Annotated in this window: 42 protein-coding genes, 1 tRNA gene and 5 pseudogenes; 26 read left to right on the top strand and 22 right to left on the bottom strand. The window is 70.3% G+C overall.

Annotated features, from left to right (window positions below; all coding sequences use genetic code 11):
* The first annotated feature begins 192 nt into the window (after window positions 1–192).
* Window positions 193–813 (top strand): hypothetical protein, encoded by a 621-nt coding sequence (locus ACZ69M_RS42320; protein WP_470058524.1) that lies wholly within the window; start codon window positions 193–195, stop codon window positions 811–813.
* 150 nt (window positions 814–963) lie between these two features.
* Window positions 964–1434, top strand: a complete 471-nt coding sequence (gene mscL, locus ACZ69M_RS42315) for a large conductance mechanosensitive channel protein MscL (RefSeq protein WP_470058522.1) — start codon at window positions 964–966, stop codon at window positions 1432–1434.
* A 508-nt stretch (window positions 1435–1942) separates the two neighbouring features.
* Here mscL and ACZ69M_RS42310 read toward each other — a convergent pair.
* Window positions 1943–2149 carry a hypothetical protein gene (locus ACZ69M_RS42310; RefSeq protein ID WP_470058520.1) on the bottom strand — a complete coding sequence of 69 codons (207 nt, stop codon included), beginning with the start codon at window positions 2147–2149 and terminating at the stop codon, window positions 1943–1945.
* A 104-nt stretch (window positions 2150–2253) separates the two neighbouring features.
* Here ACZ69M_RS42310 and ACZ69M_RS42305 point away from each other — a divergent pair, with 104 nt between their 5' ends.
* The 4 genes from ACZ69M_RS42305 to ACZ69M_RS42290 all read left to right on the top strand — a co-directional run bounded on the left by ACZ69M_RS42305 (window position 2254) and on the right by ACZ69M_RS42290 (window position 6874).
* Window positions 2254–3498, top strand: a complete 1245-nt coding sequence (locus ACZ69M_RS42305) for a low temperature requirement protein A (RefSeq protein WP_470058518.1) — start codon at window positions 2254–2256, stop codon at window positions 3496–3498.
* Window positions 3495–4526: a P1 family peptidase gene (locus ACZ69M_RS42300; protein WP_470058516.1), complete on the top strand. Its 1032-nt coding sequence runs from the start codon at window positions 3495–3497 to the stop codon at window positions 4524–4526. Before ACZ69M_RS42305 ends, ACZ69M_RS42300 begins: the two co-directional genes overlap by 4 nt.
* Before the next feature lie 220 nt (window positions 4527–4746).
* Window positions 4747–5967, top strand: a complete 1221-nt coding sequence (locus ACZ69M_RS42295; RefSeq protein ID WP_470058515.1) for a L,D-transpeptidase — start codon at window positions 4747–4749, stop codon at window positions 5965–5967.
* 157 nt (window positions 5968–6124) lie between these two features.
* A complete protein-coding gene (locus ACZ69M_RS42290) occupies window positions 6125–6874 on the top strand; it encodes a DUF6227 family protein (protein WP_470058513.1) in 750 nt (249 codons plus the stop codon).
* 54 nt (window positions 6875–6928) lie between these two features.
* Here the strand turns inward: ACZ69M_RS42290 and ACZ69M_RS42285 are convergent, their stop codons facing one another.
* The 4 genes from ACZ69M_RS42285 to ACZ69M_RS42270 all read right to left on the bottom strand — a co-directional run bounded on the left by ACZ69M_RS42285 (window position 6929) and on the right by ACZ69M_RS42270 (window position 11368).
* Window positions 6929–7186: a hypothetical protein gene (locus ACZ69M_RS42285; RefSeq protein ID WP_095854151.1), complete on the bottom strand. Its 258-nt coding sequence runs from the start codon at window positions 7184–7186 to the stop codon at window positions 6929–6931.
* Between the two features lie 87 nt (window positions 7187–7273).
* Window positions 7274–9397, bottom strand: coding sequence for a PTS fructose transporter subunit IIABC (locus tag ACZ69M_RS42280; protein ID WP_470058510.1), 2124 nt, complete (start codon window positions 9395–9397; stop codon window positions 7274–7276).
* Window positions 9398–9656: 259 nt separating this feature from the next.
* Entirely contained in the window at window positions 9657–10610 is a 954-nt protein-coding gene (gene pfkB / locus ACZ69M_RS42275; RefSeq protein ID WP_067376394.1) for a 1-phosphofructokinase, read from the bottom strand.
* Entirely contained in the window at window positions 10607–11368 is a 762-nt protein-coding gene (locus ACZ69M_RS42270) for a DeoR/GlpR family DNA-binding transcription regulator (protein WP_470058508.1), read from the bottom strand. The genes pfkB and ACZ69M_RS42270 overlap by 4 nt, the downstream gene beginning before the upstream one ends.
* A gap of 224 nt (window positions 11369–11592) precedes the next feature.
* Here ACZ69M_RS42270 and ACZ69M_RS42265 point away from each other — a divergent pair, with 224 nt between their 5' ends.
* The 4 genes from ACZ69M_RS42265 to fxsT all read left to right on the top strand — a co-directional run bounded on the left by ACZ69M_RS42265 (window position 11593) and on the right by fxsT (window position 18867).
* The gene (locus ACZ69M_RS42265) at window positions 11593–12468 is read left to right on the top strand and encodes a TIR domain-containing protein (RefSeq protein WP_470058506.1); all 876 of its coding nucleotides are present in this window, start codon (window positions 11593–11595) and stop codon (window positions 12466–12468) included.
* The gene (locus ACZ69M_RS42260; protein WP_470058505.1) at window positions 12465–13976 is read left to right on the top strand and encodes a VMAP-C domain-containing protein; all 1512 of its coding nucleotides are present in this window, start codon (window positions 12465–12467) and stop codon (window positions 13974–13976) included. Before ACZ69M_RS42265 ends, ACZ69M_RS42260 begins: the two co-directional genes overlap by 4 nt.
* Before the next feature lie 92 nt (window positions 13977–14068).
* Window positions 14069–15007, top strand: coding sequence for an AAA family ATPase (locus tag ACZ69M_RS42255; RefSeq protein WP_470058503.1), 939 nt, complete (start codon window positions 14069–14071; stop codon window positions 15005–15007).
* Window positions 15004–18867, top strand: coding sequence for an FxSxx-COOH system tetratricopeptide repeat protein (gene fxsT, locus ACZ69M_RS42250; protein ID WP_470058501.1), 3864 nt, complete (start codon window positions 15004–15006; stop codon window positions 18865–18867). Before ACZ69M_RS42255 ends, fxsT begins: the two co-directional genes overlap by 4 nt.
* 57 nt (window positions 18868–18924) lie before the next feature.
* On the opposite strand, the gene ACZ69M_RS42245 is transcribed toward fxsT, so the two are convergent.
* On the bottom strand, window positions 18925–20700 hold the full coding sequence (locus ACZ69M_RS42245) for an HEXXH motif domain-containing protein (protein WP_470058690.1): 1776 nt from the start codon (window positions 20698–20700) through the stop codon (window positions 18925–18927).
* A 378-nt stretch (window positions 20701–21078) separates the two neighbouring features.
* Window positions 21079–22653: an MFS transporter gene (locus ACZ69M_RS42240; RefSeq protein ID WP_470058499.1), complete on the bottom strand. Its 1575-nt coding sequence runs from the start codon at window positions 22651–22653 to the stop codon at window positions 21079–21081.
* A 62-nt stretch (window positions 22654–22715) separates the two neighbouring features.
* Between ACZ69M_RS42240 and ACZ69M_RS42235 the strand changes: the two genes are divergently transcribed.
* A complete protein-coding gene (locus ACZ69M_RS42235) occupies window positions 22716–23771 on the top strand; it encodes a helix-turn-helix transcriptional regulator (RefSeq protein WP_470058497.1) in 1056 nt (351 codons plus the stop codon).
* Between the two features lie 54 nt (window positions 23772–23825).
* On the opposite strand, the gene ACZ69M_RS42230 is transcribed toward ACZ69M_RS42235, so the two are convergent.
* The gene (locus ACZ69M_RS42230; protein WP_470058688.1) at window positions 23826–24401 is read right to left on the bottom strand and encodes a TetR family transcriptional regulator; all 576 of its coding nucleotides are present in this window, start codon (window positions 24399–24401) and stop codon (window positions 23826–23828) included.
* Window positions 24402–24917: 516 nt separating this feature from the next.
* A complete protein-coding gene (locus tag ACZ69M_RS42225) occupies window positions 24918–25919 on the bottom strand; it encodes a sigma-70 family RNA polymerase sigma factor (RefSeq protein WP_382028654.1) in 1002 nt (333 codons plus the stop codon).
* Between the two features lie 169 nt (window positions 25920–26088).
* Between ACZ69M_RS42225 and ACZ69M_RS42220 the strand changes: the two genes are divergently transcribed.
* Complete coding sequence (locus ACZ69M_RS42220) at window positions 26089–26628, top strand: GNAT family N-acetyltransferase (RefSeq protein ID WP_470058495.1); 540 nt, start codon at window positions 26089–26091, stop codon at window positions 26626–26628.
* A 1-nt stretch (window position 26629) separates the two neighbouring features.
* Here ACZ69M_RS42220 and ACZ69M_RS42215 read toward each other — a convergent pair whose 3' ends face one another.
* Window positions 26630–27442, bottom strand: coding sequence for a dioxygenase family protein (locus ACZ69M_RS42215; protein ID WP_470058493.1), 813 nt, complete (start codon window positions 27440–27442; stop codon window positions 26630–26632).
* 128 nt (window positions 27443–27570) lie between these two features.
* Here ACZ69M_RS42215 and ACZ69M_RS42210 point away from each other — a divergent pair, with 128 nt between their 5' ends.
* Entirely contained in the window at window positions 27571–28080 is a 510-nt protein-coding gene (locus tag ACZ69M_RS42210; protein WP_470058491.1) for a MarR family winged helix-turn-helix transcriptional regulator, read from the top strand.
* 243 nt (window positions 28081–28323) lie between these two features.
* Here the strand turns inward: ACZ69M_RS42210 and ACZ69M_RS42205 are convergent, their stop codons facing one another.
* Both ACZ69M_RS42205 and ACZ69M_RS42200 read right to left on the bottom strand, forming a co-directional pair.
* Window positions 28324–29874 (bottom strand): MFS transporter, encoded by a 1551-nt coding sequence (locus tag ACZ69M_RS42205; protein WP_470058489.1) that lies wholly within the window; start codon window positions 29872–29874, stop codon window positions 28324–28326.
* 158 nt (window positions 29875–30032) lie between these two features.
* The gene (locus ACZ69M_RS42200) at window positions 30033–30677 is read right to left on the bottom strand and encodes a TetR/AcrR family transcriptional regulator (RefSeq protein ID WP_352044264.1); all 645 of its coding nucleotides are present in this window, start codon (window positions 30675–30677) and stop codon (window positions 30033–30035) included.
* Window positions 30678–31053: 376 nt separating this feature from the next.
* On the opposite strand from ACZ69M_RS42200, the gene ACZ69M_RS42195 reads away from it, so the two are divergent.
* Both ACZ69M_RS42195 and ACZ69M_RS42190 read left to right on the top strand, forming a co-directional pair.
* On the top strand, window positions 31054–32328 hold the full coding sequence (locus tag ACZ69M_RS42195; protein WP_470058686.1) for a M6 family metalloprotease domain-containing protein: 1275 nt from the start codon (window positions 31054–31056) through the stop codon (window positions 32326–32328).
* Window positions 32329–32467: 139 nt separating this feature from the next.
* Window positions 32468–34390 carry an IclR family transcriptional regulator domain-containing protein gene (locus ACZ69M_RS42190; protein WP_470058487.1) on the top strand — a complete coding sequence of 641 codons (1923 nt, stop codon included), beginning with the start codon at window positions 32468–32470 and terminating at the stop codon, window positions 34388–34390.
* 162 nt (window positions 34391–34552) lie between these two features.
* Here ACZ69M_RS42190 and ACZ69M_RS42185 read toward each other — a convergent pair whose 3' ends face one another.
* Window positions 34553–36139, bottom strand: coding sequence for an MFS transporter (locus ACZ69M_RS42185; RefSeq protein ID WP_470058485.1), 1587 nt, complete (start codon window positions 36137–36139; stop codon window positions 34553–34555).
* 174 nt (window positions 36140–36313) lie between these two features.
* Here ACZ69M_RS42185 and ACZ69M_RS42180 point away from each other — a divergent pair, with 174 nt between their 5' ends.
* Together ACZ69M_RS42180 and ACZ69M_RS42175 are read left to right on the top strand one after the other, a co-directional pair.
* Window positions 36314–37063 (top strand): TetR/AcrR family transcriptional regulator, encoded by a 750-nt coding sequence (locus tag ACZ69M_RS42180; protein WP_470058484.1) that lies wholly within the window; start codon window positions 36314–36316, stop codon window positions 37061–37063.
* A gap of 69 nt (window positions 37064–37132) precedes the next feature.
* Window positions 37133–37205 (top strand) — tRNA-Arg (locus ACZ69M_RS42175).
* Between the two features lie 580 nt (window positions 37206–37785).
* On the opposite strand, the gene ACZ69M_RS42170 is transcribed toward ACZ69M_RS42175, so the two are convergent.
* Window positions 37786–37995, bottom strand: coding sequence for a hypothetical protein (locus ACZ69M_RS42170; RefSeq protein WP_470058483.1), 210 nt, complete (start codon window positions 37993–37995; stop codon window positions 37786–37788).
* Between the two features lie 188 nt (window positions 37996–38183).
* Window positions 38184–38711, bottom strand: a complete 528-nt coding sequence (locus ACZ69M_RS42165; RefSeq protein ID WP_470058481.1) for a hypothetical protein — start codon at window positions 38709–38711, stop codon at window positions 38184–38186.
* A gap of 131 nt (window positions 38712–38842) precedes the next feature.
* Here ACZ69M_RS42165 and ACZ69M_RS42160 point away from each other — a divergent pair, with 131 nt between their 5' ends.
* Window positions 38843–39196 (top strand): hypothetical protein, encoded by a 354-nt coding sequence (locus tag ACZ69M_RS42160; RefSeq protein WP_470058479.1) that lies wholly within the window; start codon window positions 38843–38845, stop codon window positions 39194–39196.
* 259 nt (window positions 39197–39455) lie between these two features.
* Here the strand turns inward: ACZ69M_RS42160 and ACZ69M_RS42155 are convergent, their stop codons facing one another.
* From ACZ69M_RS42155 to ACZ69M_RS42140, 4 genes and pseudogenes are all read right to left on the bottom strand, one after another.
* Complete coding sequence (locus ACZ69M_RS42155) at window positions 39456–40901, bottom strand: MFS transporter (protein ID WP_470058477.1); 1446 nt, start codon at window positions 40899–40901, stop codon at window positions 39456–39458.
* Between the two features lie 95 nt (window positions 40902–40996).
* Window positions 40997–41530: a TetR/AcrR family transcriptional regulator gene (locus tag ACZ69M_RS42150; RefSeq protein ID WP_470058475.1), complete on the bottom strand. Its 534-nt coding sequence runs from the start codon at window positions 41528–41530 to the stop codon at window positions 40997–40999.
* A gap of 112 nt (window positions 41531–41642) precedes the next feature.
* A pseudogene (locus ACZ69M_RS42145) lies at window positions 41643–41795 on the bottom strand (RidA family protein); the annotation flags it as partial.
* 499 nt (window positions 41796–42294) lie between these two features.
* A complete protein-coding gene (locus ACZ69M_RS42140) occupies window positions 42295–45078 on the bottom strand; it encodes a helix-turn-helix transcriptional regulator (RefSeq protein ID WP_470058473.1) in 2784 nt (927 codons plus the stop codon).
* Window positions 45079–46081: 1003 nt separating this feature from the next.
* On the opposite strand from ACZ69M_RS42140, the gene ACZ69M_RS42135 reads away from it, so the two are divergent.
* The 7 genes and pseudogenes from ACZ69M_RS42135 to ACZ69M_RS42105 form a co-directional block, all read left to right on the top strand.
* The gene (locus tag ACZ69M_RS42135) at window positions 46082–48337 is read left to right on the top strand and encodes an FUSC family protein (protein WP_470058472.1); all 2256 of its coding nucleotides are present in this window, start codon (window positions 46082–46084) and stop codon (window positions 48335–48337) included.
* 18 nt (window positions 48338–48355) lie between these two features.
* Window positions 48356–49081 (top strand): annotated as a pseudogene (locus tag ACZ69M_RS42130) (ABC transporter ATP-binding protein).
* 322 nt (window positions 49082–49403) lie between these two features.
* Window positions 49404–50318: an MBL fold metallo-hydrolase gene (locus ACZ69M_RS42125; RefSeq protein WP_470058470.1), complete on the top strand. Its 915-nt coding sequence runs from the start codon at window positions 49404–49406 to the stop codon at window positions 50316–50318.
* 29 nt (window positions 50319–50347) lie between these two features.
* Complete coding sequence (locus tag ACZ69M_RS42120) at window positions 50348–51841, top strand: carboxylesterase/lipase family protein (RefSeq protein WP_470058468.1); 1494 nt, start codon at window positions 50348–50350, stop codon at window positions 51839–51841.
* A gap of 61 nt (window positions 51842–51902) precedes the next feature.
* Window positions 51903–52286, top strand: a complete 384-nt coding sequence (locus ACZ69M_RS42115; protein ID WP_470058466.1) for a RidA family protein — start codon at window positions 51903–51905, stop codon at window positions 52284–52286.
* Window positions 52287–52515: 229 nt separating this feature from the next.
* A complete protein-coding gene (locus tag ACZ69M_RS42110) occupies window positions 52516–53226 on the top strand; it encodes a hypothetical protein (protein WP_470058464.1) in 711 nt (236 codons plus the stop codon).
* A 161-nt stretch (window positions 53227–53387) separates the two neighbouring features.
* A pseudogene (locus ACZ69M_RS42105) lies at window positions 53388–53766 on the top strand (MFS transporter); the annotation flags it as partial.
* 77 nt (window positions 53767–53843) lie between these two features.
* Here the strand turns inward: ACZ69M_RS42105 and ACZ69M_RS42100 are convergent.
* From ACZ69M_RS42100 to ACZ69M_RS42090, 3 genes and pseudogenes are all read right to left on the bottom strand, one after another.
* Window positions 53844–54266, bottom strand: a complete 423-nt coding sequence (locus tag ACZ69M_RS42100; protein ID WP_470058462.1) for a hypothetical protein — start codon at window positions 54264–54266, stop codon at window positions 53844–53846.
* Window positions 54263–55092: pseudogene (locus tag ACZ69M_RS42095) on the bottom strand (IS5 family transposase). The gene ACZ69M_RS42100 and the pseudogene ACZ69M_RS42095 overlap by 4 nt, the downstream one beginning before the upstream one ends.
* Before the next feature lie 498 nt (window positions 55093–55590).
* Window positions 55591–56585: pseudogene (locus tag ACZ69M_RS42090) on the bottom strand (tyrosine-type recombinase/integrase).
* A 642-nt stretch (window positions 56586–57227) separates the two neighbouring features.
* Here ACZ69M_RS42090 and ACZ69M_RS42085 point away from each other — a divergent pair.
* Complete coding sequence (locus ACZ69M_RS42085; protein WP_470058460.1) at window positions 57228–57581, top strand: hypothetical protein; 354 nt, start codon at window positions 57228–57230, stop codon at window positions 57579–57581.
* Window positions 57582–57671: the final 90 nt, after the last annotated feature.

Raw genomic sequence — 57671 nt, 5'->3', positions numbered from 1 at the left:
GCCTCGACGGGCACTCGGCGGGCGCCGACAAGCGGTGACGGGCGGATGACGGGCGTCTTCACGCCGTGGAACTTCCCGTTCGGGTGAGGGAGTTGTCCACAACTCGTCGGTAGTCCACCAGCGCCGACGGGCTCCGCCGCGAGGCCTCATCGTGGGATCGCAAGCCGATCTCTCGTCGCAGGTGGTGGTCCCATGGCACAGCACGCTCCTCTTGTACGCCCGCTGGACACGGATCTCGTACGGGCGCCGGGCACGGATCCTGTACGTCCGCCCGGTGTGGACGCGCCTCCGATCCGCGAGGTGCCGCAGTTCGCCCCCGTGCACGTGCGCGGCGGGCGGTACGGACTGCGGCGCCTCACCCGTCACAAGCGGCGGGCCGTGGCCGCGGGGCTCGCCGTCACGGCGGCGGCACTCGTGGCGGCGGGCCCCGGTGACGCAGGGCGGGCACGGGACCATCCGACGGCGGCTCCCCCGTCCACGTCCGCTTCCTCCCCCACGTCCTCTTCTCCCTCTTCCCCTTCTACTACCGAGTCCGTGCGGGGGCGGGGCGCGGTGGAGACGGTGGCGGCGCCGGTGCGGATCGCCGACGCTGCCACGGTGCGGCTGCTCAGGCCGGGCGACCGGGTCGACGTGATCGCGGCGGACGGGGGCAGCGAGGGCCGCGTGGTCGCGGCCGGGGCGCGGGTGGCCGAGGTTCCGGACTTCGCCGCCACCGAGACCGGGGCGCTGGTGGTGCTCTCCGTGCCCCGCGCCACGGCGGCGCGACTGGCGGGCGCGGGCACGACGGCACGGCTGGCGGTGACACTGTGTTGAGCGTCGTGCGCAGTGCCGTACTGACGGCCCTCCTGGATATCGAATCGGTGTCAACTCGCTCGATCGTGCTACCGAATTGGACAGGCCCGGCGAGCCCTGCCGTAGGTTGCGGAGCTGTTCGTTCCACAACTTGTGCAGAGGGGCCTCTTGGTGAGCGAGAAGAAGCAACCCGGCGTCTGGGAGGGCTTCAGGGCCTTTCTGATGCGGGGCAACGTCATCGACCTGGCCGTCGCGGTGGTCATCGGCGCGGCCTTCACCAACATCGTCAACTCGGTGGTGAAGGGCGTCATCAACCCGCTGGTGGGTGCGATCGGCACGCAGAACCTCGACAGCTACAGCTCATGCCTCAAAGGTTCCTGCACCGGCACCGGGGACACGGCGACGGGCGTCCGGATCCTGTGGGGCTCCGTGCTGGGCGCCACGCTCAGCTTCGTGATCACCGCGGCCGTCGTGTACTTCCTGATGGTCCTGCCGATGTCGAAGTTCCTGGCCCGGCAGGCGGCCCGGCAGAAGGCGAAGGAGGGCACCCACGAGGTCATCGAGGTGTCCGAGCTCGAGGTGCTCAAGGAAATCCGCGACGCCCTGGTGGCCCAGCGCGGTTCGGGCAACAGCCAGCACTGACGGAGAAGCCCGGGGCCGGCCCACGGAAGCCCGGCGGCCGACGCCGGGCCATGGGGGCCGAGCTCAGGAAGCCCCGAGGCCGACGCCAGACAATAAGGGCCGAACTCGCGAAGCCCCGAGGCCGACTGCGGACCATCGGGCTCGGGCCCCGGGAACGCCCGGACCGGCGCCGGGCAGTCGCCGTAGGGCTACGAAAGCCCGGCGGCCTGCTGCCGAGGCTCGAAGCCCGATCCCGGACCGTCGGCGTCAGGCTCGGGAAGCTCGGAGGTCGGATCCGAACCGTCGGGCGCCCGCCCGGGAAGCTCGGAAGTCGACCCCGCACGATCCGGACCAGGCTCCAGACGCTCGGCGGCCGTCTCCAGACGTTCAGGAGCCGTCTCCGGACGCTCGGAGTCGGCCTTCGTTCTCTCCAGGCCGGGGTCCGCGACCGCAGGTCCAGCCGCGGCGGCCTCGGGACCGGCGCTCGCCAGGGCGGGGTCGGCGGCAGGCGGCGCCGAGGTACGGCGGCTCAGAGGTGGTGCGGCGGCTTCTCGTCGAGGAACCGCTTCAGGTCCGCCACGCTGTCGCCGTCACCGCCGGACTGCTCGCCCCATCCCCGGTCCGTGTCGTCCGAGGACTGCTGGCTCAGCGGGTCGTCGAAGATCAGCGCGGACTTCGGATCGCGCGGCGCGGACGCGTCACGCGGCTCGGAGGCGGGGGCGGGGCCGGTATTCATGCGTCCCAGAGTACGCCGAGGGGTCCCCGGCCCACCCCGGTACGGCCGGGTCCCGCGACCGTCAACCCGAGCGACCTGGACTCTTTTCTGCTGTGCTTGGCCCTATGACGTCCAGCGCCGCTTCCGAACCCAATCCGACGCCCAGGACGGCCCGACTCGGGCCCCTGCGCAGAATGACCGCCCGGAGGAGGGACGAGGCGCACCGCGTCGCGTCGCCGCTGGAGCTCTTCTTCGACCTGTGCTTCGTCGTGGCCATCGCCCAGGCGGGCGCCCAGCTGGTGCACGCCGTGGCGGCGGGACACGCGGGCGAGGGCATCCTCAACTACGCGATGATCTTCTTCGCGATCTGGTGGGCGTGGATGAACTTCACCTGGTTCTCCTCGGCGTACGACAACGACGACGCGCTCTACCGGGTCGTGACGCTGGTGCAGATCGCCGGTGTCCTGGTCCTCGCCGCCGGGGTGTCGCGGGCGTTCGAGGACCATGTGTACCTGGCCGTCTGGCTCGGCTACGTGATCATGCGGTTCGCGCTGATCGCCCAGTGGCTGCGAGTGGCCCGCAGCACGAAGGGCCCCGAGAGAACCATGGCGCTGCGGTACGTGAGAGGTGTGCTGCTGTGCCAGGTCGGCTGGCTGGGGCTGGTGGTCCTGCCGGAGGCCGGGCGTCCCTGGGTGTTCCTGGTGATGGCGATCGCCGAGATGTGCGTCCCCAGGTACGCGGAGAGGGACTTCGTCACCTCCTGGCATCCGCACCACGTCTCCGAGCGGTTCGGCCTGTTCACGATCATCGTGCTGGGCGAGACGATCGCCGCGTCGACGATGGCCATGAAGTCGGCGGTGGACGAGCACGACGCGCTGGGCGAACTGTTGCCGATCGCCGCCGGCGGACTGCTGATCGTCTTCTCCGCCTGGTGGATCTACTTCGTGGTACCCATCCACGGGCACCTGCGGTCCAAAACCCACGCGTACCTGTGGGGATACGGCCACTACCTGATCTTCGCGTCGGCGGCCGCGATCGGCGCGGGCCTGGAGGTCGCGGTCGAGCAGGCGGTCGGCAAGACACAGATCTCGACGCTCGCCGCGTCAGCCGCGGTGACACTGCCGACGGCGCTGTACTTCCTCACGGTGTGGCTGTTGCACGCGCGCCATTTCAAGATGGGCATCACAGAGCAACTCGTCCTGCCGACGACGGCGTTGCTGGTGATCCTGTGCACCTTCCTGCGCAGCTGGGCGGTGCTCGCGGCGGGCATCGTGGCGGCGCTGTCGGTAGCGGTCGGGGTCACCCTGACGGCACGGATGGTCACAACGAAGGGAGCGGGGACCGCGGGGCGGGAAACACTGGAGACATGACAGTTGACGCTCTGACGGATGTCGCGGGGCTGCGCGTGGGACACGCGACGCGTACCGGCGACGGTTGGCTCACCGGCACCACGGTCGTGCTCGCTCCTGCGGGCGGTGCCATCGCGGCCGTGGACGTACGCGGCGGCGGGCCCGGCACCAAGGAGACCGACGCGCTCGACCCGCGCAACCTGGTGCAGAAGGTGGAGGCGGTCGTACTGACCGGCGGCAGCGCGTACGGGCTGGACTCCGCGTCCGGGGTGATGGCCTGGCTGGAGGAGCGGGGCCGCGGGGTGCGGGTGGGCCTCGATCCGGCGCACGTCGTGCCCGTCGTGCCCGCCGCCTGTGTCTTCGACCTGGGCCGCGGCGGCGACTTCCGGGCGAGGCCGGACGCGGCCACGGGCCGGGCCGCGGTCGAGGCCGCCGACGCGAGCGGGCCGGGCGCGCCGGTGCCGGAGGGGTGCGTGGGCGCTGGGACGGGGGCGACGGTCGGGCGGATCAAGGGCGGGATCGGGACGGCGAGTGCCGTGCTCGACTCGGGGATCACGGTCGCCGCGCTGGTGGTGGCCAACGCGGCGGGTTCGACGGTGGATCCGGAGACGGGGGTGTTGTACGGGGAGTTGCTGCGAGACGGTCGTACGGCCTATCCCTCCGCCGAGGTCCACGAGGCGGCGCGGCAACGGCTCGCCGAAGCCGCCGCGAAGAACGCGCCTCCCCCGCTGAACACCACGCTCGCCGTCGTCGCCACCGACGCCGACCTCACCCGCGCCCAGGCCCACAAGCTGGCCGGCACGGCCCATGACGGCATCGCGCGCGCCGTCCGCCCGGTCCATCTCCTGAACGACGGCGACACGGTCTTCACCCTGGCCACGGGCGTCCACCCACTCGATCCCGACCACCCCCTGGCCCTCAACGAGATCCTCGCGGCGGGCGCCGACCTGGTGACCCGGGCGATCGTCCGCGCGGTACGAGCGGCCGACCCGGTGGACGGGCCGGGCGGGGTGTGGCCGTCGTACGGGGAGCTGTACGGGGGCGCCTAGGACGGGTCCTGGCCCGTGGTTCGGGGTGGCCCGCTGCCCTCGCTGACGCCAAGTCGCGTCAGGGGGAGGGGGAGTTCGTCGTGGGCCCGGTGGGTGATTGTCCCGGTTCTGTCACGCGACGGTGTTGGGCCGGGGACGGTGGGAACCCTTCGCGGCACCGCTCGCTCTTTCTCCACGCACCGGAGCGGATCACGCACATCACGAGAAACTGGAGTAGCCCGTGACAACGCCGAACATGACAGCGCGGCGCGCACTGGGGGCCTGTGCCGCCCTGATGGTCGGCGCCCTCACCCTGACCGGCTGCGGCGGCAACGCCAGCGCCGACGCCAAGGGCGGCAAGGACAGCGGTACCTCGGCCAAGACGTCCACGGCGAAGATCGTCATCTCGGCCAAGGACGGTTCGACGGACGCGTCCATCAACGCGACCGGCGTGAAGGTCAGCGACGGCAAGCTGACCGACGTGAAAATGACGGTGTCGGGGGCCGGGACGGCGGTGCCGGGGGCGATCACCGCGGACGGGACCGGCTGGAAGCCGGCGGCGCAGTTGGAGCGCGGGACGAAGTACCAGATCTCGGCGACCGCGAAGGACGCGAGCGGACGCACGGCCGCCGCCAACTCCATCTTCACGACGGTCTCCTCGAGCAACAGCTTCATCGGCACGTACACGCCCGACAACGGCACCACGGTCGGCGTCGGAATGCCGGTGTCGTTCAACTTCGACAAGGTGATCAGCAACCAGAAGGCCGTGCAGTCGCACATCACGGTCACTTCCAGCAGCGGGCAGCAGGTGGCCGGGCACTGGTTCGGCTCGCAGCGGCTCGACTTCCGGCCCGAGACGTACTGGAAGGCCGGTTCCAAGGTCACGATGAAGATCGACCTGGACGGCGTCGAGGGCGCGAACGGCGTCTTCGGAGTGCAGAAGAAGACGGTCACCTTCACCGTCGGCCGCTCCCAGATCTCCACGGTCGACGTCAACACGCAGACCATGACGGTCGTGCGAGACGGCAAGACGCTCAAGTCGGTGCCGATCTCGGCGGGCAGCCCGGAGCACACCACGTACAACGGTCAGATGGTGATCTCCGAGAAGTTCGTCCAGACGCGGATGAACGGCTCGACGGTGGGCTACGGCGGCGAGTACGACATCCCGGACGTGCCGCACGCGATGCGACTGACGTCTTCGGGGACGTTCATCCACGGCAACTACTGGTACAACCGCGGGAACCCGCCCTTCGGACAGCAGGGCACCAGCCACGGATGCGTCGGTCTCGCCGACGTCCAGGGCGCGCAGGGCGACACCAGCGCGAAGTGGTTCTACGACAACTCTCTCGTCGGGGACGTCGTAGTGGTGAAGAACTCGCCCGACAAGACCGTCTCGCCGGACAACGGACTGAACGGCTGGAACATGTCCTGGAGTGCGTGGACCGCGGGAAGTACGGTCTGACCTGGGGCCGTTGACGTCACGGCGGGCCGCGCGGGAACTTGCCGCGCGGCCCGCTCGTTTTCTGTCCGTACGTTTTCTCGGTTCGCAGGATTGATGTCCGACCGAGGGGCTACGGTATGCACCCACAAGGTGACATGCAGCAACGCCGGGAGAAGCCTTGAGCGTTCCGTACGAGACAGCAGCGTACGAACCACCCGAGTCGCCCGAGTCTCCGGAGGAGCACCTCGAGCGACTCCTCGGCCGTGCCCTGAACTCCTTCGAGCTGCCCGACGAGACGATAAGGCGGCTCGACTGCGCGCTGGCGCACGACAGTTCGCTGCACTCCGCGCATCACAGCGCGGGGCTGCACCGCGAGACGTACCGGCACACCTGGCTGCTCGCCGACGGCTCGGCGGTCACGCTGTGGGAGCTCGTGCACAACACGGCGCTCGGGAGTGAGCCGCAGCACGAGGTGTATGTCGACGAGGAGGAGTTGCGCGCCGCCACGGCACGGCTGCCGCTGCCGCCGGACGCGCCGGACTTCGAACTGCCCGTGATGGTCCATCCGTCACCGGTCCCCGAGCCGCGGCACGTCTACCTGACGGACGACTCGGCGGATCACGCGCGGCGGTTGCTGCGGCGGGCGGAGAACGCGGACCGGCCGGGGGCCGACGTCACGACGCTGCTGCTGCGCACCGCGTTCGCGCACCAGATCACCCAGGCCTTCGGGCGCCCCTGCCGGGCGGGCCAGGTCGGGCTGTGCTTCTCGCTCTACGAGCACGCGTTCCTGCTCCGCGACGGCCAGGAGATCTCCCTGTGGGAGGTCGAGCACACGGCGACGCCGGACGGCCGGCACATGTGTGAGGTCTATCCGACGGAGCACGCGGCTCGGGCCGCGATGGAACGCCGGGCGGCGCGGCTCGCCTAGAGCCTGGCAGAGGTTGAGCTGAACACCCTCATCATCAGGGGGAGCCCACGTTCGTCAGGGGCGGCTGTCGCTGAACTGGCGTACCAGGCCCGCGAACGCGGCGCGTTCCTCGGGGGTGAGTTCCACGGTCTCCGCGGCGGGGCCGGACCGGCGCTGACGCGGTATGGCGCGGAGCACCTGCCCGTGGTGGCGCACAGCGGCCCCGGTGCGCGCGCGGCGCAGCAGGCGGGACAGGCCGACGACCCAGATGACGGTCGCGAGGGCGAGGACGGCCACGCCCATCAGCTGGAGGATCGACACATGCTCAGGCATGCCCCCAGTAGACACCACGGTCCGGGACTTTGGCCCCGGACCGTGACGTATCTCGCAGATGCCCTAAAAGGGCGAGTAGTTGGCCGTTCAGGCCGCGACCGGCTCCTTGGAGTCGACCTTCGCCGCTATCGCGGTGTCGGCGACCCCCGCGCCGGTCCCCTCGGGGGCCTGCTTGCGCATGCCCTTCAGGACGACCACCAGGGCGGTGGTGACACAGACACCGGCCGCGATGGCGATCAGGTAGAGGAACGGGTTGCCGATCAGCGGGACCACGAAGATGCCGCCGTGCGGGGCCCGCAGCGTGGCGCCGAAGGCCATCGACAGGGAGCCGGTGACCGCGCCGCCCACCATGGCGGAGGGGATCACGCGCAGCGGGTCGGCCGCCGCGAACGGGATCGCGCCCTCCGAGATGAAGGAGGCGCCCAGGACCCAGGCCGCCTTGCCGTTCTCCCGCTCGGTCTGGGTGAAGAGCTTGCCGCGCACGGTCGTGGCGAGCGCCATGGCCAGCGGCGGGACCATGCCCGCCGCCATCACGGCCGCCATGATCTTCATCGCCGAGTCACTGGGGCTCGCGACCGCGATACCGGCGGTGGCGAACGTGTACGCGACCTTGTTGACCGGGCCACCGAGGTCGAAGCACATCATCAGGCCGAGCAGCGCGCCGAGCAGGACGGCGTTGGTGCCGGTGAGGCCGTTGAGCCAGTCGGTCATGCCCTTCTGCGCGGAGGCGATGGGCTTGCCGATGACCACGAACATCAGGAATCCGACGATCGCCGCGGAGATCAGCGGGATCACCACCACCGGCATGATGCCGCGCAGCGCCGCCGGGATCTTCACCTTCTGGATCCCGATCACCACACCACCGGCGATGAGACCGGCGGCCAGACCGCCGAGGAAGCCCGCGTTGATGGTGAGGGAGATCGCGCCGCCGACGAAGCCGGGCACGAGACCCGGCCGGTCCGCCATGCCGTAGGCGATGTAGCCGGCCAGGACCGGGACGAGGAAGCCGAACGCGACGCCGCCGATCTGGAAGAGCAGGGCGCCCCAGCTGTCCGCCTGGGTCCACACGAAGTGGTCCATGACCGACGGCGCCTTGTTGACCGTGTAGCCGCCGATCGCGAATCCGAGGGCGATCAGCAGACCGCCCGCGGCGACGAACGGGACCATGTAACTGACGCCGGACATCAGCCACTTGCGGAGCTTGGTGCCGTATCCCTCGGTGGAGTCGCCGGAGCGCTCCACCGGCGTACCCGGCGCGGATCCCGCGCTGACCTCGCCGCGCGCGGCCTTGCCACGCACCTCGGTGATCAGCTCGGTGGGCTTGTTGATGCCCGCCTTCACGCCGACGTCGACGGTGGGCTTGCCGGCGAACCGGTCCTTGTCCCGTACGGGCACGTCGTGCGCGAAGATCACACCGTCCGCGGCCGCGATGACCGCCGGGTCGAGCCGGGTGAAGCCGGCCGAGCCCTGTGTCTCGACGACGACCTCGACGCCCGCCTCGCGGCCCGCGTTCTCCAGCGACTCGGCCGCCATGTAGGTGTGCGCGATGCCGGTGGGGCAGGAGGTGACGGCGACGATCCGGAACGGACGCTCACCGGAGGCTCCGGTGTCCGCGGTGGTCTCGGTCGTCGTGTCGGTCGTGGTGCCCGTGGCGGTGTCGGCGGAGGCCGCCGCCGACACCGCCACGGAGTCCTTGGAGTCCTTGGAGTCCTTGGAGCCGTCAGTGGACTCGGTGCCCTCGGGCGCGGTCGAGGCCGCGGCCGCCGGGGACTCGTCCCCGCGGATGAGCGCGGCCGCGGCCGCCGCGTCGTCCACGGCCCGCAGCGCGGACGTGAACTCGGCGTTCATGAGCTGGCGGGCCAGCGACGACAGGATCGTCAGATGCGCGTCGTCGGCGCCCGCCGGGGCGGCGATCAGGAAGATCAGGTCGGCGGGGCCGTCCGGCGCGCCGAAGTCGATCCCGGCCGCGCTGCGCCCGAAGCCGAGTGTCGGCTCGGTGACGTGAGCGCTCCGGCAGTGCGGGATGCCGATCCCGCCGTCGAGGCCGGTGGGCATCTGGGCCTCGCGGGCGGCCACGTCGGCGAGGAAGCCTTCGAGGTCGGTCACCCGCCCCAGGGTCACCATGCGCTCGGCGAGGGCGCGTGCCGCCGCCTCTTTGGTCTCGGCGGACAGGTCGAGATCGACCAGGTCCGCGGTGATCATCTCGCTCATCGCGGGCTCCTTCGCACGCGTATCGCCCGGGGGAAGTGGTGGGCGGGGGTGGGGACGGGGGTGCCGCACTCAAGGAGGGCGGGGTCTGCGGGTGTGGCGGAGGCGGGGCCGGGGAAACCCCGCCTCATCAGGGCCTGCTCAGGGGGTGCGACCGCGGTGGTACCGGTCGTCGGAACAGCTGGGTTCGTCGGAACAGCTGGGTTCGTCGGAACAGCTGGGCTCGTCGGAACAGCTGGGCTCGTCAAAGCAGCCGGGTTCGTCATGACACGGGCTCCGTGAGTACGCGGTCCGCGGGGACCTCCGACGTGACGGTCACGGCGGAGGGGTCGAGGTCGGCCGGGCCCGGCATCACACTGCCGGGCAGCTGTACGGCCGCGGCGCCATGGGCGACGGCGGAGGCGAGGGCCTCCGGGCCGCGGCCACCGGCGATCAGGAATCCGGCGAGAGAGGAGTCACCGGCACCCACGTTGCTGCGTACGGCATCCACCCGTGCGCTGCCGAACCAGGCGCCCGCGCCGTCCACGAGCAGCTGCCCGTCCGCGCCGAGGCTCGCGAGCACGGCGTCGGCGCCCATCTCACGCAGTTCCTCGGCGGCCTTGACCGCGTCACCGACGGTGACGAGGGGGCGCCCGACGGCTTCGGCGAGCTCCTCGGCGTTGGGCTTCACCACGTCGGGCCGCTCGCGCAGCGCCGCGAGCAGCGCGGGGCCGGAGGTGTCCAGCGCGATCCGGGCGCCGGCCGCGTGGGCGCGGGCGACGAGGTCGGCGTACCAGGAAGGACCGAGTCCGCGCGGCAGGCTGCCGCAGCAGGTGATCCAGTCGGTGTCGCCGGAACGATACTGCTGACGCACCGTCTCCAGGAGCAGCTCCGCCTCGGCGGCGGTAAGTTCGGGGCCGGGGGCATTGATCTTCGTGAGCGTGCCGTCCGGTTCGGCGACCGAGATGTTCGAGCGGGTGGCTCCGGTGACCGGGACCGGCGCGACCTCGATGCCCTGCGCGTGGAGCAGCTCGGCGACGAGTGCGCCGGGCGCACCGCCCAGCGGCAGTACGGCGATCGTGCGCTGCCCCGCCGCCGCGACCGCGCGCGAGACGTTCACGCCCTTGCCGCCCGGGTCCATGCGTTCGCCGGTGGCCCGGATGACCTCGCCGCGGTCGAGCGACGGGACCTCGTACGTACGGTCGAGGGAGGGGTTGGGGGTGACGGTGAGGATCATGCGCGCACTACTTCCGTGCCACCGCGCTCGATGTCGGTGGCGTCTTCGGGGCTCAGCCCGCTGTCGGTGATCAGCAGGTCCACGTCGCTCAGGTCGCCGAAGCGGGCGAAGTGCTCCTGGCCGTGCTTGGAGGAGTCGGCGAGCAGCACCACGCGACGCGCGGCGCGGATGGCCGCGCGCTTCACGGCGGCCTCGGCGAGGTCGGGGGTGGTCAGTCCGTGCTCGGCGGAGAAGCCGTTGGCCGCGACGAACAGGACGTCGGCGCGGATCTCGGCGTACGCGCGCAGCGCCCAGGCGTCCACGGCGGCGCGCGTACGGTGCCGGACGCGCCCGCCGACCAGGTGGAGCTGGATGCCGGGGTGGTCCGCGAGGCGGGCCGCGATCGGCAGGCTGTGCGTGACGACGGTGAGCGCCGCCTCCAGCGGAAGGTCCCCGGCGAGCCGGGCGACCGTGCTGCCCGCGTCGAGGATCATCGTGCCCTGGTCCGGCAGCTCGGCGACGGCGGCCTGTGCGATGCGGTCCTTCTCGTCGGCCGCGGTGGACTCGCGCTCGGCGAGGTCGGGCTCGAAGTCCAGCCGCCCGGCCGGTATGGCACCGCCGTGCACCCGCCGCAGGAGTCCCGCACGGTCGAGGGTCTTCAGATCGCGGCGGATGGTCTCCGCGGTGACCTGGAACTCCTCGGCCAGCGAGAGCACGTCCACCCGACCGCCGTCACGGGCAAGCCGGAGGATCTCCTGCTGCCGCTCCGGTGCGTACATGTCCGTTCGCCTCCGATTGATGTCCGGCTGATGCCCGAACTTGTGGTTTCGCTCGGAGGCTACGCCCGGATTTCCGGAAAGTAAACAGGTTCGGGTGTCAGGTGGACACAAACGGGCATCGAGGTGAGCCCCTCCGCCCGCTCGTTCCGGCCTCGCGGAAGTCCTGACGCCGTGTCATCGCGTCCGTATCCTGGACTGTGGGACACAACTTCTCGGGGGGTGTTGTGGACAGGGACGGTCTCCGCGCCCGCCCGGACCATGACTGGCAGCAGGCCGTGGTCCAGGCGCTGTGCGATTCCCCGGTCCTGGGCGACCGGGGCGCCCGCGCGATGCTGGCCGAGCTGATCGGCGACCGGCTGGGACGGCCGGTGGCCCTGCGGGAACAGGCGACCACGCAGCTGCAGCTGCTCGAACTGGTGCGGTTCTGCGTCCGCGAGGAGATCGCGGCGAACCACGGACTGTCCGCGCTGGCCGACGCGGTGTCACTGCTGGAGGGCCACAGCCGGACGGCCGACGCCGTCGGTGAGCTCGTACGGGAGCACGTCGTGACGGAGAACGTCGTACGGGAGCACGTCGTAAGGGAGCACGTCGTAAGGGAGAGCGTCGTACGGGCCGCACCACCGCGTGCCCCCTCGCACACCGACCTCCCTGTTCACCTGGTTCACCTGTTCCTGTCCTGCGCCGTCACCGACCTCGCATGGGCGTCCTGGATCGCCTGGCACCTGGAGAACGCGGGCGCCGGCGTACGCCTCGACCTCCTCGACGGACCGCTGAGCGGTCTGGAACGGGGAGATCCGGAACAGTGCGAGCGCGTCCTCGCCGTTCTGTCCCCGGCCTACGTCGGCTCCGAAGCCGTCCGGCAGGCCTGGCAGGCCGTGCACCGCCGGAGCCCCGAGGGCATGGCCGAGTTGCTGGTGCCGGTCATGGTGAAGCCGTGCCGGCCGCCGTGGCCGCTGTCCACGGTCGCGTGCACCGACCTCACGGGCCTCGGCGAGGACGCGGCCCGCACCCGGCTGCTCGACGCCGTCGGCGTCCCCCGCACCGCCCCCACCAGGCACGCCGCACCTCCGCGCTTCCCCGGCCCGGCGGGCCGACGTTGACGGGACAGGGCGGCGCGGGCCGCCACAACCCGGCGTTACGGATACGGGAGCGGATCGGCGAGGAGGCCCTCGGCGCACTGCTCGCGGTCCCCGCGCTCCACGACCGCTACGCGCGCGCCCTGCTGACCGATCTGGTGGGCGAGGCGCTGGGGCACCGGGCCGACCTGCGGGAACAGTCCACCGTGCCGCTGCAGCTGCTGGAACTGTTCCGTTTCTGCACCCGCCACCAGGACGGGCTGTCGGCGCTCGCCCGGAAACTGCAGATGCTGGAGCCGGGCTGCCCGCAGGGACCCGTCGTACAACGGCTCGCCGACGAATGGACGGCCGTGGACTCGCTCGACGGCCTGCCGGAGGTCACTGGCTCCTGGGAGTTCCTCGGTGCCACCCTGGGCACGCCGGCCATGTCGTACGCCATGCGAAGAGCCCTCGTCCGGACGGCCACCGAGGCCAGGGTCTCCGCACCGCCGCCGCACGCCGACACCTGCTGGCACGACTTCCTGCACATGGCCGGGCAGGGAGCTCCACGGGGCGGGCTGCCACCGTGGATGGTCTACCTCGACCGCGCTGCCGACGCGATGGGCCACCCCGTCGCGGTCGAGCTGCTCGCACGCAACCGGCAGTGGGCCCTGAGCTGCGGCCTGGCCGAGCTGCTCGACCTCGACCGCGCCCGGACTCCGGCGCCCCCGCCGGCGGTCAGGCCGGGCCAGGAGTACCTGGCGATCCACATCGCTCCGGACCCGCTGGAGAACGGGCGCTACACGGTCTCGCACTCCCTCATGTCCGACGCCGGCGGCCCGAACTGGCAGCACGGCGACCCGATGCAGCGGGTGCCGACCGACGGGCTGCAGCACGCCGTGACCCGCGTCATCAAAGCGGTCGAAGGGGGCGGCGGCGACCGGCTGGCCCATGTGTGGCTGGAGTTCGTGCTCCCCTTCGAACTGCTCAATCTGCCTGTCGACTGGTGGCCCCGGGACACCACCGAAGTACCGAACGTGCCGCTCGCGGTGGACTACCCGGTGGTCGTGCGCAGCCTGGACCGGCTGCAGAACCGGGACTGGTACCGGTTCTGGCGTACCCGCTGGCAGCAGCTGGCGCGCGACGAACACCCGTCGAAGTCGGTGTACGTCAACGTCGCGCACCAGAACGGCAACCATCTGCGCGGCCTGGAGGCCCGCCTCGGGGACAACGAGCACTGCGTGGCCCTGGTGCTGAGCGAGCCGCCGCTGCCCGACCACGGCAACGGCCGCCGGGAGCTGCACGCGGCCCTGCGCAGCGGGCTTCCCGTGGTGATCTGGCACCGCGCGGGCCGCTCCACCAAGGAGTTCCGGGGTGTCCTCGACGGGCTCCTCACCGAGGGCCTGTCGCGCTTCCCGGCCAAGGTGGCCGCCTACCGCCGCCGTGCGGCGATCGACGCCGCCGACGACGAGGACGCCGCACACATCGGCCGCCACCTCGCGGTCCTGTGGGACGACCCCGACCGCAAACCCGTGCGCCCCGAGCCACCGTGACCACGGCCCGCATGACCACGGACCAGCAGTGCGGACCGGCGCCACCGGTCCGGGCATCGCAACCCCAGTCGTCGTACGGAGGGACGCCGTTCATGCCGCCGAACAGCCAGTCGTGGGGACTGTACCGAGGCACGGGGCTGCCCGGTGCGACACAGGAGGAGTGGCCGCAGGCACCGGCCTGGCGCAGCTTCGGCGGCGGCCCCGAGCTCCCCCCACCACCCGTCGACGACCCGTGCGCCCCCTCCGTGCTGGGCACCATCAGGCAGCCACTGCCCGCTCCGCCGGACGAGGTGGCCCGGGTGAACGTGGCACTGCACCTGCGCCGCCCCCTGCTCGTCACGGGCGAGCCCGGCACCGGCAAGTCGTCCCTCGCCTACCGCATCAGCGGGGAGCTCGGCCTGGGCCCGGTCCTGCGCTGGCAGATCACTTCTCTGAGCACACTTCGGGAGGGCCTGTACGACGGCCTGTACGACGGCCCGTACAACCGCCCGCACGAGGGTCATGACGAGGGCGGGCACGACGATGGCATCCGGCTCGGGCCCCTGGGCGCCGCCTTCCTGCCGTACCGCAGGCCCCGTGTGCTGCTGATCGACCGGCTGGACCGGGCCGAGATCAGTCTGCCCGAGGACCTGTGCACGGTACTGACGGCCGGAGGATTCTCCCTGCCGGACACAACGTTGCGCTGCCGGGCCTTCCCCGTGGTGGTCATCACCACCACGGGTGAGCGGGATCTGCCATCGGATCTCGTACGCCGCTGTGTGACCCTGCGGACCCAGCGGCCCGGCCCTGACCTGCTGCGCGCCATCGCCGCGAACCGGTTCCCCGCGGAGCCCGGCCGTCCCGGCCCGGCGCCGGACGCCGTGGACGCCTTCGTCGAACGGGCCACCGCCGCCGAGGGACCGGTGCTGGAGCGGTTCCTGGACGCACTCCGCCTGGCCGCCGACGGTGTCCTCCAGGCCGTGGCGGAGGACGGCAACTGGCAGGAGGCCGTCGACACCCTCTGGCAGTGGACAGCGCCGGAGGAGCCATGACGGGGCCCGGCCCGTTTCCCGCGGCGCTCCCGCCGGGGCTTCCGCAGGCCCTGCGACACGTCGGCACCGCGCTCGGCACCACGGCCGGCCACACCGCTGTCCGGGACGTGGCGGTGGTGGCCGACGCGGGGCCGACGATGGGGATCTGGCAGCGGACGGTCCACGAGTTCGCCACGGCACTGCATCGGTGCGGGGCCTTCGGCCGGATCACCACGCACAGGCTGCCGTCCGGGCACAGTGCCGACCCCACGACCCTGCCGCGTCACCGTGCGGGCACCCGGCTGACCCTGCTCCTCACCGACGGCGCGGGCCCACGCTGGCGCACCCACGAGGTGGAACCGCTGCTGCGCCGCTGGGGCCAGTGCGGACCGCTCGCGCTGATCCACCTGCTGCCGCACCCGGTATGGCACACGACGGGGCTGCGCGGCTGGCAGGTGCTGCTGCGCTCGCCCGCCCCGGGCGCGGCCAACCACCGGCTGCGGTGGCGGCCCCGCGGCCTGGGCCCCGATCAACACGGCCTGCCGCCGGCCCACCGTCCCGACGTGGCCGTACCCGTGCTCGAACTCGCCCCCCGCTGGCTGGACGCCTGGTCCGGCCTGCTGGGCGGGGTCCCGCCGTCGTGGCTGGCGATGACGGTGATGTTCCCCCGCGCGCGCGTACCCGCCGCCGCGGCGGCGGAGCCCGACCCCGCCCCCGCGGCTCGGGTGGCGCGTTTCCAGTCGTCCGTGTCCCGGGGCGTGTTCACGCTCGCCACCATGCTCTCCGCGATACCCCTCGACGCCGGGCTGATCGAGGAGGTGCGGGGCGCGCTCCTGCCCGGCACCTCGCTCGCCGATGTCGCGCACCTGCTGGTGCACGGCCTGGTCCGGCCGGCCGACGGCGGGCACACCACCTTCGCGTTCGCCTCCGGGATCCGCGAGGAGCTGCTGGCCACCGGACGGCGTACCGATGTGGTGCGGGTAGTCGAGTTGATCGGGGATCGCCGGGGATCCGGCGGGGAACACTTGTGGCGACTGCCCCGGTTGCTGCGCGGGGCCGCCGTGCACCGACTTCCGCCGGTCGACGCGGAGTCCGGGCCGTGGCTCATGGCGGAGAGCGCTGTGCTCCACGCCCTGTCCGGGCCGTTCCTGAAGCCGGCGAGGGAGGTCGACGAGGCCCTCGCGGCCGCCCCGGCCGATCGGACCCGCCCGCAGCACGCACAGCACCACGGCACCGCCACCGCACCCGCAACATCCACAGCACCCACAGCACCCAGCGATGCCGTCGTCCGGCTCCCGGGCGACGCCGACCGTCGGACCGATCAGGGGAAGAGGAGGCCGGTGATGCCGCAGCAGGCCCCGGCGAGCACGGTGGGCAACGGACGTACCAGGAGCACGCCCACGATCTGGGGAAACATCCCGCCCAGGAATCCGAACTTCACGGGCCGCGAGGAACTCCTCGACACGCTGCACCAGCGGCTGCTGCGGGAGAAGGCGACCGCCGTGCTGCCCCACACGCTGCACGGCATGGGCGGCGTCGGCAAGAGCCTGCTGGCCGTCGAGTACCTCTACCGTCGTATGGCGGAGTACGACGTGGTCTGGTGGATCTCCGCGGAGCGCACCGCGCAGATCTCCCTGTCCCTGGTGGAACTGGCACCGCGCCTGGGCCTGTCGACCGGGTCCGACGTCTCCTCGACCGTCGCCTCGGTCCTGGAGGCGCTGCGCATCGGCGTGCCCTACGCCAACTGGATCCTGGTCTTCGACAACGCCGAAAGCCCGGAATCCGTACGGCAGTTCTTCCCGGCCGGAGGACCGGGCAACATCCTCGTCACCTCACGCAATCCCCAATGGGCCTCCGTCGCCCGGCCGTTGGAGGTCGACGTCTTCATGCGGGAGGAGAGCAAACAGCTGCTGCGCATACGCGGCCCGGAGATCAGCGACGCGGAGGCCGACCGGCTCGCGGAGGCACTCGGCGACCTGCCGCTGGCCATCGAGCAGGCCGCCGCCTGGCACGCGGAGACGGGCATGCCCGTCGACGAGTACCTGCGGCTGCTCGACGAGAAGCGCGTGGACCTGCTGCGCGGCACCGCGCCGCTCGGCAACCAGCATCCGGTGATAGCGGCCTGGAACATCTCCCTGGACCGGCTGGAGGCCAAGAGCCCGGCCGCGTACCAGCTGCTTCAGGTGTGCTCCTTCTACGCGCCCGAACCCATCGCGCGGACCATGTTCATGCGGATGCCGCCCAGTCCCATCACCCCCGAGCTGGACGCCGCCCTGGAGGATCCGATCCGGCTCGGCCAGGCCATCCGCGACATCGGCCGCTACTCTCTGGCCCGCTTCGACCACCGCACCAACTCCCTCCAGATGCACCGGCTGGTGCAGGCGGCGCTGCAGTTCAGGATGACGGAGGCGGACCGGTCCACCATGCGGCACGGGGCGCACATGCTGCTGGTGGCGAGCGACCCCAACGACCCCAGCAACGCGCTGCGCTGGGACCGGTACGGCGCGCTCTACCCCCACGTGGTGGTCTCCCGCGCGGTGCAGTCCGACGAGACCTGGGTGCGCAGGCTGGTGGTGAACGAGGTCAAGTACCTCCTTCGCTGGGGCGACTACGAGTCCTGCCTGGAACTTGCCCGTTCCGCGTACGAGAACTGGTCCCGCCGACTGGGCGAGGAACACACCCAGACCTTGCAGATCGCCCGCTGGCTCGGATTCCTCCAGTTCAACATGGGCCGTTACAAGGAGGCCGCCGAGCTCAACGCGACGACGTTGGAGGCCTATCTCAGGTCGCTGGGCCCCCACCACCAGGACACGTTCGACGCGCTCGGCAACGTCGCCATAGACCACCGTGTGCGCGGCGCGTTCGCCGAGGCCCTCCAGCTCTCCGACTCCGTGCACCAGCAGTACGTGCAACTCATCGGTCCGGACGACCCGGAGACACTGCGCGCCGCGCACAACCTGGGCGTGAGCCTGCGCCTGGTGGGCCAGTTCAGGCGCGCCTACGAACTGGACAAACAGACTCGGCACAACCGCATTCAGACCTTCGGCCAGGATCACATCGACTCCTTGCGCACCTGGCTCGGGATGATCGTCGACCTGCGTGAACTCGGCGACTACGACACCGCGTTGATCTACCACCGCGAGATCACGGAGCAGGCCACCACACTGCTCGGCGACAGCAATCCGTTCACCCTGTCCTGTGTCCGCCTCCTCGCCGTGGCCCTGCGCAAGGCCGGCGAGCACGAGGAGGCGGGAGCGACGGCGGAGCACATCCGCTCCGAGCTCGTGCGCCGGTACGGCGATCACAACCCCGAATCCATGGCCGCCACGCTCGAGCTGACCATCCACCTGCGGCACCGGGGAAACCTGGACGAGGCGCTGCGCCTGGGCACCGAGATCTGCCGTCGCTACGAGGACACCTACGGCAGGCACCATCCGCACGCCCTGTCCGCCGCCGTGAATCTCGCGATCACCTACCGGCTGCTGGGCGACGCGGCGGCCGCACAGTACGTGGACGCCGTGGCGCTGGAACAGCTCACGGCGATGCTGGGCGCGACCCACCCCTCGACGCTGGTGTGCCGCACCAATCTCGCCAGTGACCACTACGCACTCGGCGACCCGGCAGGCGCCCTGGACCTCGACACCGAAACGGTCGACAGGTCCCGGGAGGTCTTCGACGCCGACCACCCCTCCACCCTGGCCTGTGCCGCGAACCTCGCGATGGACCTGCGGGCCGTGGGACGCGTCGAGGAGGCGGAGGCACTGCACGGCGACACCCGCAACCGTCTCGTGCGCACCCTGGGCAGCGGCCACCCGGCGGTCGGCCAGGCTTCCGACCGGGACCACCGAGCGAACTGCGACATCGACCCGATGCCGCTGTGACGGACCCCGCGCCGCGATCGTCGAGCCCGGCCACCGGCCCGGCCGGTGCCGCCGTCGCTACTCCGCGAGCCAGTGGGCCAGGAGCACCGGATCCGGCGGGGTGGGCAGCCAACGGCCGACGGCCAGGGCACGTTCGGGGTGCTCGGTCAGGACGGCCCCGGCGGCCCGCTCGCCGCACTCGGCCAGCGCCAGGCCGAGACCGGCCCAGGCAGCGGGCCTGGCACCGGGACCGCTGAGCTCCTCGGCGTACAGCTTGACCGCCGTCGTGGCGTCGCCGTCCACCAGCGCCAGATCGGCGGGGACCACACCGGGCACCTTCCTCGCGGGGTCCTCCGCCGCACGCAGGGCGTCGAACTCCCCGGGAGCGACAAGGCTGAGGCGCGCCAGCAGCGCGAGCGTGTCCAGTCGACAGGCCTGTGGATCGGCCCGCGGCACGGGCTCGGGGTGCCGCGTGACGGCCTGCCCGGGCCGCCCGGCGGACCAGGCCTCCGCCAGCTTCTTCGCATGCGCCGTGGGCACCTGAAGATGGTGTGCGCGCCAGGTCGCACGGTGGTGGACCGTCGCGAGGTGCGCGAGGCGCTGTTCGCGTACTCCCACCGGCTCCGTATGCCAGCCGGTGGTCTGTTCGTCCAGGCTGTCGACCAGCGTGTGCCCCAGTGGGGTGAGCGTGGGGTGCTCGCGCAGGGTCCCGAGTACCTCGCGCACGGCGCTGCGCCACAGCGCGTACTCGAAGCCCGCAAGCCCCTCCACGCCTCGTGTGCGCCAGTAGTGAGCGACCCCGGAGAAGGCATAAGCCCCATGCACAAGCCCGCCGAGAGGGCGCGGATCGTCTCGCCAGGGCGCGTAGAACAGCTCGTCGCACTCCTCGAACAGGGGCGTGAGGAAGATGAGGCCGTTGAGCAGGGTGTGCCGGAACTCATGTACGACGGCGACGCCGAGCTGCGCCGGCAGGACGTCCTCGTCGTCGTCCGGCTCGGAGAGCAACAGGCACCCGAACGCGTCGCTCGACGAAGCCGCCCGCGCACGCAGCCGCTCGCCCCGCGGCAGCGGAACGACGGAGCGCAACCCCGTGGTCAGGGCACGGGCGCTGACCACGTGATCGTTCACCAGTACCGGCCACATGCGGGCGAACCAGTTCTGCCAGGAAGCGAACTGCGCGCAGGAGAGCCGTCCCGGCGCCGCCAGCGCCGGCACCGGTGCGTAGGGTCCCAGGTCGTCGAGGGTGAGGGTCAGGCGCATGCCCGCATGCTCCGCACGCAGCCGCCGCTGCCCCTCCCACCCCGGGACGTCGTTCTCCGTATCGTCCGGCAACGTCACGGTGACGCCGGCCGCGGCGACCCGGATCGCACCGGCCAGCCCCCACACCTCGGCGGTGCCCCACGGCTCGCCGCCGACGGTCGCCCGGCCGAGGCCCGGCAGGAACACCCGGCCGTCCCGCACCGGCACGCGCGCGCGGAAGTCGACGCCGGCGGCGATGAACACGGCCGCCGCCAACTGTCCGAGGAACCCCAGTTCCACGCGTAGCGGAGGCTCACCCGCGGTCGCCGCCGGATCCGGGCGGGACAGTCTGCGCAGCAGGCTCGCCGCCCACACACCGACCTGCGGGTCGAGGAGCACCGTACGGAAGGCCGCCGGGTCCGCCCGCTCGGCGGCTTCGAGCAACGGCCAGGCCCGACGTACGTCGTCGGCGTCCGCTGCCGCGTCGCGGATCGCACGCAGCAGCAACAGGCGTCGGCTCGACTCCGCGTCGAGCAGGAAAGCGACGGCTTGCTCGTCCTCGGTGACGGAGTTCAGCGCGTCCAGGACTGGTTCGGAAAGGTGGTGACGGTACATCGGCACGACGATTCCTTGTTCACAGGGCCGTGGCAGGGGCGCTCCGTGGCAGATCGCGACGGGGCCCTAACTGCCGTCGCTGCCCGCAATGGTGGAGAGAGGGCGACCGACCTGAAGCCTCAGGCGCTCGATCGACGGCCGTAGCACGGCGTCATCAAGGGCCGCGACCTCCTCGAGCGACAGTGCCGACAACGTGGGAAGCCAGGATTGCGGCGCCCCGGACACGGCCGCTTCACGGGAGGTGACGTGTTCCCTCGATGACATGGCGTCACCGTATATCAACGGGTGCTCTCAAGAACGCCGAACCACTGCCACAGCGCGGTTGTGCCTGCCCCCGGCCGAGGGCAGGCACACGACCGAACCGCCGTGAGCGAAACCTCAGCCCGTCAACGCCGGCTCACTGTCGGACGCCGGGGCGCCCGCCGCCGGGTTCGCGCTCTCCTGCTCGTCGACCGCGGTGTCCTCCGCCCCCTCGACATGCTGCGCCGGCCGCTTCGGCAGCGCGAACATCAGCAGGAAGATCGCGACCATCACCGCCACGACCCAGCCCAGCGCGTGCTGGAAGCCGTTGACGAAGGCCGGGCCCACCTGGGCGGGGGTCAGCCGGTCGCCGATCTCGCCGAAGAAGACCACGGACACCAGTCCGAGTCCGAGCGCGTTGCCCATCTGCTGCACGGTGTTGATGAGGCCCGACGCCGAACCGGAGTGCTCGCGCGGGACCTCCGACAGCACCGCGTCGGTCAGCGGGGCCACGATGAAGCCCATGCCCGCGCCCATGACGACCAGCGGAAGCGCCATCTGCCAGGAGGCGATGGACAGGCCGTAGCGCTCGGACTCCCAGATGTAGAGCAGCACCCCGGCCGCCATGATCAGCGCGCCGGCCTGAAGCACCTTGCGCCCGAAGCGCGGGACGAGCAGCTGCACCGACATGCCCGCCGCAGCCGAGACCGCGATCGAGAACGGGATCCCGGTCAGACCCGCCCGCAGCGGGCTCCAGCCCAGGCCGACCTGCATGTACAGCGTCCAGACCAGGAAGAAGATGCCGAGGCCGACCCCGAAGACGGTCTGGACGGCGATGCCCGCGGCGAAGCTCTTCACCTTGAACAGCGACAGCTCGACCAGCGGCGAACCGTCCCGCGCCGCCTTCCGCCGCTCGTACGCCACCAGCGCCGCGAAGACGAGGAGGGCGCCGCCCATCGACAGGTACCCCCACAGCGGCCAGCCCAGCTCACGCCCGCGCGTCAGCGGGTAGAGCAGCATCAGCAGGCCCAGCGTCACGAGGGCCACGCCGACCAGGTCGAGCTTGAGGGCCTTCGGGGCCTTGGACTCGCTGATGAAGCGTCGTCCCAGGATCAGCGCGGCGATGCCCACCGGCAGGTTGATGAGGAAGATCGGCCGCCACTCGAGACCGAAGAGGTTCCACTCGGTGAGCAGCGCGCCGAGCAGGGGGCCGGACACGGCGCCCAGGCCGACGATCGCTCCGAAGAGGCCGAAGACCTTGCCCCGCTCGTTCGCCGGGAAGGTCGCGTGCACGATCGACAGCACCTGCGGCACCATCAGCGCGGCCATCCCGCCCTGAAGGATGCGCGAGGCGACGAGCATCTCCGGGTTCGCGGCGAAGCCGCACAGCGCGGAGGCGATCGTGAAGCCGCCTATGCCGACCAGGAAGAGCCGCTTGCGGCCATGGATGTCGCCGAGCCGTCCACCGGTGATGAGCCCGGCGGCGAAGGCGAGCGCGTAGCCGGCGGTGATCCACTGGATCTGGCTGAAGGACGCGCCCTCGTCCCGCTGGATCGAGGGAATCGCGATGTTGACGATCGTGACGTCGACCAGGTCCATGAAGGCCGCGGTCATCACGATGGCGAGCGCGAACCAGCGCCGTCGGTCGGCCACGGCTGCCGGGCCCTTCGGCGGCTCGGCCGGACTGCTGGGAGTGGTCTCGGTGGAGGTCATGGCTTGAAGGTAGGCCCCCATTAGGTCAGATCATGTCCTAGATGTGCGGCACTCTGGGAAACATGACGACGGACACACCGGCCCGGCTCCTCCAGTTGCTCTCCCTGCTCCAGACGCCCCGCGAATGGCCCGGCGGCGAGCTGTCCGAGCGGCTGGGGGTGTCCCGGCGTACCGTCCGCCGCGACATCGACCGGCTCCGGGAGCTGGGTTATCCGGTGCAGGCGACGAAGGGGGCCGACGGCGGGTACCGGCTGGTGGCGGGCAAGGCGATGCCGCCGCTCGTGCTCGACGACGAGGAGGCGGTGGCGATCGCGGTGGGGCTGCGGGCCGGCGCCGGGCACGCGGTCGAGGGCGTCGACGAGGCCTCCGTACGGGCGCTGGCCAAACTGGAGCAGGTGCTGCCGTCCCGGCTGCGCCACCGTGTGTCCACGCTCCAGGCCGCGACCACCCCGCTGACCAGCGGGGACGGGGCGAGCATCGCGCCCGAGACGCTGACCGTGATCGCCGCGTCGGTGACCGGGCGGGAGCGGCTGCGGTTCGCCTACCGCTCGGGGGACGACACCCCCTCACGACGCCTGGCCGAGCCCTACCGTCTCGTCTCCACCGGCCGTCGCTGGTACCTCGTCGCCTACGACCTCGACCGCGACGACTGGCGCACCTTCCGCGTCGACCGGATCGCCGAGCCCTCCGCGACCGGCGTCCGTTTCACGCCACGCGAACTGCCGACGGGGAACGCGGCCGAGTACCTGCGGCAGTCGATGTACGGACGCCAGGAGACGTACGACTTCGAGGTCGCCTTCGCCGCGCCCGCCGCGTTCGTCGCGGCCCGCCTGCCCAAGTGGTTCGGCGCGCCCGAGCCGATCGACGAGCGCAACTGCCTGCTGCGTTCCTCCGCCGGGGACTCCGTGGAATGGCTGGCGGTACGGCTCGCGATGGTCGACTGCGAGTTCACGGTACGACGGCCGGCGGAACTGGTGGAGTGCGTACGGGAGTGGGGCGGGCGCCTGACTCGGGCGGCGGGCGGCTCGGAAGACGGGGCGGGGGGCGGCTCGGAAGACGGGTCGGGGGGCGGGTCGGAGGGCGGTCGCCGGGAAGGGCGCGGCGTCAGGGCCGGGTGAGCCCCGCGCGGGCCGCACCGGTCCGCGGCACGCTCACACAGCGCCCAGAGACCGTCACACGGTGCCCCAGGGGAAGTCACGCAGCGCTTCCAGATGACGTACCGCGAGCGCGACCGGTCCGGCCGGACCGTCGGCCGGCTCGTCACCGGCGGCCCAGGCCTCCACCGCCACCCGAACCGCCGCACCGGCCACGGCGGCACCGAGCCGGAACTCCGCCCCGCCGCCCGCCACGGAAGCCCTCGCCTCCAGTACCCGCGCCAGCGTCCGCTCCGCCCCCTGACACGCCTCCCCCCACACCCTCAGCAGCGCCGGGCTCCCCTCGGCCAACCGGAGCAGAGCGCGGACCCAGTCCATGGACTCCGGTCGCACCCCGACGCCCGGGGTGAGGGTCTGGACGACGGCGTGGCGAAGAGCCTCCGGCACGGACAGGTCGGCCGGGGCGTCACGTACGGCCTCGGCCCACTTGTCGACGCCCGCGGAGAAGAGCGGGGCGAGGCACTCTTCCTTGCCGGCGAAGTAGCGGTAGAAAGTGCGTGGCGCGACACCGGCGGCGCGGGCGATGTCCTCGGCTCGGGTGGCGCGCAGACCGTGCCTCATGAAGAGCCCGGCAGCGGCTCGCGCGATCTCCATCCGGGTGGCGGCCTTGCGTCGCTCCGTGAGCGAGAGCCCCGGAGCGGCGGCCGGGCGGTCGGTACCGGTCACGGACGGCAGGTTATGCCCCTGTGGCACAATCTGCCATCCGGGTCACCCCGGGGTTCAGGTACGGGGTGGCCCGTCGGCCTGCCCGAAAACCGCCGCTCCCCCGGAGCGAGTCCCGAACGAACCCTGCGCATAAAGGAGCCGAGCCCCGGCGCCAGGGGGGGGAAGGCGCCGAAGCTCGGCTCTGGAGAGTCCCGGCGCGGGGGGGGGAGTGCGTCGGGACTCGGTTCTGGGGGGTCTTGGGGCTGCGCCCCGGGACCCTGAACCCTGGGCCCTGAGGTCTTGTGCCCAGAGCCCAGCGAGTTAAGCGGCGTTACATGGCCATGTCCGGTCGACTTATGGCCGACCTCGGGCCATCGGATCCCGTCAGATCCGTCGAACCCGTACGAACCATACGTGGCACACCAACCACATGAACCACGCAAACCGCACTAACCGTGGACATTCTTAAGCCGCCGCGTCAAAACCGGTGTCGCGGGCCAGCTTCTTCAGCTCCAGCAGCGCGTGCTTCTCGATCTGGCGGATGCGCTCACGGGTGAGCCCATGCTCCTTGCCGACCTCCGTGAGCGTGCGCTCCCGGCCGTCTTCGATGCCGTACCGCATCTTGATGATCGAGGCCGTGCGCTGGTCGAGGCGGCCGATCAGGTCGTCGAGCTCCTCGCTGCGCAGCAGGGTGAGGACGGACTGCTCGGGCGAGACCGCGGAGGTGTCCTCGAGGAGGTCACCGAACTGGGTGTCACCGTCGTCGTCCACCGACATGTTCAGCGAGACCGGGTCGCGCGCCCAGTCCAGGACGTCCGTCACACGCTCCGGGGTCGAGTCCAGCTCGGCGGCGATCTCCGCGTGCTCGGGCTCGCGCCCGTTCTTGCGGTTGAACTCGCGCTGCACGCGACGGATCCGGCCCAGCTCCTCGACCAGGTGCACGGGGAGGCGGATCGTGCGCGACTGGTCGGCGATGGAGCGGGTGATGGCCTGACGGATCCACCACGTGGCGTACGTCGAGAACTTGAAGCCCTTGCGGTAGTCGAACTTCTCGACCGCGCGCACCAGGCCCGCGTTGCCCTCCTGGATCAGGTCGAGCAGCGGCAGGCCGCTACGGGGATACCGCCGGGCCACGGCGACGACCAGCCGCAGGTTGGAGCGGATGAAGACGTCCTTGGCCCGCTCCCCCTCGGCGACCAGCGCCTCGAGCTCCTCGCGGGTCGCGTCCGCCTTGGGGGCATCGACCTCGTCGTCGAGGATCTGCCGGGCGAACACACCCGCCTCGATGATCTGGGACAGCTCGACTTCCTTTGCGGCGTCGAGCAGCGGCGTACGCGCGATCTCGTCGAGGTACATGCCGACCAGGTCGCGGTCGGCGATTTCGCCGCCTACGGCGCGAACACTGCGTGCCGCGTCGGTGGTCTCGCCGGTGGCGGACTGACGACGGGCGACGGCACGGGTTGCCATGCGTGCTCCCTTGCGATGGTGGGCTTGCGGGTCCTAGTGGCGGCTCGGACACTCTTCCGAGTGCCCGGCATCCGAAGGAAACAACGACTGGAATCCGGACAGAATTCCCAACCCGCCCCTCTATTTTTCTGATCATGCAGTACCCTGTGCCGCCACAGCGGGAGGCCGGATGCCAACGGAACGTACAGAGGTGCAGGTCAGGCCAGGAGTCGAGGCTGACCTCGACGCTCTCACGGCCATCTACAACCACTACATTCGCGAGACGCCCATCACCTTCGACACTGCCGTCTTCACCCCGGAAGAACGTCTTCCTTGGCTGCTCTCCCACCCTGAAGACGGCCCGCACCGCCTGATGGTTGCCACAGACACGGACTCACAGGGGGTTCCCGGGAACGCACAGCGAATTCTGGGATACGCCACATCCAGCGCCTTCCGCCCCAGGCCCGCCTACGACACCTCCGTCGAGGTCACCATCTATCTCGCCCCCGACGCGGCCGGCCGGGGCGTCGGCACGCTGCTCTACAAGGCCCTCTTCGAGGCGCTCGCCGACGAGGACGTGCACCGCGCCTACGCGGGCATCGCCCAGCCCAACGAAGCGTCCGCGCGGCTGCACGAACGCTTCGGGTTCCGGTACGTCGGTACGTACCGGGAAGTGGGCCGGAAGTTCGGCCGGTACTGGGATGTGGCCTGGTACGAGAAAGACCTCTAGATCAGCCGAACTGCACCGACCGCTTGGCCAGCCCCATCCAGAACCCGTCGATCACCGAACGCTGCTCGTCCAGTTCGCCCGTGGCGTCCGCCGCGCCCATCGTCACGAAGAGCGGGGCGAAGTGCTCGGTGCGGGGGTGGGCGAGCAGGCCGGCCGGGGACTTGTGGCCGAAGTCGAGCAGGGCGTCCCAGTCACGGGCGTCCAGAGCACGGTGGCCCCAGTCGTCGAACTCGACCGACCAGGAGGGGACGCCGCCCTGGCGCAGCGCGGCCAGGTTGTGGGTGAAGAAGCCGGAGCCCACGATCAGGACACCCTCGTCGCGCAGCGGCGCCAGCTTGCGTCCGATCTCCATCAGCTTCACCGGATCGAGGGTCGGCATGGAGATCTGCAGGACAGGGATGTCGGCGTCGGGGAACATCTCGACCAAGGGGACGTAGGCGCCGTGGTCGAGGCCGCGGTCCGGGATGTCCTGGACGGGAATGCCCGGGGCGCGCAGCAGCTTCCTTACGGATTCGGCGAGTTGGGGGGCGCCGGGAGCCGCGTACCGGACCTGGTAGTAGTGCTCGGGGAAGCCCCAGAAGTCGTAGACGAGCGGTACGGTCTGGACCGCGCCGAGGGCAAGCGGGGCCTCCTCCCAGTGGGCGGAGACCATCAGGACCGCCTTGGGGCGGGGCAGTTCGGCGGACCAGGCCGCCAGCTCTCCGGGCCAGATCGGGTCGTCGGCGAGCGGCGGAGCGCCATGACTGAGGTAGAGGGCGGGCATGCGCTCCTGCGGGGCACGCCCTTCGGTGACGGCAGACGTGGCGACAGACATGGCGGCTGCTCCCTCCGGGGGGCCCATCGTAAGACCGATGGGGAAGTTAATTGAAGTCTCAAGCTTCTATGCAGGACCATACTCCCGATTTGTTTAATATTCAAGAAGGGGCTCGTACAGTGGAGTACATGACTACGGCATCCGCATCCGCTGAAGAGCCGCGTTGGCTCACCGACGAGGAACAGCGCACCTGGCGTGCGTACATGAACGCCGCCACCCTCCTCGAGGACCATCTCGACCGTCAGCTGCAGCGCGACGCGGGCATGCCGCACGTCTACTACGGCCTGCTCGTCCAGCTCGTCGAAGCGCCGCGCAGAAGGCTGCGCATGACCGAGCTGGCCATGAACGCGAAGATCACCCGCTCGCGCCTCTCACACGCGATCGCCCGCCTGGAGAAGAACGGGTGGGTGCGCCGCGAGGACTGTCCCTCCGACAAGCGGGGCCAGTTCGCCGTCCTCACCGACGCCGGTTACGAGGTGCTGGGCAAGGCCGCGCCGGGCCATGTCGACGCCGTACGGCAGGCCTTCTTCGACCGGCTCACGCCCGAACAGCACAAAGCCCTCGGCGAGGCCATGCGGATCATCGCGGAGGGGCTGCAGCCGAAGGACGCGGGCGCGGACCTGCCTTGGCTGCGTTGAGCGGATCTGCCTTGACTGCGTTGAGCGGGCTGACGGGCTGCCGGGCTGACGGAGTGACAGGCCGACGGGTTGACGGGTTGACAGGTTGACCCGGGGGTGGACGCGGGTCCGCCCCGGTCCCGATGAACTCGGAACCGGGGCGGACCCTGGGAATCGTACGGGCGAGGCGTCCCCACCCCGCGCCCGCACTCGAAGCACCTGAAGCACCGGAGGTACCAGCGGCGGTACGGGCGGTACGGGTGATCAGTGGGCGATCACCGGCACCTTGACCTCGTCCTCGGCACCGTCGCCCGCGCCGGAGGCCGCGGACATGTCCGGGCGGCCGGTGTTGACGAGGGTCGCGGCGATCGTGGCCGCGACCGCCAGGATGCCGACGGCGAACCAGATGGCGTTGGTGTAGCCGTTCACCATGGCCTGCAGCTGGACGAGCTGCTGCTGCGGCTTGGAGGTGGCACCGGCGATGTGGTCCTTGATGTACGAGGTGGTCGCCGAGGCGGCGATCGTGTTCAGCAGGGCCGTACCGATCGCGCCGCCCACCTGCTGCGAGGTGTTGACCATCGCGGAGGCGACACCGGCGTCCTTCGGCTGGACACCGTACGTGGCCAGGGACATGGCGGGCATGAACGCCGTACCCATACCGAGGCCGAGCAGCAGCTGGGCCGGGAGCAGCAGACCCGCGTAGGAGGAGTTGATCTCCATCTGGGTCAGCAGCAGCATGCCCACGGCGGCCAGGGCGAAGCCCGGTGCCATCAGCAGCCGCGGCGGGACGCGGGTCATCAGACGGGCGCCGATCTGGGTGGAGCCCGTGATCATGCCCGCGATCATCGGCAGGAAGGCGAAGCCGGTCTTGACCGGCGAGTAGCCCTTCACGATCTGCAGGTAGTAGGTCAGGAAGAGGAACAGGCCGAACATCGCGATGATCGCGAGGCCGAGCGAGAGGTAGACACCGCCGCGGTTGCGCTCGGTGATGACGCGCAGGGGCAGCAGCGGGGCCTTGACCTTGGACTCGGTGAACACGAAGGCCGCGAGCAGCACCGCCGAGGCGACGAACAGACCGATGGTGGTGGGGTCGCTCCAGCCGTTGGACTCGGCACGGGTGAAGCCGTAGACCAGGGAGACCAGACCCAGGGTGGAGAGGATGACACCGGGGATGTCGAGCGGCGAGCGGTTGCGGCCGCCGGCCGGCTCACGGATGACGAAGTACGCGCCCAGGGCGGCGATGATCGCGAACGGGATGTTCACGAAGAACGTCCAGCGCCAGTTCAGGTACTCGGTGAGGAAACCGCCCAGGATCAGACCCACGGCACCGCCGCCACCGGCGATCGCACCGTAGATGCCGAACGCCTTGGCGCGCTCCTTGGCGTCGGTGAACATCACCGCGAGCAGCGAGAGCGCGGCGGGCGCGAGCAGTGCGCCGAACGCGCCCTGCAGGGCGCGGGCGCCGAGCAGCATCGCCGAGCTCTGCGCGGCGCCGCCGATGGCGGAGGCGCCCGCGAAGCCGATCAGACCGGTGACGAAGGTGCGCTTGCGGCCCCACAGGTCGGCGATACGGCCGCCGAAGAGCAGCAGACCGCCGAAGGCGAGGGCGTAGGCGGTGATGACCCACTGACGGTTGCCGTCCGATATACCCAGGTCCTGCTGGGCGGAGGGCAGCGCGATGTTCACGATGGTCGCGTCGAGGACGACCATCAGCTGGGCGAGCGCGATGAACGCGAGCGCCTTCCAGCGGTTGCTGTGTGCGTCGGCGAGTTCGGCCGCCGACTTCGCCGAGGCTGAGGTGCCTGTTTCAGACATGGGGATACCCACTCCGGTACTTCGCAGTGAAAAAGGTGAGGGAAGGTCACGGGAGCCGGCGGCTCGTCTTCGTCGACGGCCGCAAGCCCCCGGAAGCTTGTCGGACTAAGGACTGGCGCTGTGCGCCGATCTCATCGGTCGGGCTGGCTGCTGGCTGGTCAGGCTGTTCGCAGATCCTCCACGGTGGCCGCCACTCCGGGCAGTACGGAGCGGGCCGGTGCCCGCAGACCGTCCAGGAACAGCTGCAGATGACGGTGCACGAAACGGTCGATGCCCTCGCACGCGGTGCCGGGCAGCGGCCGGGTGAGCTGGCTGACGGCGACCAGGAGGTCACCTGACTCGACGTCGGGACGCAACTGTCCGGCCTCGCGGGCGCGTCTCATCAGCGCGTCGACCATCTCCGTGGTCCGCTCGCGTGCGGCGAACAGATCCGGGTGGTGCTGGTCGAAAGCTTCGGAGAGCATGGGGCACAGGGCGCCGATCCGCTCGTCCGCCGCGAAGTGCACGAAGTCGCTCAGCGCCTGGAAGGCGTCGCCGCCCTCCACAAGAGCCGACTCGATCCACTCCGACGTGCGGTCCATGACCGAGCAGACGACCTCCCGCGCGAGCGCGTCGCGGTCCGGGAAGTTGCGGTACACCGTGGCGTTGCCGACACCGGCGCGGCGGGCGATCTCGTCGAACGGCACGTCGGGGCCGAACTCGACGAACATCTCACGCGCGGCGGCGACGATCCGCTCCCGGTTGCGCAGGGCATCGGCGCGGGGCCGGGGCACACGACGCTTCACGGGGGTGGCGGTCTCCACGGCGTACTCCTCAGACGTAGGTAGGAAGACTGTGGCGCGATCCGGGGAATCCGTCCCCGTTTCACTCGGACACATGGCTAAACGGGGAAACGGTCCCCGGTTATTTCCCGCATTCCCAGAGATCTGATGTGACCTGCGTCACTGGGTGGCGGGGGTGTGGGGCGGGGGGTGGGGGACGGGCCGGCGTTGGGGGTGGGGTGGGGCGCGGCCCGTGGTCAAACCTCAGACGCGGCTCCTGTCACCCCTCCCCCGGCAAGAAACCCACGTTCGGGCTCTTCCAGCGCGCGCCCCCGCATCGCCCGTCACAGGGTGATCGCACAGGGTGCAGCCGGTGACCGGGTGGCTGCCGTGAGCGAAGGGCCCCTGCATGCAGACGATGCAGCCCACCACCCGCCGGATACGCTCGCGCCGCGTGACCGCCCTCGCCACGGTGACCCTTCTGACGCTGACGGTCAGCACCTCCGCCGGCACCGGTCACCTCCCGGCGGGCTCCACGACGGCGGGCTCCATCGCGCTGGCCCGCTCCACGGCGCTCGCCCCCTGCATGATCACCGGCGCGACGGGCGTACAGATGGGCGAGGGCATACCGACCCAACCCGGATACGCCCGCTCCACCGGCATCGTCCGAGCCCTCACCCTGATGGTCGACTTCTCCGACGCGCCCGGCCCGGGCAGCGCACTCGACCGGCTCGCCGAGTTCTTCCCGCAGACCCAGAACTGGTTTCGCACCAGTTCCTACGGTCGCCTCGACTACCGCCCCGAGACCCCCATCAACCACTGGCTCCGCATGCCCAAGCCCTTCAAGGCGTACGGCATAGAACGCGGCGCCCCCTTCGACCCCGGCTACCGCGATCTGGTCCAGGACATAGTGGCCACGGCCGACCCCGAGGTGGACTTCCGCTCGTACGACCTCCTGAACGTGCTGGTGACGCCGAACGCCGGGCCCTCCGCCCTGGACACCGTCCTGTCCGTCACCTTCGCCGGCAACACCGAGGCACCCATAGCCGACGGCGTCCCCGTCTCCAACGCGTCCTTCGTCTACAGCCGCCAGGACGACGGCTCCGGCTCCTACGCCGAGACCGGCTACCGGGTACTCCCCCACGAGAACGGCCACACCTTCGGCCTGCCCGACCTCTACACCCCGGAGGGCGGAGGCGCGGTCGGCCACTGGGACATCATGAGCGAGGACTGGGGTGCCGACAACGACTTCCTCGGCTGGCACAAGTGGAAGCTGGGCTGGCTCGACGAGTCGCAGGTCAAATGCGCCGCGTCGCCCGGGACGACGGAGTACACCCTCACCCCGCTGTCCCGGCCCGGCGGCGAGAAGCTGGTCTTCGTACCCACCAGCACCAAGACGGGGTACGCCTTCGAACTGCGCACCCACGACGGCAACGACTCCGCCGTCTGCCGCCCCGGCATCCTCATCTACAAGGTCGACGCGGGCGTGGACACCGGAAACGGCCCCATCACCGTCTACGACTCCAAGCGCCACAGCGGCGGCTGCACCCGCAGCCCCAACGTCCACGCGGAACTCTCCGACGCCCCCTTCACCCCGGGCGAGTCCTTCAAGGACCCCAAGACCGGCATCACGATCGCCGTCACGGGGTCGGATCCGAACGGTGACTACCGGGTGTCCGTCACCCGCCGCTGACCAACCGCTGACCGGCCGCTCCCCCGCCCCTCCCGGCCTCCGACCTGCTGACCTGGCCGTGCAAGGGCTACGGTGTCTGTCCTGAGTCTCTTCGGAGATCCGCGACTGCGTCTCTTCAGAGATCCGCATCGGAGAGCCCATGCCATCGAACGTCGCACCGGCCCCCGGGACCGGCACCAGCAGCGCCGCAGGCGCCGAGGCCGCGGTGCCCGCCGAGGCCGTCACCCCCCTCATCCGCGGTATCGCCGTACTGCGACGGCTGACCGACGCCGACGGAGTGTCCAGCCTCAGCGGTCTGGAGCGGTCCACCGGGCTCGCGCGCTCCACCGTCGACCGGATCACCGCGACCCTGGCGCGCCGGGGGTACGTACGCCTCGACGGCCGCGACGCCGTCCTGGCCCCCCGTCTGATGGAACTCGGCAACGCCTACCTGGCCGCCCTGCGCCTGCCCCGCCTCCTCGACGCGCACGCCGACGCCCTCGCCGACGAACTCGACGAGTCCGTCTCACTCGCGGTCGGCGACCAGGACGGCATCCGCTTCATCCACCAGGCGACCCGGCGCCGCGCCATGTCGCTGAGCTTCCGCATCGGCGACCTGCTGCCCGCCGAACGCACCGCGCCCGGCCCGCTGTTCGCCACCGAGTGGGGCGATCGGGAGTGGGCGCGGTGGCGCGAGCGGCGCGCGGCCGACCCGGAGGACCGGGGCTTTCCGGCGGTCCCGGCACGGAGCCGGCCGATCGAGTACGGCGAGGACGACCGGAACGACGAGAAGGACGGGAAGGACAGGAAGGACAGGACCGGCGCGAACCGCGCGAACCGCACGAACGGCAAAGACCTCACCGACGCCAAGGACCTCACCGTCGCCAAGGACCTCACCGTCGCCAAGGACCTCACCGTCGGCCGAAGCCTCGCGGCGGACAGGCCGGAGGAGCCGGGCGCCGGCCGAAGCACACGTCGACTTCCCACCCTCGGCGACGACTTCGAGCAGCGTACGGCCGAGGCGCGCGAGGCCGGCTGGGCACTGGACGACCAGTTGATCGAACCGGGCCTGGTCGCCCTGTCCATGCCCGTACGGGAGGCGGGCCGCATCGCCTGTGTGGTGAGCGTGGTCAGCCACACCAGCCGGCACACCGCGGCCGATCTGCGCGACACCCTGCTGCCCCGGCTACGGGACGCCGTCGCCGCGATGGAACGGGAACTGCGCGAGGCACGGCACGCCGAATCCGCCCCGCCCGCCAGGAAGCTCGCCGCCCCCTCCGGCCTCGCCGTCTGGACCGGCGCCTCCAAGCAGGAACTGGGCCGGGAGTTCATCGAGTCGCTGGCCCGGGGCCTCACCGTCATCACCGCCTTCGGCGAGGGCCGCGCCGAACTGAACCTCACCGAGGTCGCCCAGGCCACCGGACTCGCCCGGGCGACCGCCCGCCGCGCCCTGATCACCCTGGAACACCTCGGATACGTCACCGCGCACGACCGGGTCTTCCGCCTCACCCCCCGCGTGCTGGGCCTCGGCTTCCCTCCCCTGTCACGGACCTCGCTCGCCGAGATCGCCACCCCGCACCTCACCGAACTCTCCCAGCGGCTGCACGACTCGGTGTCGCTGGCGGTCCTTGCCGGCGACGAGATCCGGTACACGGGCCGCGTCTCCACCAGCCGCGTCATGAGCGTCCACATCACCATCGGCACCCGTCTGCCCGCGTACCCCACCGCGCTGGGCCGGGCGATGCTGGCGGACCTGCCCGAGCCCCCGCTCACCGAACTGCTCCCGTTGACCCCCCGCACGATCACGGACCCCGATCAGCTGAAAGCCGTCCTGGACCGCGTACGGGAAGAGGGATACGCCCTGGTCGACGAGGAGTTGGAGGTGGGGCTGCGCTCGGTCGCGGTGCCGGTGCGCGAACGCGGCGGGCGGGTCGTGGCCGCCGTCAATGTCGCGATGCACAGCAGCCGCCGTACGCCCGAGGAGTGCGTCGCCGAGGTGCTGCCGGAGTTGCGGGCCACGGTGGGACGGATCCAGGAGGACCTGTGGGTGGCGGGACGGTTCCGCCGGGTACCGCGGACGTGACGCGCCGACACATACCCCTTCTGGCGACTTCTGACGATCTCTGACGGCCTCTGACGACCTCTGACGACCGTTTGAACACGTGAACGCCCGTGTCCGGGCCACGGCAACGTGGTCCGGACACGGGCGGAGCAGGCGGGGGGGTGCCCCCTGGCCCCCTGGACGTCAGTGCCTGACCTCCGCGCCCCCGGCCGACACGACCTCCGACACCCCCTGGCCCGACACACCCGCGTCCGCCACACCCTCCTCCGATTCGACCTCTGTCGCCCCCTGGTCCGAGGCCGAGGCTCCGACGGGCCTGCCGTCGCGCATCAGGAAGACGGCGAGGACGGCCGCGACCAGGACTCCCGCCCCGCCCGCCAGGAAGCTCGCCGACATCGCGCTGGTGAAGGCGTCGTGGGCGGAGGTGAGGAGGGACTTGTCACCGGTGCGGGCGGCGACGGCGAGGGCGTCGCCGACCGAGTGGCGGGCGGCGGCCGGGGCGGCGGCGGGCATGTGGCCGGTGAAGGTGCTGGAGAGGACCGCGCCGAGGACGGCGACACCGAGCGCGGCGCCGGCCTGCTGGACGGTGTCGTTGAGCGCGGAGCCCACACCGGCGTGCTCGTCCGGGATCGCGCCCATCATGGCCGCCATCGCCGCGGGCATCGTCAGCCCGCCACCGGCGCCCATGAGGCACATGGCACCGGCGAGCACTCCCCACCCACTCTCCGGGTTCAGCGTGGACAGCAGCCCGAACCCGGAGGCGATGACGAGGAGTCCGAAGACCGCCATGGCGCGGTTGCCGGTCTTCGGCAGCAGGGCGGCGCCGACGCTGTTGAAGGCGAGGGTCGCGAGGGCCAGCGGGGTGAAGGCGAGACCGGTCTGGGTGGCGGAGTAGCCGAGGACGAACTGCAGGTACTGGGTCAGCACCAGCATCAGGCCGCCCTGGGCCAGGGTCAGCAGCACGAGGGAGAAGCTGGCGCCGGTGAAGACACGGTTGCGGTAGAGCGAGACCGGGATCATCGGCGAGGAGCAGCGGCTCTCCCACACCCCGAACCCGACCAGCCCGAGTACGGCGACGCCGAGCGAGAGCTGCGTGCCCTGCTGACCCAGCCCGCCCTTGGGGAACTCGATGATCGTCCAGATGAGCGCGGTCATGCCGGCCATCGACAGCACCATGCCGATGGGGTCGGCCTTGCGCCAGGGCCCCTTGGACTCGGGCATGAGGACCAGCGCGGCGATGATCGCGAGACCGGCGATGGGGATGTTGAGGAGGAAGACGACCCCCCACCAGAAGTGGGCCAGCAGCGCGCCGCCGACGACCGGACCACCGACGAGCCCGACCATGGCGACGGCGCTCCAGGCGGCGATGGCCTTGGGCCGCTCGGCGTCGTCGAAGACGGTGATCAGGATCGACAGCGTGCTGGGCATGATCAATGCGCCCCCGACGCCCATCAGCACCCGCCCCAGGATCAGCGCCCCGGGCGTGGCGGCCTCCATGGCCACCACCGAGGCCGCCCCGAAGAGCGCGAGCCCGATGACCATCACCTTCCGCCGCCCGAACTTGTCGGAGAGGCTGCCCGCGGTCAGCAGCAGCCCGGCGAAGACCAGCATGTACGAGTCGAGGATCCACTGGAGGTCCTGGGCGCTGGCCTTCAGGTCCTCGGCGATCGTCGGGATCGCCACGGTGAGAACCATGTTGTCGACGACCAGCACCAGGGTGCTGAGGCACAACACGATCAGGATGAGCCAGCGACGCGGATGACGGTCCATCTCATTACCTCTCGAACGACGGGCTGAGTCGCACACACCGTGCGCTCTGTGGAACACCGTACGACCTTGCGCACACTGTACGCAAGAGAGAACGCCGTACGAATCGATAGCCACCCGTACGCACCCTGCGCATGCCGTGCGCTACGGTGGCCGGACCGGGAGAGAGGAAGCCGCATGTCCCCCCAGGAGCAGGCAGAAGCCGGGCCGCCGACGCCCGTCCAGTCGGTGTGGACCCGCCCCCGGGCCGGTCGCGAACAGCCGGCGCTGAGCCGGGACCAGATCGTCGCCGAGGCGCTACGCCTGCTCGACTCCGACGGCATCGACGCCCTGAGCATGCGCAAGCTCGGCACCCGCCTCGGCGCCGGAGCCACCTCGCTCTACCGGCACGTGGCCAACAAGGACGAGCTCATCGAGCTGGCCATCGACGAGATCTACGGCGAAATCGAGATCCCCCTGTCCACCGACCCCGCGACCTGGCGCACGGACGCGACCCGCTGCGCCCAGAGCCTGCGCACGACGATGCTGCGCCACCCGTGGATCGCCTCGGTCCTCGGCGAGATGGGCATGTCGTACCTCGGCCCGAACGCGATGCGCCTGGCCGAGTTCCTGCTCGCCCTCTTCACCCGCGCGGGCCTGCCCGCCACCGAAGCCGACCAGGCCGCCTCGACCCTCGTCGCCTACGTCACCGGCATGGCCACCAGCGAGGCCGCCTACCTCAACGTCCTCGCCCGTAGCGGCCACACCGAACAGCAGTACGTGGAAAGCCTCTGGCCCACCGCCGAACAGGCCGTCGAGTCCTACCCCCACCTCCGCGAGGGCTACGCCGAACAACGCGGCAAGGATCCCCGCACCGCCCGCGACGAGAACTTCCAGTACGGCCTCGACCGCGTCCTGGACGGCCTGGAAACCCGAATCACCCACTGACCGAACGCCAGAAACCCCCACCCCACCGAATCCGCTACGCTAGTCGCCGGGTCTCACCGAGATCCCCCCGCCTTCGTAGCTCAGGGGATAGAGCACCGCTCTCCTAAAGCGGGTGTCGCAGGTTCGAATCCTGCCGGGGGCACAACAAAGTGCTGGATAATTGGACATAGCACCCCTCGGCGAGGTTCACAGAGGGGTGCTTTTGTCCTAGATGGGAACCTGATGGGAACGGCACGATGAGTAACGAGCGGTAACCCTTCGTCGATCACCTAATGGTTGCTTTTTGTAGCTTCATCATGATCTAGGGGGAATTGCCAGCCCCGGCGAACTGCTCTCTGGGCGATGTTGAGCGGGGCGGAAGCACCTGGCTCGCGCATCTGGGGAATCCGCTGGCGAAAGCGGCGCTCACCGCTTCGATCACCCTGGCGCACACCCGCCCGGCGTCCCGCGCCTCGGGTCCGCACTGCGTGCGCACGAAGCACTCGCCGCGCTTCCTGGTGCACCGACCTCGGGGTTGCAGCGGTTGGGCGCTGCCGTGGTCGGGCTCGGCCCAGATAGGAAGCGCGTCTGGGGGGAACTGTCGGCGCCACGATGGGTGCTCGGTGACGACTGAAACAACGGGGACAGCTGAAGCCGAAATGGCCCCATGAGGAAACGGCCAGTCCGGCTGATCGCTTCACTGGCGCGGGGGCGCCTTGTGCGGTGACCGGCTAACCGCGGGGTCACGCGTTCTTGATCGTGGTCTCACCGTGAGCTGTCCACGTGCGGTGGACCTGTTCTTGGCCGTCCGTCTGCTCAAGGAACTGGGTGACCACGGCCGGGCTCTTGCTGTAGAGACCGACCCACTCGGTGTGCCGGTCCCAAGCTGTGCCGATGACGGACCACTCCCTTTCCACGGACGGACCGTCGGCCGCGAACCTGAGCCGTGCCACGTACTGGGCTCCATCGTGCGGACCTCTGCGTCATCCTGGCGCGCGGCGCAAGCGGCGGGTACCACGGCGTCGGGGCCGAAGCGCCGACGGGCGCGCTCGTCGGCGGCTAGTCGCAGCAGCCTTTTTGCCGATCACGGCCGTGTCTGAGTGTGCCGGCGCCGGCGCGGCGACGAGGGGTGACGGGTGCCCTAGCCGAACCGGCCCTTAATCGTCTCGCCGACTGCCAAGTCCTTCATCTCTATCGGGCAGCTCGCTGTGGTGGCCAGAACTCGATCGGCGGTGGCGGCGGCGTGGAAGGACAGTGTTGCTCCGCTGGGCAGCCCCGAGATGTCGAGCCAGAACGACAGGCCGTCGTTCGGATTCGTCGAGACGATCCTGGTCTTCTGAGGGACCCGGAGCCTCAGCACGGACGTGGGCGGGCTGGGGACGATGGACTCGTCCCATGTGCCATCCGCCTTCGGCACGCCCCATAGCACGGACCCCAGCCTCGGGTCTCGGACGAACATCGCCCCGCTCGGGCTGAGGATCTCAAGGGTGAGGGTGACGTTCTCGAAGTCGGTCGTGTGGAACGCGGTGGGTCCGATGACGTCGATGAACATCTCCGTGTCGCAATCCGACGGCGGGGGCGTCGAGAGGCTCCAGGGGCGGAGTCCTGTCGTTCCCATGAAGAGGATCTCGGATGTGCAGCTCGCGTTGTCTTTGACGTAGGCGCCCATGGGCTTCACCTCCGGAACATGGCCTACCTCCATGCAAGCACCGCGTCGGCGGGGAGGCGAGTCGCGAGGCCGGGGGTGGGGCACGGCATACCGCCGATCGCGGACGCAGTCGGCGCCCGGCAGAGGTGATCATGGTCGCCGCCGCCGTGGTGGCCACGCTGGCGCTGATCTTCGCGGTCCGCGACAGGAGGCACGCGAACGAGCACGTAGCGCAAGGCACTACGTCGCTGGCGACACCGCCCTGTTCACCTGGACGGCCCCGGCTCGGCCGGACCCAGGTCCTCGCTGAGACGAACGAACCGCACGGTGCGGTGCCGGGTGGTGCCCACCTCGATCTCGGCGAGCAGCGGCGTGACCACCCGGTGGCCACCGCCGGGCAGCGCCTCGCGGACGCCTGCGGCGAGTGCCCGGCCTACGGCGGCGCGCTGCCTACTATCCAACTGCGCTGTCTGGGCGAGGGTGCCGTCCGGAAGCCGGACGACTAGGTAGGTGGGGCGGGTCGGGGAGCCCGCGATCGCCACGATCTCCGTGTCGACCGTGTCGACATGCCACTGGCGAAGTGCAGGTATTCGAGGGTTGCAGTATTCGCCCGTGGGGTGAGCAGCCCCATAGCCCGGCCCGGGGGTTGAGGAACATTGAGTCGGGTGCGGCGCGCCCCGGCCCTGAGGCCGGGGCTGATCGTGGCCGGTTGTCGGACGTCACCGAGAGTCCGCGGTGGGCGGGGTGATCGGCGCCGTCTTCGGCTCAGGCGGAGATGTTGGATTCCGTTGGCTGGGTTGTGCTGGTGGCGGCGGGGGCCGACACGGTAGGGGCGGGGCGGCGCAGGGTGAGGGCGATGGCGACGCCGAGGAGGGTGAGGGCGGCGGCGGTGAATCCTGCGGTGCGCAGGCCGGGGACGAGGTCCGGGCCCGTGGTGGTGTGGACGCCCGCGTTGGCGATGGCGACCAGGATCGCCAGGCCCACGGCGGAGCCGATCTGCTGGGTGGTGGAGGCCATCGCGGAGGCGATGCCCTGGTGGCGGGCGTCGACGCCGTTAGTGGCCGCGACGAACATCGCGGTCCAGGCGATGCCCTGGCCCAGGCTGAGCAGGATCACGCCGGGCAGCAGGATCGGGTAGCCGCCGGTGGGGGACATGGCCGCGGCGAGGACGGCCATGCCTGCGCCGCCGACGAGCAGTCCGGTGATGATCGTGGTGCGGGGGCCGACCTTGCCGAGCAGTTTCTCGCTCAGCTTGGTGCCGGCCATGCCGACCAGCGCGGCGGGGATGAAGGCCAGACCGGTGGCCAGGGCGCCGTAGCCGCGGACGTTCTGCAGGTAGACGGTGAAGAAGTAGTACTGGGCGCCGAAGGTGCCCATGAAGACGAAGGTGATGCCCATCGCGGCGACCAGGCTGCGGTTGCGGAACAGGCGCAGCGGCATCAACGGGTGGGCGGTGCGGGCCTCGATGAGCAGGAACAGTCCGATGAACAGCGCGCCGCCGAGCAGGGCGATGAGGGTCTCGGCGGAGCCCCAGCCGGCTTCGGGGCCCTGTACGACGCCGAAGACGAGGGCGGTGAAGCCGATGGTGGCGGTCAGCGCGCCGGTCAGGTCGAAGCTGCGGCGACCTTCGCGGGGAGCGTCGGCGGGGATGATGGCGAAGGCGGCCGCGGCGGCGCCCAGGGCGAGGGGGACGTTGACGTAGAAGACGGCTTCCCAGCCGAGGTAGTTGGTCAGGATGCCGCCCAGCAGGGAGCCGAGCGCGAGACCGACGGCTCCGGCGCCGCCCCAGATGGCGAGGGCCCGGTTGCGCTGGGCGCCCTCAGTGAAGGTGTTGGCGATCAGGGAGAGCGTGGCGGGCAGCAGGAGCGCACCGCCGAGGCCCTGGACGGCACGGGCGGCCACCAGCAGTCCTGGGTCGCCGGCGAGTCCGCCGGCCAGGGAGGCCAGGCCGTACAGGGAGAGGGCGGTGACGAACATACGGCGGTGGCCGAGGAGGTCGGCGGCCCGGCCGCCCAGCAGCAGGAAGCCGCCGAAGGCTACGGCGTAGCCGCTGACGACCCACTGGAGGTTCTGGGCGTCGAAGCCGACCTCGCGGCCGATCTCCGGAAGGGCGACGTAGACGATGTTGTAGTCGATGGCGCTGATGAACTGGGCGAACGCCAGTAGGGCCAGCAGCAGCCCGGTTCCGCGCCGCGGGGAGGGAGACGACATGGGGAGACACAGCCTCTCTTTAGTAAGCGGTTGACCGCTTACATAATGGGTGAAAGAAAAGGGCCGCGTGAGAGCGGCCCGTGGGCGTGAGTCTGCTAGGCGCGCAGCGTGCGCACCCAGGGGGCGTCGACGGAGGTGGCGTCGATCGCCATCATGACGTTGCTGAGCAGGCCGTCGGCGAAGTAGCGGCGGATCTGCTCGTCCGAGGCGCCGGAGACGGCGCGGACGTACTCGACCTGCTTGGCGTAGCAGGTGCGCACCGCCTCGCCGATGACCGGCTCACTCGCGCTGCACTCCGCGTGCTTGAGGATCATGAGTACGTCCCGGTCGGCGATGACCTCGCCGTACGAGGCCGTCAGCGCCCCGAGGACCGCGTCCGGGTCGGTGCTCTGCACCGATGCGGCCGCTGCCGCGGCGCCCTCCCGGAGGCGGTCGGAGCAGTAGTCGACCAGGGTGGCGAACAGCGTCTGCTTGTCCTTGAAGAGCCGGTACAGGTAGCCCTGCGAGATGCCGGCGGCCTTGGCCACGTCCATCGTCGAGGTCCCGTAGTACCCGCGCTCGGCGAATGCCTTGATCGCCGTACGCATGACCGTGGCCCGGCGCTCCTCGGCGGTGGAACGCTGACGCATCCTGGATTCCATGTAAGTAATTAACCACTCGCATCTGAGGCGTGTCAACCTCGCCGCTCACTCGCACCGCTGGGTCAGCTGCCGGGCATCGGAATGCAGTGTCTGTACATGCTCAGTCGAGGACTGCGATGGCTTCGATCTCGACGAGATGCTCGGGGATGTCCAGTGCCGCGACGCCGATCAGCGTGGTCGGCGGCACCGGGGTGACCCCCAGCTTCGCGGCTGCCCGGGAGATTCCCTCCAGGAGCAGGGGCATCTCTGGTGGTGGCGATGCCGAGGCACGAAAGTGCGCCACTGGTCGTTGGCGGACTGCTCGGTGCGGCCGCCCGGTTCGCCCCGAAGGAGCCGGGGGCGTAACAGGGTTCGGATTCGGCCATGTCGGCTGTGTCGGCTCGGTGTCCGGTGGTGTTCGTCGAGGACCGGATCGAGCATGTCGATCCGGTCCTCTCTGCCGTCTCGTCGGCACCGGTGGGCGCAGTTCTCGACACGGTCGCGGTTGCAGGTCCGGGGGCGTGAAAGGCAGGCCAGGGCTGGACGGCTCTCACGCCCCCCAAGGGCACGGGCGCAGGGGTAGGGCGCCAGGTGATTCCCTTGTGCGATTCGACGAGTTTGTGCGGTCTCTCGTCGTCGCGCTCCATGAATTTGTCACGCGGAATCCGGTCGCGGTATCTGTCAGCCGACTGCACAGCGACGGCCGTCGCCCTGTCGGGAGACGCCTGGCAGGCGGCACGCGCGGCAGCGCGTACCTGAGGCGTATGCGGCTGTCAGCTGCGGGCGTCGTTATCTGACAGGGTGCCTTCGAGTACGTCGCGGAGTTGCGAGCGGGCGGTGATGCCCAGCTTGGGGAAGACCCGGTAGAGGTGGGAGCCGACCGTGCGCGGTGAGAGGAACAGTTTTTCCCCGATCTCGCGGTTCGTCAGACCCCGGGCCGCCAGCTGGACGATCTGCTGCTGCTGAGGGCTGAGTTCGGTGAAGGCACTGGGCACGACGTCGGTCGCCTCGATGCCGGCGGCGCGCAGTTCTGCCTGTGCCCGCTCGGCCCACGGCCGCGCGCCGAGGCGCTGGAAGGTTTCCAGCGCGGCGCTCAGCAGCGGACGGGCCTCGGCGATACGGCGCCGGCGTCGGAGCCATTCCCCGTAGTCGAGCCGGGTCTGCGCCCGTTCGAACGGCCACTGCTCACCCGCGGGCTGTGCGAGCGCGGCCTGGAAGAACGGCTCCGCGTGTTCGGGATCCGCCAGCAGGGCGCGGCCCCGGTCGATCAGTGCGGCCACCCGTGCCGACATGCCCGTACCGAGGCGCTTCGCCGACCGTTCCAGCAGCTGTGCGGCGTGCTCCTGCCGTCCGCGGCGGACGGCCGCAGCCGCGAGTTCGGCCAGGACGGTGTAGGAGACGTGGTAGTGGACCGGATCGCCGTCGTCGGTGAATGTCGAGCGGAACTGTGTGTACGCGGTGTCGTAGTCGCCCTCGGCCACGGCCGCCATTCCCAGGGCCCGGCGTGCGAAGACCGCGACGGAGCGGCTCTCCAGCGGGTCGACGAGAGACAGGGCTCGCTCGGCGAGTCGGCGTGCGGCGGCCGCGTCGCCGAGCAGGGCGACCACCGTGGCGTCGAGTGCCTGGGCACACGCCTCGGCGTGGTCGAGTCCGGCGGCCGATGCCATGGCTGCGATGTCGGCCGCCACCGAGCGGGCCTCGGCCCACCGGCCCTGCTCCAGGCGGGTCCAGCCGGCCGCGCATCCCAGTCCGTCCGGGAGCGGGCCGTGGGCCTGCCACTGGTCGAAGGCCTTGTCGAAGGTCTGGGCGGCGAGGGTGGTCTGATCAAGCAGCCAGGCGACGATGGCCAGCGCGGTCAGGCGCTGGGCGTCGCCCTTGGCCTCGGCGATGAGCCCAGGCAGCAACGGTGCGAGCAACGCTCCTGCGCGGTTGGGATCGGATACGGCCAGTACCCAGGCGTGCAACGCCGCTCCGGCGGCATCGTCGGGCATGCGGGAGAGCAGGCTCTGGATCTGTCGCTGCTGGGACTCCTCGCCCGAGTAGTAGCGGACCACCGCTGCTGCGGCCAGTGCGTCGAGTACGAGGGGCGATCGGGCGTTCGCTGCCTCGTCGGCGACGCGCATGAGCAGGGCGAAGGCTGCTGTGTGATGGGGGCCAAGCGACATGAGCCGACCGGTGGCCAGCGCGGCTTTGCCCCGCAGTGCCGGGTCGTCGGTGCACTCGCGTACTGCGGCGGCCAGGTGTTCCACCCAGCCGAGCTGCCCGGTGAAGACGGCGCTGGCAGCGGCTTCGGTGAGCAGGCGCGCCCGGTCCTCGCGGTGCGGGCTGAGTTCCGCGGCGCGCTCCTGGGCCGCGGCGGCGGCCGCAAAGCCACCCCGGCGCCGGGCCCGGTCGGCCGTCTGCTGCAAGGCGGCCGACACGTCCTGGTCGGGGCGTACGGTCGCGGCGGCCAGATGCCAGGCACGGCGGTCGGGCTCCTCGCGCAGCAGCTCCGCGAGAGCTTGGTGCGCCCTGCGGCGTTCCTCGAACGACGCGGCATGGTAGACGGCGGAGCGGACGAGCGGGTGACGGAAAACGATCCCGGATCCGTCCTGGCGTACGAGACCGGCCCGGTCCGCGGGATCCCATGCCTTGTCATCCGCCTCGGGCAGTCCCACGGCTGCCGCCTGCGCGTCCGCCGCGTCGGCGGCCGCGAGCAGCAGCAGGATGCGGCGGGTCGGTTCCGGCAGGTTGGCCGCGTGTCCTGCGAAGATCCGCTCCAGCCGGTCGGTGACCGGCAGTGGGCCCTCCACGCTGCTGCCCTCGGGGTTGCGGATCGCGGTGGCGTGGGCGAGTTCCACCAGGGCCAGCGGGTTGCCGACCGCTTCTTCGAGGATCCGCACGCGAGTTCGGCCGGTGGGCGGTGTGGGCTGCCGGTCGAGCAGCCGGTTGGCTGCCCCACCGTCCAGCGGGCCGAGTTCGAGGCGCTCGTACCCCTTGTCGAAGCCGGGCAGTACGGCCGCAGTGCGGACTCCGAGCAACAGCGTGACGGGCTCGCTGTCCATGCGTCGCGCCACGAAGGAGAGAGCGTCCAGGGATCCGCGGTCGATCCACTGGGCGTCATCGACCACGACCAGCAGCGGGGCGGTTTCCGCCAGGTCCGACAACAAGGTCAGAACCGCCAGACCCACGATCATCGCGTCGGGTGCCTCGGCACACTCGTCGAGCCCCAGGACCGCGCGGAGCGCGGAGCGCTGCCGCGACGGCAGGCCCTCCGCGGCACCGAGTACCGGACGCAGCATCTGATGAAGACCCGCGAATCCAAGGTGGGCCTCGGATTCGCTCCCCACCGCTCGCAGCACCCGGCCACCCGCACTCCGTGCGCGATCGGCCGCGATGCCGAGGAGTGTGCTCTTTCCGGCACCGGGGTCACCCGTGAGGATCAACACGTCGCTGTGGGACCGATCGGCGCCGACCCGCCGGACAATTTCTGCGGTCTCGGTTTCCCGGCCGACCAGTGTCAGACCGGAACTCCGCGTCGAGCGCTGGTCCCCGCGAGCCTTTCCATCGTTTTCCACGGATGCTCCAGGGAATTGAGATACCCCAGATACTAGTGTGGGAGAACCGCGGCAGCGCCTGCGGGAGCGGCCTCGAAGCCGGTCAGAAGCACGTCCGAGCGCAGTCTGTCGGCGACACGAAGTCGTCGTCCGGGACATTCCGGCTATGGCATCCACGGAGTTCTCCCGGAGTCCTGGTTTCGCCTGCGGAGTCGCGCGCCGCGCGGACATCGTGGCGAGGCGAGTGCAGACCTCCCCACACCTCGATCGAGCCGTACGTCTGCGCACCGTCGGCCTCGGGATCGCCACGGCGGGACAACCGGCCGGCAGGCGCAAACGCCCCATCCGGTGGCCGACCAGCACCGATGCAGTCACGTGACGCATACCCTCGGCTGTTCGTCCGACCACAGAATCGTGAAGCGAGCACGGTCGCGCCTTTCCGGGTCGGCGGGCAGGCACGATCGTGCATCGCCGGTGGCGGCGTGCCATCGCAGACGGGATTCGCGGAAGCCGTACATCTCGACCGGAAGGCGCTGTCATGGTCATTGAACGCTCGTGGCTGGTCGGACTCGGGTTTCGCACTCCATGCGGTCGGCTCGTACGCCACTTCTACGTCGTCGACGGCATGGCCGGTCCGGAGCAGGCCCATGAGGCTGCTCTTGAGCGGGCGAACGACCCGAGCGAACGCGCGGCGCACGGAAACCTGCGGCTCGATGACGGCTGTGTCGAGATGCACCGAATGTCGCGTGACCTTCTGGGCGCCTGGCAGCTGTCCGTCCCAAGTCCGTGCGCTGCGTAGCCCCTTGAGCCCGGAAGCCGTCGTCGACGGGTGCAGGCCTGTCAGCGCTCGCGGTCGCCGACGCCGTCAAGAGACGCCCACGTGCTGCAGAACCTCCGAAAGCAGTCACCCGACGCATACCGGACGGAACCCCGCATGCCGAGACTGGTGACGCGGGCGGTGGCCGGTCAGCACCCGAAGGCTCCCGCACGGCCGTGCACACGCGAAAGGACCTACGGAGACCCCATGGCGGCAAGGACAACGACATCGTTGTGGGACCGGTTCGCGGCCTTCGACCCTGGGCTCGTGCGTCTGACCTCCGCGATGCGCGCCGTGCTCGGTACTGCCGCGACCCTTGCCGTGCTGACAGCGCTGCGAGCGCCCGAGACGGCGCTAGTGGCCGGCGGCTTCACCGCGATGACGACTTCACTGGCCGTTAGCGACCTGCACCCGCGCAACCAGCTCATCACGCTCGGACTCGGTGTTCCGCTCTCCCTCGCGTCCCTGGCCGCCGGAGCCGCGCTGACGCCGTACCCGACACCAGCCAAGCTGGTCTTCCTGGTGGTGATCTACCTCGCCGTTCAGGCCCGCCGGTTCGGCGCGCGAGGGCTGGGCCTGGGGATCTTCGGTTTCATGGCCTTCCTGCTGTCCCAGTTCACCCGGGCCAGAGCAGACCAGCTTCCGCAGTTCGGGGCATCGGTACTGGTTGCGTTCGGGGCGGCCACCACCGTGTGGTACTGCGTCGCCCCGGTCACGGCGTCCGAAGCCCTGAGGCGGCTGCGGCACGCATTCGACGTGCGTCTGCACGACGTCCTCCGGGACACGGCCGCGATGGTCGCCGCCGGGCAGGACATCGACACCCGGAGCCGATCGTTGCAGGACCGCCTCGGCACACTGCACGCGTCAGTGCTGCTGATCGAGGACTTTCTCGACGAGCGCGCCGCCGACGAGGACACCGAGGCCCTGCTGCCGCACCTCAGCCGGGTGGAGGTGGCCGCGCAGCGCCTGGCCGTACTGGCGGTCCGCGCGGTCCGCACCCCGGCGGCCCGCAGCGATCTGGCGGAACGGACGGCGCGACAGCGGCTCGCACAGCAGATCCAGGCTCTCTGGCACCAGCCCATCGCCGGAACGGCCTGCGCGGCCGAGCGGTGCGCAGAGGGGTACGAAGGTGGCCCGACGAACCGGCCGACCGGCTCCGCACTCGTGCTGGATTGCTTTCCCGCGGTCGACGAACTCGCCGAAGCTTTGAGGGTTCTCGGCCCACGCGACCGCCCGGCAGGACGCTGGACACCTCCACGCAAGCCCGCCTCACCCACCTTCTGGGCCCTGCCGCGCAGGGACACAGACACCGAAGGCCTGATGCGGGGAGCCACCCGTCAGGCGTTTCAGGTGACGGCTGCCTCGGCCCTCGCCGTCGCGGGCGGTCAGATCCTGTCGCCGCACCTGTGGTACTGGGCCGTCGCGGCCGCATGGGTCGTCTTCATCAAGAACGAGAGCACCGGCGAGGTACTGCTGCAGAGCCTCCGGCGGCTGGCGGGCACCGTCCTCGGCGTGGTGTTCGGCTACGGCCTCGCCGCCCTGGTCGGCGGAGACGGCCCCGTCCTCCTGGTCCTGCTCCTGCTGTGTATGTTCGGGATGTTCTACACCCCGTCGCACGCCTACTGGGCCGTGACGTTCTTCATCACCGGCACGCTCGGCATGCTCCTCGCGCTGATGGACACCTTCTCGATGCACGTGCTGCTCCTGCGCGTCCAGGAGACCGCACTGGGAGTGTCCTGCGGGATCCTTGCCGCCGTCCTCGTGCTTCCCACAACGGTCCGCCGCGCCAGTGACGAGGAACTGGTCGGCTTCCTGCGCGTCCTCGACCGCGTCCTGCGGGCCGTCGCGTCGGAAAGCACGGACACGGAAACCCCGACGAGCTGGGTCCGTGCGGCACATGACCTCGACCAGGCACTGGAATCCTTCCGTAAGGCCAGTCTGCCTCTCACTCATCCGTTTGCTCCGCAGCGCCGCCGCCGTCACCGCGCCCGGCACCTGCTGGAACTCCTTGAGGCCAGCGCGTATCACGCGCGTAGCCTGGCCGCCACGGCCGAACGTCTCCCGGCGGGCCACGTCCCGGAGTGCACCGCCCGCCTCACCGCCGCGGCCGACCGCGCGCACGAGACCGTGACCCACCTGATCCGCGTCACCGGCCATCGGCCCGAAAGCGTCCCACGAACGGCACGCCCCACGGTCATCAGTGCACTGGCCCTGCTCTCGGAGGAGCAACGCGTGAGCCGCAACTGGCCGTCGCCGGAGCACCGCCTGCTGCTGCACATCGATCGCCTCGACGCGACCCTGACCGCGCTCGTACGAGCCTTGGGCCCACTCGCCTCGGACCCCGACCGCACCACCGTGGTGCCCTCCGAGAGCGTGGACATCCCGTCGCACGGCCCGGTCCAGGCTGCCGCAGTGAGTTGCGCCGTCCTCGCCAACCGGTGCGACCGCGCCCAAGCCGGTTAGCCGGGCGGCGGTGGTCAGGTGCCGGTGAACGTGAACGTGACCACCCCGAAGCCCCCTGTCCTTGTCCTTTCCGGCGTCAGCCACACCTGCCAGGACCAGCGCCGCAAGACCACCGTCCTGCGGCAGATCGACCTCGACTTCGAGCACGGCACCTTCTACACGATCCTCGGCCCTTCGGGCAGCGGCAAGACCACCCTGCTCAGCCTGGCCAGCGGCCTGGACAGCCCGACCAACGGCACCATCCGCTTCGACGGACAGGACCTGTCCGCCCTGGGCCTGAACCGCTACGGCAACAAGCACGCCGCGACGATTTTCCAGCAGTACAACTTGCTGACCTACATGACGGCACTGCAGAACGTCACCACCGTCTGGAGATCACCGGCGCCGGACCGGCCGCTGGGAGCCGCAAGTCCCACGCCCTGAAACTGCTCGGCCAAGGTCGGTCTCGACCGCGATATGGCCCACCGCAACGTCATGAAGCTGTCCGGCGGCCAGCAGCAGCGCGTGGCCGTCATCCGCGCGCTCGCCTGCGAGGTCGACATCCTCTTCGCGGACGAACCGACCGGAAACCTCGACGAGGAGACGGCCGAGGACATCGTGAAGATCTTCAAAGAGCTGGCGCACGAACAGAACAAGTGCGTCATCGTCGTCACCCACAACCAGGCCCTGGCCGCCGAGTCCGACCGAGTCCTGACCCTGCGCAAAGGCAAGGTGACAGCGGTGAGGAGGCCCGACGACCGTTAGCCGGCACCCCGGCAGAACCCACTACCTTGCGGTCGGACATCCTTGCTTTTCGCTGATCGGCAGGCCGTCGAAGCCGCCGACGTGAAAACCGGGGCGCGATACGGACCCGGCTTCGGCCTCGTGACCGCAGCGAGGTCGCCGTGTGCCCGTTGAAGAGGTGTCCAGGAATGGAACACGGAACAGGAGCCGCCTTTCGTCGGCCTGCCAGGGGAAAGCTCCCTGCTCAGAGGTGTACGCACAGGTGCAGTCACGTGACGGATACCGCACCTACCGGGGCCGCTCGTACGGTTGAGCAAATCCCCCGAATTTCCAAGGAAATACCATGGAACAGATCACCCTCGGCAATGTCTCCATCACCCGGGTGTGGGAATACTACGGTTCCGTCGAAATGGCGCCCGACACCTTCTTCCCGGAAAGCTCGAAGGAAGTCTGGGAGAACGGTTCCGACTGGCTTGTCCCACATTTCCTGGATTCCGAGACCAACATGGTGAATTCGGCGATCCAGACCTGGCTGCTGCGCAGCGAGGGCAGGACGATCCTGGTCGACACCGGCGTGGGCAACCACAAGGAGCGTCCCTACGCCCCGGTCTGGAGCCGCCTCGAAACGGACTTCCTGGCCAACCTCGCCCGGGCCGGTGTTCAGCCGGAGGACGTGGACATCGTGATCAACACGCATCTCCACATCGATCACGTCGGCTGGAACACCTACCTGGACGGGCGGCAGTGGGTGCCGACGTTCCCCAATGCCACCTACCTGATGCCGAAGGACGACTTCGACTTCTGGAACCCCGAGAACGGCCACCAGCCGCTGCTCGGCCGCGGCAACCAGAACGTCTTCGAGGACAGCGTGGCCCCGGTGCACCAGGCCGGCCTGACGCAGCTGTGGGAGAACAGCCACCAGATCGACGCGAACCTGCGCCTGGACGCCGCTCCCGGGCACACCCCCGGCTCCTCCGTGCTGACCCTCACCTCCGGCACGGACCGCGCGGTGTTCGTCGGCGACATGCTGCACAGTCCGGTGCAGATCCTGGAGCCGGATGCCAACAGCTGCTTCTGCGAGAACCCCGCCGAAGCCCGTGCCACCCGCCGCAAGGTGCTGGGCTGGGCCGCCGACAACAACGCGCTCGTGATCCCGGCGCATCTGGGCGGCCACGGCGCCACCGAAGTCGTACGCGAGGGAAGCACCTTCGCCGTGAAGGGCTGGGCGCCCTTCGCCCCGTACACCGAGCAGGGCTGAAGCCCGCGGAAAGGCACCAGACACCCGAGATGAACTACCACCCCGAACCCGTCGTGACCACCGCGCAGGGAGCCGTCCGCGGTCTGCGCCAGGAGGACGGCACCGCCGATTTCCTGAACATCCCCTATGCCGCCCCGCCTCTGGGCGCCGGCCGGTTCGCGCCGCCCGAGCCGCACGAGCCGTGGGACGGCGTACGGGACGCCACCGTCCCGGGACCCAACGCGCCGCAGTCCGAGCGCAGGCTCGGCAGCATCGACATGGCCCCCTACTTCGGCACCGGCTGGAGCCGCGGTGAGGACTACCTCACCGTCAACGTCTGGACGCCCGCCGTCGCGGAGAGCGACCTGCCGGTCATGGTGTTCGTGCACGGCGGCGGCTTCGTCGCCGGATCGACGCGGTCCGCGATGTACGACGGTTCCGCCTTCGCCCGCGACGGCGTCGTCCTCGTCACGCTCAACTACCGGCTCGGCATCGCCGGGTTCCTGGACCTGCCCGGCGCCCCGGCCAACCGCGGTCTGCTCGACGTCGTCGCCGGGCTGCGCTGGGTGAGGGAGAACATCGCCGGGTTCGGCGGTGACCCGGACAACGTGACGCTCTTCGGCCAGTCGGCCGGGGCCACCGTCGTCGGCGGCGTCCTCGCCACCGCGGAGGCCGCGGGCCTGTTCCGCCGGGCGATCGTGCAGAGCGGCAGCGGACTGGGCGCGTTCAGCACCGAGCAGGCCGCCCGCGTCACCGCCGTGGCTGCCGAGGTCCTGGGCGTCGAGCCGCACGTGGACGCCTTCGCGGAGATCTCCGACGAGCGTCTGGTGGAGGCCGCCTCCAAGCTCGCGGGCATCGACCTGCAGACCGCCACCCACGGCGACCCGCTGATCGGTCTGAGCCCCTTCAGCCTGGTCCTGGACACCCAGCCCGCCGAAGCCGTCGCCGCAGGCCTCGCCGCCGACGTCGACCTGCTCATCGGCACCAACACCGAAGAGGGCAACCTTTACCTGGTCCCGGTGGGCAAGTACGCCACCTCGACCGCGGCCGACGTCGACGACGCGGCGGCGCGCTCGCACCCGGATCCGGCGCGGCTCGTCGAGACCTACCGCACGTCACGCCCCGAGGCCTCCTTGGCGGAACTGCGCTCGGCCATCATGGCCGACGCCCTGTTCGGCGCGGGTACCCGCGCTCTGGCCGGCGCCCATGCCGCCCATCCGAAGTCCGTCACCTACGCGTACGAGTTCGCCTGGCGCTCCCGGGCCCTGGACGGAGAACTCGGCGCCACCCACGCCGTCGAGCTGCCCTTCGTCTTCGGCCTCGCGGACCGGCCCGAGCTGAACGGCCCCGCCGCCCTGCTCGGCCCCGACAAGCCCCCGGCGGATCTCGCGGACCGCGTGCACGAGACCTGGATCCGGTTCGCCGCCACCGGCGACCCGGGCTGGGACCCCTACGACACCGACCGCAGGGCCACGATGCACATCGACGCCGAGTGGACCCAGGTCGACGACCCCCGCAGCCAGGAACGACAGGCCTGGAGCTGACGCCCGTATGTGTTTCGCCTGCTCGCCCCCTCCAAGGACCACCACCGCTTCAAGGAACACCGTGACCAGAACCGTCATCACGACCGAGCACGCCCCCTCTCTCCCGGCCCCGCTGTCCCAGGGCATCCGCAAGGGGCCCGTCCTGCAGGTATCCGGGCAGCTCCCGTTCGACCCGACCACCGGCGAGGTCGTCGGCACGACGGTCGCCGAGCAGACCGCACAGGTCCTGCGCAACGTCATCGCCGTCCTCAAGGCGGCCGGCGCGGGCCTGGAAGACGTCGTGATGCTCCGCGTCTACCTCACCGACCCCGCCCACCTGCCCGAGCTGAACGAGGCGTACGCGGCAGCCGTCGGCGAGCCCTTCCCCGCCCGCACCACCGTCTACATGCAGCTCCCGCCGGGACTCCTCGTGGAGATCGACGCCCTGGCCGTGCTGGACGACTGACCCAGCCACAGAACGAGGCCGGTCCGGCGCGGTTCGAAGGAGGACCGCGCCGGACCGGCCGGCCATTCCGGACAGCGGAGAGGGGGAGGACAGGATGGATGGCCGTCTGCCGAAGGCGTGCATCAACCTGAGAGTTGTTCCGGCGGACCTGCTGGACGCCCTGTGCTCCCTGTCCGGGCGCCCTTCACCGCCTTCAGGGCCTCATCCGGTACGCCGGGTCCAAGGTCAGGTGCTCCACGCAGCGGCCTCGCTGCCGCCGGGCGCGCTGCAACCGGGCGACGTGAGCGCGGCCACCGAGGTACGCGCCGGCCTCCTGAACGCCGACGTACCGCCCGCGTCGGACGCGGCCGCCCGCTGCATCCAGCACACGGTCGACGACCTGGGCCCCGCCGACCTCTGGACGCTGGCCCGCGACACCGCCATGACCCGCGACGACCTCGCATGGGGCGCCGGCGCGGCCCTGGCGCGGGAACGCCTCGCACAGCCCGACCCCCTCGATGGACTCGCCGCGCAGGCCATCGTGGACGAACTCGCCGAACGGACCCCCTGCCGGTGGGGCCGTCACCACACCGACGCCGTTCGTGCCGCGCTGTACCGGACTCTGGCCGACCTCGCCGACATCCTCCTCGAAGTGTCGGAGTCCACCCCGACGCCCCTGGACTGGACCGCCGACGACGACGGATGGCGGGCCTCGGCCATGATCGGCGGAGTGGTCCACGACGTGGTGGTCCAGAAGGCGGAGCACGCGCCCTCCGCCGCACAGCCCGTCTGGCACCACCCGTCACCCCCAGCCGCACGTACCGCTTGGCAGTGGCGGATCACGAACGGACCGACCGGGCGTGCCTCCCACGGCTGCGGGCCGATCCCCTCCGCGCTCGCGGCACGGCACGCCGCCGAGTGCGCGATCACGGCACTCGCCGCCGGAAGATGCAGTCTGTGAAGGGCGCGACGATTCGTTCCGTTCTCGAAGTACGACGTCGACCGCGCCCTGAGCAGATGCCGGGACGGCCAGAGCAGCGGGAAACGATCTACGTGAGCGCGGGAAACGACCTCTGACCGCCCTCGCGTACCCGCTGATCAGCGAATTCCGTCGGTGCCCCTGACCTGCTCGACGGACTGCGCTACATCCGCCGCCACCGCCTCATCGGCCCGCTCGTCGCCGCTGGCGCCGTCTGCGAGCTAGGGCTCATCGGCACCCCTCAACGTCGGCATGGTGCTCCTCAACGCCGAACGCGGTTGGGGCTCTTCCGGCTACGGCTGGATCGTCAGCAGCTTCAGTGCAGGAGCAGCGGCCAGCGCCGCGCTACTCGCGGTCGCCGGTTGGCTGCCGCGTGCTGGCTTGATGATGGCCGGCACACTGCTCGTGGGCTGCGTGGGCGCCGCCGCCATCGCGTTGGTGCCTACCCTATGGCTCGCTGTGGTGCTGGCCGCGGTCATCGGGCTGTGCGCGGGCATCTTCGGCAGCCTGGACAACGCCCTCAGAGGGTGGTACGTAAGGTGATGTCCGCTTCGCGCTTTCGGGAGGAGTGTGCGGCCGGCCGTGACGTCGCCTGGCGGTTACGGCCGCGGCTGGGTGAACAAGCCCTGCTCAGTCTCGGCCAGGATCCCGCGCTCGGCGAGCCGCTTGAGCTTCAGGCGGGTGTTATTGATGTTGTTGGGCGCGATCTCCAGGTCCATCACCTCGCACACCTGCCGCGCTCGTAGCGGCATGTCGGCTGCGGCGAACATCGCCATGATCTGCTGGTAGGCCGGATGGTCGGGCAGCTTCGGGGCCGGCGGCACGGGCGGCTGCGGATCGGGCAGCGCCAGCAGCGTCTTGCGGGTGATCCGGACCTCCTCGGCGGCCCGGCCGAGTTCGTCCAGCCGTGCGGCCAGCTGTGCGATCTGCTCCCTCGTCGCCTCGGCCTGCAGGGCGATCTCCTGTTCCTGCTCCTCCAGCCGCGCCAGTACCGCCCCGAGAGTCAGCTCCCCGCCGGTCATGTGCGGCGCCAGGCCGCAGCGGTGGCGCCGGTCAGCCGGCGCAGTATCACCGCGGTCATCGCCCAGTACACCCGCGACTCCGAACTGCGCGGCAGGTGTTCGTAGTCGCGCACCAGCCTGCGGTGCAGCATCAAGATCCCGTAGGCGCGCTCCACGATCCACCGCTTGGGGATCGGCACGAACCCGGTCTGCGCCGGATTGCGCTCGACGATCTCCACCTCGATGCCCACCTTCTGCCCGTGCGCGACGACGGCGTTCTTGAAGCCCTGGTCGACCAGGGCCTTTTGCACGGTGTCGGTGTCGGCGGCGACCTTGTCCAACAGCGCGATGCCTGCGGAGTTGTCGTGCACGGATGCGGCGAGCACCACCACCGCGATCACCAGGCCCAGCACGTCAACGGCCAGGCCGCGCTTGCGGCCCGGTACTTTTTTGCCGCGTCACACCCTGTCGACTGTGCAGGCACCCCAGCCGCCGCGTGCACGCTCTGGGTGTCGAGCACCACCAGACTCGGGTCCGCCTTCCGCCGCGCCTTCTCCCGCACCTGCCAGCGCAGCAGGTCGTGGATGGTCTGGTCGGTGCCGTCATCGCGCCACTTGGTGAAGTAATACATCACCACACCGCGCGGCGGCAGGTCGTGCGGAAGCAGGTCCCACTGGCAGCCCGTGCGGCCCTGGTAGAGGAGCGCGTTGACGATCTCCCGCATCTCGTACCGGCCCTGGTGACCGCTGACCGAGCGGTGCGCGGCCTTCCATGCGGCAATCACCGGCTCGACAAGCGCCCACTGCTCGTCGGACAGGTCGGTCTTGTACGGCTTGCGCTCGCTCACGGTACTCAGCCCAGCACGCCCGAGCCCGCCGACCGGCCGGGATACCGTGCTGCCACACGTTCAGGTGACGGCAAATCACCTATGCACTTACATACCGCCCTCTCAGGGCCGCATAGACGGCCGCGAGCCCCGATGGGCGCTGGGCATTCGTCGCCCCCAAGGGGTCTGCGGTGCTCACCGTTTCGGCGACCGCAACTGACCTCAGCCGACTCGCTCACCCTCATACCCACGGGTTCGTGGGGCCCCTCATGGGAACGTCATGGGAACGGAAGGCCGAGTAAAGACAGGGAAGGACCGGAAGAAGCCGGAAGACTCCGCCCCGTTGACCAGCAGGAACGGTGAAGCCGGGGAAAGGCCAGGACAGACAGGGTGATCAATAGACCCTCTCCTAAAGCGGGTGTCGCAGGTTCGAATCCTGCCGGGGGCACCAGGGCAAAGGCCCCGGACCGATCATGGTCCGGGGCCTTTGACATCCACAGCTGACATCAACGAGCACGGTCACCGACGACCGGGACGCCTCCTGAGCAGCCGATCCATGTGACTCATGGCCTCGCGCTGCGTGTCCTGCACGACGTGCGTGTAGATGTCCATGGTGATGCTGATCTGCAAGTGCCCGAGGATCTCCATCACGACGCGGGGCGCGACTCCGGCCGCCGCGAGGAGGGTGGCTGTACCGTGCCGGGCGTCGTGCAGCCGGATGACTCGGATGCCGGCGGAGGCGGCAATGCGGGTGAAGGAGCGATAGACGTTCCGCGGTTCGACCTGGCGACCGATACGGGTGGTGAACCCGTAGCCCGACTCGTGCCACCGCTCCCCCGCCTTGGCGCGCGCCGCGGACTGCCGCATCCGGTGCCAGCACAGCGGAGCGATACAGAGGGCGGGCAACGGGACGACACGGTGCCGACGGCTCTTGGGATCGTCGTCGTAAAGGACGCCACGACGGCGCTGAGTCTGCCGGCGGACGTACAGGACCCGGTTGTCCGTGCGGGGCGGCTCGACCAGCTTGGCGACGTTGCGCGAGATCAGTTCCTCGCGGCAGGCGGAGGACAGAGCGGAACGAAGAACGCGGTGGGACTCCTTGGCCGTTGCCTCGGTGGTCTCCTTCTCCAGGCGGACGAGGAAGCGGCGTACGTCGGCGACGCCGACGGATTCGAGCCGCTTCGAGCCGAGCAGCGGCACCAGGTAGAGCCGGACGTGCGACTCATACTTGTCGTACGTGCTGAGCTTCCGCCGAGGCTTGATCACGTTGTCCAGCCAGTACGGGAGCCACTCGGAGAGCTTGGCCGACCGTGTGGGAACGGGCACGCCCTATCGACCTTGGCGAGGAGCTCCCGTCGCTTGGTGTCGCACTCGGCCCACGTCTTGCCATAGGCGAACTTGCGGGCCCGGGTGCCGTCCGGCTGGAGCACGTAGACCGCGCACTGAAACCGGCCGTCCTTGCGCTTGGTGATCGCCCCCGCGCCATTGGGGTTCCGCTTGCGCTGACCGAGGATCAATGACCCTCTCCATTGGATCAAGTTTAATTGCCCCCTTTCATGCTCTCGCCCCACAGATCACCAGACCTCAAACTCTCTCCCCCGACCCGTGAACACGTGCCCCACTCGCGCCCGAAGGACCGGGGAATCACGGAGAACCGCGGTCAGTCACGGGGAGCAGTTACGACGATGGCCGCTGACCGTTGTTGACGGTCAGGGGCCATCAACTGCGGCGGCAGGTACGGGATTTGAACCCACGGCGACTCGCGCCACGACGCTTTCAAGATCGCATTTCAGTTGACGTCAGATCCCGCTAGTCCAAAGGGCTTTGATGATTGCCGCAGGCACCAATGCGAACTCGCGGTTTTCTGCTGGTCATCGCCGTGCTCTCACGGCAGTTGAGGGGTCAATCACGCACGCTAGGCCATAAGTGGACACAACGCACACTGGTCGCTACGGTCGAATTACAGGCGCCGCAAGTGCAGGAGTGTCCAAGTCCGCGCATGGGGAAGTTGGCGTCGCAAGCCGGAATCCACCGGCCCGCATGGTGCCCACCGCATCGCGGTGTAGATACCGCTCCCTGGACAATCCACCCACGGGATCTGCCCTGGCCAGGTCGAGTCGCCATGCGGGCGTTCCATCTCGAAGGAGAGGAAAGCTATGCGCGCGAAGCGAATCATCGCGGTCATGGCGGGCCCCCTCGCCGCAGCGGCACTGACGTTCTCGCCGGTGCTGACGGCTCAGGCGGAAGCCGCCACCACCCAAGCGCCGGCGGCGTCCGCCCCGCAGGCCCCCGAAGCCCAGAGCCCGGGCAAACAGGGTACGGCAGCGGGGAAAGCAGCCGGGACTAAGGATGGCAAGCGCTGCAATTGGGGAATGAGCGATAACCCCGAAGCAAAGAAGAGCGTCTACAAGAAGGCGAGGGACTACCAGGCGTACGAGGATGCCTATGAGGCGGCCTATCTAAAGGCCTACGAGGAATTCGACAACGCCTGCGACCCGAACGAAGACTAAGGCGTGTCCCGCAATGATCACGGAGCCGAGTACAGAGCTGTCTGATGGAGTGGTGACGTGCTCAGTCGGTGGCTTGTGGGGTGTCCAGTG

The organism is Streptomyces sp. NPDC107454, assembly GCF_055582885.1.
The sequence above is the reverse complement of the archived record's forward strand: the minus strand, read 5'-3'. Positions and strand labels throughout refer to the sequence as shown.

Coding starts and splice junctions, on each gene's coding strand:
- ACZ69M_RS42160 (WP_470058479.1), top strand. CDS start 38,843: ATGGTCGCCGCCGCCGTGGTGGCCACGCTGGCGCTGATCTTCGCGGTC.
- ACZ69M_RS42285 (WP_095854151.1), bottom strand. CDS start 7,186: ATGCCTGAGCATGTGTCGATCCTCCAGCTGATGGGCGTGGCCGTCCTC.
- ACZ69M_RS42280 (WP_470058510.1), bottom strand. CDS start 9,397: ATGAGCGAGATGATCACCGCGGACCTGGTCGATCTCGACCTGTCCGCC.
- ACZ69M_RS42210 (WP_470058491.1), top strand. CDS start 27,571: ATGACTACGGCATCCGCATCCGCTGAAGAGCCGCGTTGGCTCACCGAC.
- fxsT (WP_470058501.1), top strand. CDS start 15,004: ATGACGGGGCCCGGCCCGTTTCCCGCGGCGCTCCCGCCGGGGCTTCCG.
- ACZ69M_RS42240 (WP_470058499.1), bottom strand. CDS start 22,653: ATGACCTCCACCGAGACCACTCCCAGCAGTCCGGCCGAGCCGCCGAAG.
- ACZ69M_RS42185 (WP_470058485.1), bottom strand. CDS start 36,139: ATGGACCGTCATCCGCGTCGCTGGCTCATCCTGATCGTGTTGTGCCTC.
- ACZ69M_RS42165 (WP_470058481.1), bottom strand. CDS start 38,711: ATGGGCGCCTACGTCAAAGACAACGCGAGCTGCACATCCGAGATCCTC.
- ACZ69M_RS42100 (WP_470058462.1), bottom strand. CDS start 54,266: ATGACCGGCGGGGAGCTGACTCTCGGGGCGGTACTGGCGCGGCTGGAG.
- ACZ69M_RS42225 (WP_382028654.1), bottom strand. CDS start 25,919: ATGGCAACCCGTGCCGTCGCCCGTCGTCAGTCCGCCACCGGCGAGACC.
- ACZ69M_RS42320 (WP_470058524.1), top strand. CDS start 193: ATGGCACAGCACGCTCCTCTTGTACGCCCGCTGGACACGGATCTCGTA.
- ACZ69M_RS42135 (WP_470058472.1), top strand. CDS start 46,082: ATGGCGGCAAGGACAACGACATCGTTGTGGGACCGGTTCGCGGCCTTC.
- ACZ69M_RS42150 (WP_470058475.1), bottom strand. CDS start 41,530: ATGCGTCAGCGTTCCACCGCCGAGGAGCGCCGGGCCACGGTCATGCGT.
- ACZ69M_RS42255 (WP_470058503.1), top strand. CDS start 14,069: ATGCCGCCGAACAGCCAGTCGTGGGGACTGTACCGAGGCACGGGGCTG.
- ACZ69M_RS42125 (WP_470058470.1), top strand. CDS start 49,404: ATGGAACAGATCACCCTCGGCAATGTCTCCATCACCCGGGTGTGGGAA.
- ACZ69M_RS42205 (WP_470058489.1), bottom strand. CDS start 29,874: ATGTCTGAAACAGGCACCTCAGCCTCGGCGAAGTCGGCGGCCGAACTC.
- pfkB (WP_067376394.1), bottom strand. CDS start 10,610: ATGATCCTCACCGTCACCCCCAACCCCTCCCTCGACCGTACGTACGAG.
- ACZ69M_RS42120 (WP_470058468.1), top strand. CDS start 50,348: ATGAACTACCACCCCGAACCCGTCGTGACCACCGCGCAGGGAGCCGTC.
- ACZ69M_RS42235 (WP_470058497.1), top strand. CDS start 22,716: ATGACGACGGACACACCGGCCCGGCTCCTCCAGTTGCTCTCCCTGCTC.
- ACZ69M_RS42220 (WP_470058495.1), top strand. CDS start 26,089: ATGCCAACGGAACGTACAGAGGTGCAGGTCAGGCCAGGAGTCGAGGCT.
- ACZ69M_RS42190 (WP_470058487.1), top strand. CDS start 32,468: ATGCCATCGAACGTCGCACCGGCCCCCGGGACCGGCACCAGCAGCGCC.
- ACZ69M_RS42215 (WP_470058493.1), bottom strand. CDS start 27,442: ATGTCTGTCGCCACGTCTGCCGTCACCGAAGGGCGTGCCCCGCAGGAG.
- ACZ69M_RS42155 (WP_470058477.1), bottom strand. CDS start 40,901: ATGTCGTCTCCCTCCCCGCGGCGCGGAACCGGGCTGCTGCTGGCCCTA.
- ACZ69M_RS42305 (WP_470058518.1), top strand. CDS start 2,254: ATGACGTCCAGCGCCGCTTCCGAACCCAATCCGACGCCCAGGACGGCC.
- ACZ69M_RS42085 (WP_470058460.1), top strand. CDS start 57,228: ATGCGCGCGAAGCGAATCATCGCGGTCATGGCGGGCCCCCTCGCCGCA.
- ACZ69M_RS42195 (WP_470058686.1), top strand. CDS start 31,054: ATGCAGCCCACCACCCGCCGGATACGCTCGCGCCGCGTGACCGCCCTC.
- ACZ69M_RS42300 (WP_470058516.1), top strand. CDS start 3,495: ATGACAGTTGACGCTCTGACGGATGTCGCGGGGCTGCGCGTGGGACAC.
- ACZ69M_RS42310 (WP_470058520.1), bottom strand. CDS start 2,149: ATGAATACCGGCCCCGCCCCCGCCTCCGAGCCGCGTGACGCGTCCGCG.
- ACZ69M_RS42270 (WP_470058508.1), bottom strand. CDS start 11,368: ATGTACGCACCGGAGCGGCAGCAGGAGATCCTCCGGCTTGCCCGTGAC.
- ACZ69M_RS42245 (WP_470058690.1), bottom strand. CDS start 20,700: ATGTACCGTCACCACCTTTCCGAACCAGTCCTGGACGCGCTGAACTCC.
- ACZ69M_RS42230 (WP_470058688.1), bottom strand. CDS start 24,401: ATGGAGATCGCGCGAGCCGCTGCCGGGCTCTTCATGAGGCACGGTCTG.
- ACZ69M_RS42180 (WP_470058484.1), top strand. CDS start 36,314: ATGTCCCCCCAGGAGCAGGCAGAAGCCGGGCCGCCGACGCCCGTCCAG.